The sequence below is a fragment of the Rhodococcoides trifolii genome (assembly GCF_014635345.1).
GTDB lineage: Bacteria > Actinomycetota > Actinomycetes > Mycobacteriales > Mycobacteriaceae > Rhodococcoides > Rhodococcoides trifolii.
In genome coordinates, this window is record NZ_BMCU01000004.1 from 394,320 (window position 1) to 451,990 (window position 57,671).

The 57,671-nt window shown below is 66.3% G+C and carries 51 protein-coding genes and 1 tRNA gene (2 of these 52 cut by a window edge); 30 read left to right on the forward strand and 22 right to left on the reverse strand.

Features of this window, described 5'->3' with window-relative positions; genetic code table 11:
• Positions 1 to 177: the 3' portion of a hypothetical protein gene (locus tag IEW02_RS19535; RefSeq protein ID WP_188546542.1), read on the forward strand. The gene continues 372 nt to the left of window position 1, outside the view; only the last 177 of its 549 coding nucleotides appear in the window; its start codon lies beyond the left edge, outside the window; it ends in the stop codon at positions 175 to 177.
• A 23-nt stretch (positions 178 to 200) separates the two neighbouring features.
• Positions 201 to 731 carry an orotate phosphoribosyltransferase gene (gene pyrE, locus IEW02_RS19540; protein ID WP_188546543.1) on the forward strand — a complete coding sequence of 177 codons (531 nt, stop codon included), beginning with the start codon at positions 201 to 203 and terminating at the stop codon, positions 729 to 731.
• A 23-nt stretch (positions 732 to 754) separates the two neighbouring features.
• On the opposite strand, the gene IEW02_RS19545 is transcribed toward pyrE, so the two are convergent.
• From IEW02_RS19545 to IEW02_RS19560, 4 genes are all read right to left on the reverse strand, one after another.
• A complete protein-coding gene (locus IEW02_RS19545) occupies positions 755 to 1,336 on the reverse strand; it encodes a class F sortase (RefSeq protein ID WP_188546544.1) in 582 nt (193 codons plus the stop codon).
• Entirely contained in the window at positions 1,337 to 3,151 is a 1,815-nt protein-coding gene (locus IEW02_RS19550; RefSeq protein WP_188546545.1) for a hypothetical protein, read from the reverse strand.
• Between the two features lie 199 nt (positions 3,152 to 3,350).
• On the reverse strand, positions 3,351 to 4,583 hold the full coding sequence (locus IEW02_RS19555; protein ID WP_188546546.1) for an MFS transporter: 1,233 nt from the start codon (positions 4,581 to 4,583) through the stop codon (positions 3,351 to 3,353).
• Positions 4,580 to 5,020, reverse strand: coding sequence for a MarR family winged helix-turn-helix transcriptional regulator (locus IEW02_RS19560; RefSeq protein WP_188546644.1), 441 nt, complete (start codon positions 5,018 to 5,020; stop codon positions 4,580 to 4,582). The genes IEW02_RS19555 and IEW02_RS19560 overlap by 4 nt, the downstream gene beginning before the upstream one ends.
• Positions 5,021 to 5,084: 64 nt before the next feature.
• On the opposite strand from IEW02_RS19560, the gene IEW02_RS19565 reads away from it, so the two are divergent.
• A complete protein-coding gene (locus IEW02_RS19565) occupies positions 5,085 to 5,723 on the forward strand; it encodes a lysoplasmalogenase family protein (protein ID WP_188546547.1) in 639 nt (212 codons plus the stop codon).
• Here the strand turns inward: IEW02_RS19565 and IEW02_RS19570 are convergent.
• The gene (locus IEW02_RS19570; protein WP_229746167.1) at positions 5,626 to 6,153 is read right to left on the reverse strand and encodes a methylated-DNA--[protein]-cysteine S-methyltransferase; all 528 of its coding nucleotides are present in this window, start codon (positions 6,151 to 6,153) and stop codon (positions 5,626 to 5,628) included. The two genes, IEW02_RS19565 and IEW02_RS19570, sit on opposite strands and share 98 nt — an antisense overlap.
• Positions 6,154 to 6,182: 29 nt before the next feature.
• Positions 6,183 to 6,599 carry a hypothetical protein gene (locus tag IEW02_RS19575; RefSeq protein ID WP_188546549.1) on the reverse strand — a complete coding sequence of 139 codons (417 nt, stop codon included), beginning with the start codon at positions 6,597 to 6,599 and terminating at the stop codon, positions 6,183 to 6,185.
• A gap of 50 nt (positions 6,600 to 6,649) precedes the next feature.
• Here IEW02_RS19575 and IEW02_RS19580 point away from each other — a divergent pair, with 50 nt between their 5' ends.
• Genes IEW02_RS19580 through IEW02_RS19590 form a run of 3 tightly spaced genes read left to right on the forward strand, consistent with a single transcriptional unit; the run spans position 6,650 to position 9,229 of the window.
• Entirely contained in the window at positions 6,650 to 7,450 is an 801-nt protein-coding gene (locus tag IEW02_RS19580; protein ID WP_188546550.1) for an SDR family oxidoreductase, read from the forward strand.
• Positions 7,408 to 8,094 carry a TrmH family RNA methyltransferase gene (locus IEW02_RS19585; RefSeq protein WP_188546551.1) on the forward strand — a complete coding sequence of 229 codons (687 nt, stop codon included), beginning with the start codon at positions 7,408 to 7,410 and terminating at the stop codon, positions 8,092 to 8,094. The genes IEW02_RS19580 and IEW02_RS19585 overlap by 43 nt, the downstream gene beginning before the upstream one ends.
• A 34-nt stretch (positions 8,095 to 8,128) precedes the next feature.
• On the forward strand, positions 8,129 to 9,229 hold the full coding sequence (locus IEW02_RS19590) for a glycoside hydrolase family 76 protein (RefSeq protein WP_188546552.1): 1,101 nt from the start codon (positions 8,129 to 8,131) through the stop codon (positions 9,227 to 9,229).
• Positions 9,230 to 9,292: 63 nt separating this feature from the next.
• On the opposite strand, the gene IEW02_RS19595 is transcribed toward IEW02_RS19590, so the two are convergent.
• Both IEW02_RS19595 and IEW02_RS19600 read right to left on the reverse strand, forming a co-directional pair.
• Entirely contained in the window at positions 9,293 to 9,973 is a 681-nt protein-coding gene (locus IEW02_RS19595; protein ID WP_188546553.1) for a DedA family protein, read from the reverse strand.
• 12 nt (positions 9,974 to 9,985) lie between these two features.
• Positions 9,986 to 10,708, reverse strand: a complete 723-nt coding sequence (locus tag IEW02_RS19600) for a VTT domain-containing protein (RefSeq protein WP_371829979.1) — start codon at positions 10,706 to 10,708, stop codon at positions 9,986 to 9,988.
• Between the two features lie 123 nt (positions 10,709 to 10,831).
• Here IEW02_RS19600 and fbaA point away from each other — a divergent pair, with 123 nt between their 5' ends.
• Positions 10,832 to 11,887: a class II fructose-bisphosphate aldolase gene (gene fbaA, locus IEW02_RS19605; protein ID WP_268236756.1), complete on the forward strand. Its 1,056-nt coding sequence runs from the start codon at positions 10,832 to 10,834 to the stop codon at positions 11,885 to 11,887.
• A 70-nt stretch (positions 11,888 to 11,957) separates the two neighbouring features.
• Here the strand turns inward: fbaA and IEW02_RS19610 are convergent, their stop codons facing one another.
• Entirely contained in the window at positions 11,958 to 12,449 is a 492-nt protein-coding gene (locus IEW02_RS19610; protein WP_188546556.1) for an Rv0361 family membrane protein, read from the reverse strand.
• Positions 12,450 to 12,508: 59 nt separating this feature from the next.
• On the opposite strand from IEW02_RS19610, the gene IEW02_RS19615 reads away from it, so the two are divergent.
• The 3 genes from IEW02_RS19615 to IEW02_RS19625 are packed head-to-tail and all read left to right on the forward strand — an operon-like array spanning position 12,509 to position 15,018.
• The gene (locus tag IEW02_RS19615; RefSeq protein ID WP_188546557.1) at positions 12,509 to 12,928 is read left to right on the forward strand and encodes a DUF3151 domain-containing protein; all 420 of its coding nucleotides are present in this window, start codon (positions 12,509 to 12,511) and stop codon (positions 12,926 to 12,928) included.
• Complete coding sequence (locus IEW02_RS19620) at positions 12,912 to 14,048, forward strand: FUSC family protein (RefSeq protein WP_188546558.1); 1,137 nt, start codon at positions 12,912 to 12,914, stop codon at positions 14,046 to 14,048. The genes IEW02_RS19615 and IEW02_RS19620 overlap by 17 nt, the downstream gene beginning before the upstream one ends.
• Positions 14,049 to 14,100: 52 nt before the next feature.
• Complete coding sequence (locus IEW02_RS19625; RefSeq protein WP_188546645.1) at positions 14,101 to 15,018, forward strand: cation diffusion facilitator family transporter; 918 nt, start codon at positions 14,101 to 14,103, stop codon at positions 15,016 to 15,018.
• A 43-nt stretch (positions 15,019 to 15,061) separates the two neighbouring features.
• On the opposite strand, the gene IEW02_RS19630 is transcribed toward IEW02_RS19625, so the two are convergent.
• Positions 15,062 to 15,724 carry a hypothetical protein gene (locus IEW02_RS19630; protein WP_188546559.1) on the reverse strand — a complete coding sequence of 221 codons (663 nt, stop codon included), beginning with the start codon at positions 15,722 to 15,724 and terminating at the stop codon, positions 15,062 to 15,064.
• Between the two features lie 253 nt (positions 15,725 to 15,977).
• Between IEW02_RS19630 and IEW02_RS19635 the strand changes: the two genes are divergently transcribed.
• The 3 genes from IEW02_RS19635 to IEW02_RS19645 all read left to right on the forward strand — a co-directional run bounded on the left by IEW02_RS19635 (position 15,978) and on the right by IEW02_RS19645 (position 20,685).
• Entirely contained in the window at positions 15,978 to 18,587 is a 2,610-nt protein-coding gene (locus IEW02_RS19635; RefSeq protein WP_188546560.1) for a helix-turn-helix transcriptional regulator, read from the forward strand.
• A 302-nt stretch (positions 18,588 to 18,889) separates the two neighbouring features.
• A complete protein-coding gene (locus IEW02_RS19640; RefSeq protein ID WP_188546561.1) occupies positions 18,890 to 20,179 on the forward strand; it encodes an adenylosuccinate synthase in 1,290 nt (429 codons plus the stop codon).
• Between the two features lie 152 nt (positions 20,180 to 20,331).
• Positions 20,332 to 20,685, forward strand: a complete 354-nt coding sequence (locus IEW02_RS19645; RefSeq protein ID WP_188546562.1) for an LGFP repeat-containing protein — start codon at positions 20,332 to 20,334, stop codon at positions 20,683 to 20,685.
• A gap of 13 nt (positions 20,686 to 20,698) precedes the next feature.
• Here IEW02_RS19645 and IEW02_RS19650 read toward each other — a convergent pair whose 3' ends face one another.
• A complete protein-coding gene (locus IEW02_RS19650; RefSeq protein ID WP_188546563.1) occupies positions 20,699 to 21,238 on the reverse strand; it encodes a methylated-DNA--[protein]-cysteine S-methyltransferase in 540 nt (179 codons plus the stop codon).
• A gap of 29 nt (positions 21,239 to 21,267) precedes the next feature.
• Here IEW02_RS19650 and yczR point away from each other — a divergent pair, with 29 nt between their 5' ends.
• Positions 21,268 to 22,716, forward strand: a complete 1,449-nt coding sequence (yczR, locus tag IEW02_RS19655) for a MocR-like transcription factor YczR (RefSeq protein WP_188546564.1) — start codon at positions 21,268 to 21,270, stop codon at positions 22,714 to 22,716.
• Positions 22,717 to 22,732: 16 nt separating this feature from the next.
• Here the strand turns inward: yczR and IEW02_RS19660 are convergent, their stop codons facing one another.
• Positions 22,733 to 22,894 carry a hypothetical protein gene (locus tag IEW02_RS19660; protein ID WP_188546565.1) on the reverse strand — a complete coding sequence of 54 codons (162 nt, stop codon included), beginning with the start codon at positions 22,892 to 22,894 and terminating at the stop codon, positions 22,733 to 22,735.
• A 115-nt stretch (positions 22,895 to 23,009) separates the two neighbouring features.
• On the opposite strand from IEW02_RS19660, the gene IEW02_RS19665 reads away from it, so the two are divergent.
• Complete coding sequence (locus tag IEW02_RS19665; protein ID WP_188546566.1) at positions 23,010 to 23,225, forward strand: DUF3072 domain-containing protein; 216 nt, start codon at positions 23,010 to 23,012, stop codon at positions 23,223 to 23,225.
• Positions 23,226 to 23,264: 39 nt separating this feature from the next.
• Here the strand turns inward: IEW02_RS19665 and IEW02_RS19670 are convergent, their stop codons facing one another.
• Positions 23,265 to 23,636 (reverse strand): winged helix-turn-helix transcriptional regulator, encoded by a 372-nt coding sequence (locus IEW02_RS19670; RefSeq protein WP_188546567.1) that lies wholly within the window; start codon positions 23,634 to 23,636, stop codon positions 23,265 to 23,267.
• Between the two features lie 88 nt (positions 23,637 to 23,724).
• Here IEW02_RS19670 and IEW02_RS19675 point away from each other — a divergent pair, with 88 nt between their 5' ends.
• The 4 genes from IEW02_RS19675 (at position 23,725) to IEW02_RS19690 (ending at position 29,418) form a co-directional block, all read left to right on the forward strand.
• Positions 23,725 to 24,579 (forward strand): SDR family oxidoreductase, encoded by an 855-nt coding sequence (locus tag IEW02_RS19675; protein ID WP_188546568.1) that lies wholly within the window; start codon positions 23,725 to 23,727, stop codon positions 24,577 to 24,579.
• A 109-nt stretch (positions 24,580 to 24,688) separates the two neighbouring features.
• Positions 24,689 to 25,450 carry a hypothetical protein gene (locus IEW02_RS19680; RefSeq protein WP_188546569.1) on the forward strand — a complete coding sequence of 254 codons (762 nt, stop codon included), beginning with the start codon at positions 24,689 to 24,691 and terminating at the stop codon, positions 25,448 to 25,450.
• Positions 25,447 to 27,534, forward strand: a complete 2,088-nt coding sequence (locus IEW02_RS19685) for an Rv1355c family protein (RefSeq protein WP_188546570.1) — start codon at positions 25,447 to 25,449, stop codon at positions 27,532 to 27,534. The genes IEW02_RS19680 and IEW02_RS19685 overlap by 4 nt, the downstream gene beginning before the upstream one ends.
• A gap of 30 nt (positions 27,535 to 27,564) precedes the next feature.
• The gene (locus tag IEW02_RS19690) at positions 27,565 to 29,418 is read left to right on the forward strand and encodes a putative bifunctional diguanylate cyclase/phosphodiesterase (protein ID WP_308933196.1); all 1,854 of its coding nucleotides are present in this window, start codon (positions 27,565 to 27,567) and stop codon (positions 29,416 to 29,418) included.
• Here the strand turns inward: IEW02_RS19690 and IEW02_RS19695 are convergent.
• From IEW02_RS19695 to IEW02_RS19705, 3 genes are all read right to left on the reverse strand, one after another.
• Positions 29,346 to 29,720: an MGMT family protein gene (locus tag IEW02_RS19695; RefSeq protein WP_188546571.1), complete on the reverse strand. Its 375-nt coding sequence runs from the start codon at positions 29,718 to 29,720 to the stop codon at positions 29,346 to 29,348. The two genes, IEW02_RS19690 and IEW02_RS19695, sit on opposite strands and share 73 nt — an antisense overlap.
• Position 29,721: 1 nt before the next feature.
• Positions 29,722 to 29,795, reverse strand: a tRNA-Gly gene (locus tag IEW02_RS19700).
• A 91-nt stretch (positions 29,796 to 29,886) separates the two neighbouring features.
• On the reverse strand, positions 29,887 to 30,729 hold the full coding sequence (locus IEW02_RS19705) for a type IV toxin-antitoxin system AbiEi family antitoxin (protein ID WP_188546572.1): 843 nt from the start codon (positions 30,727 to 30,729) through the stop codon (positions 29,887 to 29,889).
• A 149-nt stretch (positions 30,730 to 30,878) separates the two neighbouring features.
• Here IEW02_RS19705 and dcd point away from each other — a divergent pair, with 149 nt between their 5' ends.
• The 7 genes from dcd (at position 30,879) to IEW02_RS19740 (ending at position 46,712) form a co-directional block, all read left to right on the forward strand.
• Positions 30,879 to 31,445: a dCTP deaminase gene (dcd, locus tag IEW02_RS19710; protein WP_188546573.1), complete on the forward strand. Its 567-nt coding sequence runs from the start codon at positions 30,879 to 30,881 to the stop codon at positions 31,443 to 31,445.
• Between the two features lie 107 nt (positions 31,446 to 31,552).
• Positions 31,553 to 33,007 carry an Hsp70 family protein gene (locus tag IEW02_RS19715; protein WP_188546574.1) on the forward strand — a complete coding sequence of 485 codons (1,455 nt, stop codon included), beginning with the start codon at positions 31,553 to 31,555 and terminating at the stop codon, positions 33,005 to 33,007.
• Between the two features lie 74 nt (positions 33,008 to 33,081).
• The gene (locus tag IEW02_RS19720) at positions 33,082 to 34,032 is read left to right on the forward strand and encodes a hypothetical protein (RefSeq protein ID WP_188546575.1); all 951 of its coding nucleotides are present in this window, start codon (positions 33,082 to 33,084) and stop codon (positions 34,030 to 34,032) included.
• Between the two features lie 114 nt (positions 34,033 to 34,146).
• Positions 34,147 to 35,052 carry an Hsp70 family protein gene (locus IEW02_RS19725; RefSeq protein WP_188546576.1) on the forward strand — a complete coding sequence of 302 codons (906 nt, stop codon included), beginning with the start codon at positions 34,147 to 34,149 and terminating at the stop codon, positions 35,050 to 35,052.
• 278 nt (positions 35,053 to 35,330) lie between these two features.
• The gene (locus tag IEW02_RS19730) at positions 35,331 to 44,141 is read left to right on the forward strand and encodes a type I polyketide synthase (protein ID WP_188546577.1); all 8,811 of its coding nucleotides are present in this window, start codon (positions 35,331 to 35,333) and stop codon (positions 44,139 to 44,141) included.
• Between the two features lie 292 nt (positions 44,142 to 44,433).
• A complete protein-coding gene (locus IEW02_RS19735) occupies positions 44,434 to 45,603 on the forward strand; it encodes a glycosyltransferase (RefSeq protein WP_229746168.1) in 1,170 nt (389 codons plus the stop codon).
• Between the two features lie 17 nt (positions 45,604 to 45,620).
• A complete protein-coding gene (locus tag IEW02_RS19740; RefSeq protein ID WP_188546579.1) occupies positions 45,621 to 46,712 on the forward strand; it encodes an LCP family protein in 1,092 nt (363 codons plus the stop codon).
• Between the two features lie 19 nt (positions 46,713 to 46,731).
• On the opposite strand, the gene IEW02_RS19745 is transcribed toward IEW02_RS19740, so the two are convergent.
• Positions 46,732 to 47,802 (reverse strand): glycosyltransferase family 4 protein, encoded by a 1,071-nt coding sequence (locus IEW02_RS19745; RefSeq protein WP_188546580.1) that lies wholly within the window; start codon positions 47,800 to 47,802, stop codon positions 46,732 to 46,734.
• 134 nt (positions 47,803 to 47,936) lie between these two features.
• On the opposite strand from IEW02_RS19745, the gene IEW02_RS19750 reads away from it, so the two are divergent.
• Positions 47,937 to 49,043: a glycosyltransferase family protein gene (locus tag IEW02_RS19750; protein WP_188546581.1), complete on the forward strand. Its 1,107-nt coding sequence runs from the start codon at positions 47,937 to 47,939 to the stop codon at positions 49,041 to 49,043.
• Positions 49,040 to 50,317 (forward strand): lipopolysaccharide biosynthesis protein, encoded by a 1,278-nt coding sequence (locus IEW02_RS19755; protein WP_188546582.1) that lies wholly within the window; start codon positions 49,040 to 49,042, stop codon positions 50,315 to 50,317. The genes IEW02_RS19750 and IEW02_RS19755 overlap by 4 nt, the downstream gene beginning before the upstream one ends.
• Here IEW02_RS19755 and IEW02_RS19760 read toward each other — a convergent pair.
• Positions 50,314 to 50,799 carry an acyltransferase gene (locus IEW02_RS19760; RefSeq protein WP_188546583.1) on the reverse strand — a complete coding sequence of 162 codons (486 nt, stop codon included), beginning with the start codon at positions 50,797 to 50,799 and terminating at the stop codon, positions 50,314 to 50,316. The genes IEW02_RS19755 and IEW02_RS19760 overlap by 4 nt on opposite strands.
• A gap of 7 nt (positions 50,800 to 50,806) precedes the next feature.
• On the reverse strand, positions 50,807 to 51,952 hold the full coding sequence (locus tag IEW02_RS19765; RefSeq protein ID WP_188546584.1) for an acyltransferase family protein: 1,146 nt from the start codon (positions 51,950 to 51,952) through the stop codon (positions 50,807 to 50,809).
• A gap of 109 nt (positions 51,953 to 52,061) precedes the next feature.
• Between IEW02_RS19765 and IEW02_RS19770 the strand changes: the two genes are divergently transcribed.
• Entirely contained in the window at positions 52,062 to 53,543 is a 1,482-nt protein-coding gene (locus IEW02_RS19770; RefSeq protein ID WP_188546585.1) for an O-antigen ligase family protein, read from the forward strand.
• Positions 53,536 to 54,093, forward strand: coding sequence for an acyltransferase (locus tag IEW02_RS19775; RefSeq protein ID WP_188546586.1), 558 nt, complete (start codon positions 53,536 to 53,538; stop codon positions 54,091 to 54,093). The genes IEW02_RS19770 and IEW02_RS19775 overlap by 8 nt, the downstream gene beginning before the upstream one ends.
• On the opposite strand, the gene IEW02_RS19780 is transcribed toward IEW02_RS19775, so the two are convergent.
• The 3 genes in view from IEW02_RS19780 to IEW02_RS19790 are tightly spaced (each overlapping or abutting the next) and all read right to left on the reverse strand, a layout consistent with a single transcriptional unit that may run on beyond the window.
• Positions 54,072 to 55,178, reverse strand: coding sequence for a glycosyltransferase family 4 protein (locus IEW02_RS19780; protein ID WP_188546587.1), 1,107 nt, complete (start codon positions 55,176 to 55,178; stop codon positions 54,072 to 54,074). The genes IEW02_RS19775 and IEW02_RS19780 overlap by 22 nt on opposite strands.
• Positions 55,175 to 57,208 (reverse strand): acyltransferase family protein, encoded by a 2,034-nt coding sequence (locus IEW02_RS19785; RefSeq protein ID WP_188546588.1) that lies wholly within the window; start codon positions 57,206 to 57,208, stop codon positions 55,175 to 55,177. Before IEW02_RS19785 ends, IEW02_RS19780 begins: the two co-directional genes overlap by 4 nt.
• On the reverse strand, positions 57,205 to 57,671 hold the 3' end of the coding sequence (locus IEW02_RS19790) for a tyrosine-protein kinase domain-containing protein (protein WP_188546589.1). Its footprint extends 1,354 nt past the window's final position; the window shows 467 of its 1,821 coding nt (coding positions 1,355-1,821); the start codon falls outside the window, past its right edge; its stop codon occupies positions 57,205 to 57,207. Before IEW02_RS19790 ends, IEW02_RS19785 begins: the two co-directional genes overlap by 4 nt.

Here is a 57,671-nt window from a genome sequence, read left to right on the forward strand (position 1 = left end):
ATCGAGCAGCGCATCGTCGGCGCGGTGCGGGTGTACAACACGCACGCCGACGCGCTGGTGCGGCTCTCGCGTTCCCCGCTGACCGCTCTGAGCGCTCGCCTCGCCGGAGTGGAGGCGCCCGACCTGTTCGTCGACTCGGTCGCGCTCGACGCGGTGCGCACCCGCGTGCCGGCCTGAGCGCTCCCGGTAAGTTGTCGGCCATGGCTGAACGCGACGAACTGGCAACCCTGGTACGCGAACTGGCGGTGGTGCACGGGCGGGTGACGCTGTCCTCGGGCAAGGAAGCCGACTACTACGTCGACCTCCGACGCGCCACCCTGCACCACCGCGCCGGACCGCTGATCGGATCCTTGATGCGAGAACTGGTGTCGGACTGGAACTTCGACGCAGTGGGCGGCCTGACGATGGGAGCCGATCCCGTTGCGCTCGCCGTGATGCACGCACCGGGTCGGCCCATCGACGCGTTCGTGGTGCGCAAGGCCGCCAAGGCGCACGGGATGCAGCGTCAGATCGAGGGGCCCGACGTCGTCGGCAAGCGCGTGCTGGTGGTGGAGGACACCACGACGACCGGCAACTCGCCCCTCACCGCCGTCAAGGCTCTACGCGATGCGGGTGCGATCGTCGTCGGCGTCGCCACCGTGGTCGACCGCGCGACGGGTGCCGACCAAGTGATCGCGGCGGAGGGCGTGGAGTATCGGTCACTGCTGGGGTTGGGGGATTTGGGGCTGTAGATCGCCGTGCGCGATTCGCGCCGTCACGACGCCAGCTGCGCCACCACGATGTAGTTGTCGTCGGTCGGTTCGCCGTTCTGCACGTCGCAGTTGGCGAGGATCAGGCGGCCCGGCACCGACTCGCGAAGATCGTTGTCCGCCAACAAAGAACCCTTGGGTAGGGGTCCGACGGTCTGCACCGCGTAGTCGAGGACCCCGGCCGGCGTGTTCAGCACCACCTGATCGCCCGGCTGCACCACGCGCAGCGCCTTGAACGGAGCGTCGCGCTTCGAATAATTATGGCCCACAACCACAACGGTCTGCTCGGTCGACGTTCCGGGCAGTCCGCTCTCCGCCCACCACGCGGGCAACGCGTCGACCGGGTTCAGGACCTGGTTCGCGTCGCGATAGAGCCCGTCGGCGTGGATGGGACTGCTGAGGTAGGTCTCGCCGGTCCCCGAGCGCAGTTCGATCTCGGTGGGTTGGGCGGGTTCGACCGCCGGATTGGCCGACGCCGAAATGCGCGATTCGACGGCCGAGCGGTCCGGCGGCGCCACGCCGGGCTCCTCGCTCCCACACGCTGTGAGAACGAGGAGCCCGGCGAGGATCCAGATCAGGTGACGCATTTACGCGGACTGCTGTCCCTTGCGGCGGCGAACCAGTACGGCTCCGCCGACACCGGCGACAGCAACCACACCGACACCGGCGAGGATGGCCGGCAAGGCCGAGCTGTCCGAACCGGAATCTGATGCAGCAGAGGCGGAATCACCGAGAGCGAGGTCGACGGGCGGCAGTTCGCCGGCAACCTTGGTGTTCCCGTTCTCGTCGGTGGTGAAGTAGTCGGCGACGGTGAACGAACCGTCGTCGTTACGCACACCGACCAGCTGAACACCCGTGGCGTCCACGGCGACGGTGTTCTCGTCGATCTCCGTCACGGGAACGTCTTCCTTGACGACGTTGCCGAGGTTGATCGTGAACGAGAACTTCGGGCCGCTGGCGGCGAGTGCAGCTGCGTCGGCCTTGAGCTTGTCGTTGGCGGCGGCAGCGGTGGTGGCGTTGGTCTTGGCCGTTTCAGCCAGGGCCTTGGCATCATTGGCTGCCTTGGTGTCGTTCTCCGCCTTCAGCTTTGCGGCATCCGCCGCCTCGTTCGCTGTGGCCAACTTAGCTGCCGCCTCGGTCGACGCTGCTTCAGCAGCGGTCAGTGCAGCTTCTGCTGCATCCGCCTTCTCCTGCAGCTCCGCCGTCGTTGCGTCGGCCGCTGTTGCAGCGGTTTTCGCAGTGTCGGCTGCTTCCTGTGCGGTCTTCGCGGCCGCTTCAGCCTCCTCGGCGTCCGCTCGTGCTGTGGCCGCGGCCTCGAGCGCAGCTTCCGATTCGTCGTTCGATGCCGCTGCGGTTGCTTCCAGCTGGGTGGCGCGGGCGTCCGCAGCTGCGGCGGTTGCCTGAGCCACCTGTGCCTGGAGGGCGGCGGTGGCGTACTTCGCGGCTGTTGCGGCTGCATTACGCAGAGCGGCAGCTACTTTGGCAAGGTTGAAATCCTCGAACGACTTCTGCACGGCAGCCAGGGACGCGTCCAGTTCCGTCCGAGCCGTGTCCGCCTTGGTGGCTGCTGCGGTCGCGGCTGCGGCCTTCGCGTCGGCGTCGGCACGTGCCTCTTCGGCGGCGGCGACCGCCTCGGGATCACCCGCGGCGACGGCTGCCGCTTCGAGCTCGTCGGCCGTGGCGTCGGCGGCCTTGGCCAGTGCGTCCGCTTCGTCGGCCTCGGTCTGGGCTGCGGCTGCGGCTGCCTTCTTTTCGTCCGCGTCGTCCTGAGCATCCTTGACCATGGCGGACGCCGCGAGGCTTGCCGTCTTGGCGGCAATTGCAGCCTCGGCCTTCGCGGTCGCGTCGACCTTCGCTGCGGCGGCGTCGGCCTGTGCCTTGACGTTGGCGTCAGTGGACGTCGCTGCTGCCGCGGCGGCCTTGTCGTAGTCGGCCTGTGCGGCGACGGACGCTTCCGCGGCGGCCTTGCTGTCGGCCTCGGCCTTGGCCAATGCGGCCTTCTCGGCGTCGCTCAACTGCGGGATCAGTGCAGCGTTGATGGTGGTGGTGCCGTCCTCGTTCTGGACGATGCCCACGGTGAGCTGCGGTGCGGGACGCTGGGTCGACGGCGCTTCGGCAGTAGCGGCAACGCGTGCGTCTTCGGACACCACGGCCGGCGGAACGACAGTCGGCACGACTGCGGCAGCGGCGGGATCGGGTGCGACGTCACCCTCGGCGGGAGGTGTGTTGGCGTCGGTGCCGGGCTCGACAGGGGTTTCGGCGGGAGCCGACGGTGTGGTCGGCGTCGGTTCGTCCTGCGCCAGCGCAACTGCCGGCGCACCTACGGCCAACGACAGCGCCACGACGGCGCCGGCCGCCGCGAGGCGGGCTTTTCGGGAGGTGGTGATCAACTTCGATGACATGCGAACTGCCCTTCAGATCTCGAACGAAACGGGCGTAGACACCAGCGCGGGTGCGCCGGTGCCTCTTGACGTGAGGGATCCCGAATTCCTTACGTCAAGTAACCCTTTACTTCGAGTTTGGACTGTAGGGGGTTACTTCGCGTTCGTAAACTGTTTTCGTCGAAACTGTTCGGTTCGTAATAAACGACTCATGCGTCACTCAGTCCCCAACAGTCACAGCACGCGCTTCGTCGATGCTGCCCGGTGCGGGCTCGTGGTCGTCGACGTGGGCGAGGACCTTTCGGCCCGACGCCAAGACCCCGATTGCAACGAAGGTGCACGCTGCGCCGACCCAGAACGGAACGTGAACGTTGATCGATTCGCCGAGCTTGCCGGCCAGGTACGGGGCCGCCGCGCCGCCCACGAATCGGACGAAGCTGTACGCCGCCGAGGCCGTCGACCGCTCGACGGGAGCCGAGATCATCACGGTCTCGGTGATGAGGGTGTTGTTGACGCCGAGGAACACGCCGGCCAGAACGACGCACACGACGAGGACGGCTTTGGTGTCGGTGAACAGTGCCATCGCCGCGAGATCGACTGCGAACAGTAGGAGCGCGAGCATCATGATGTTCAGCGTGCCGAACCGGCGCTGGAGCCGGGGAGCCAGGAACACCGACGAAATCGCCAGTGCCAGGCCCCATCCGAAGAAAATGAACCCGATCGAGTACGCGCCCATGTCGAGCGGGAACGGCGTGTAGGCGAGCAGAGTGAAGAAGCCGTAGTTGTAGAGCAGTGCCGTGATGCCGACGGTCAGCAGGCCGCGGTGGCGCAGCGCCCGGAACGGATCCGCCAAAGACGTGTGATGCGTGGGCGTTTCGCCGGCCGGGAGCATGACCAACAGGAAGATGAACGCGACGGCCATGAGCGCGGCGACGCCGAAGAACGGTCCGCGCCAGCTGATGCTGCCCAGCACGCCGCCGAGCAACGGCCCTGCGGCGATACCGATTCCGAGCGCCGCCTCGTAGAGAATGATCGCACGGGCCACGCCGCCGCTGGCCGCGCCGACGATGGCCGACAGAGCGGTCGCGATGAACAGCGCGTTGCCCAGTCCCCAGCCGGCGCGGAAGCCGACGATCTCACCGATCGAGCTCGACGACCCTGCGAGAGCGGAGAAGACGATGATGATCGCCAGTCCGGCGAGCAACGTCTTCTTCGGACCGAACCGGCTCGACACGACGCCGGTGATCAGCATCGCGACACCGGTCACGAGCATGTAGCTGGTGAACAGCAACGACACCTGCGACGGCGACGCGTTCAGCTGTTCACCGATGGGCTTGAGGATGGGATCGACGAGGCCGATACCCATGAAGGCGATGACGCTCGCGAAGGCAACGGCCCACACGGCCTTCGGTTGCTGCAGAAGGCTGGGCTGCTTCTCTACGGTGATGCTCACTGTTCGCTCCTTGACTTGACTGCGCCGCGAAGCTCGTCGAGTCCGCGCGCAATCTGTTCGACCTGTTCGGGTTCGAGGTGGTGCAGGTACTGCAGTAGCCCATCGCCGATGGCGTACCGGGCGTCGGCGATCCATTCGCGGCCCGCGTCCGACATCTCCACGACGACGGCACGTGAGTCGTTCGGGTCCGAGGTGCGGGTGACGAGACCCTGCTCGCCCAACGTCTTGAGCAACGCGGTGGCCGACGGCTGCGAGCAACGATCGATGCGCGCGAACTCGCTGATGCGCAGCGGGCCGTACTCCTCGATCAGTGACAACGCCCGCGTCCAGGTCCGAGGCCGGGTGTCCGGACTGATCGACGACGCGAGGCGCGTGAACCTCGACGCGTTGGTCACGAGTTCGGACAGCAGGCGACGAAGTTCTGCGTCGCGGTCCATGGTTGTCGTCACCGAATTATTATTGCATAGGGTAACTATTAATGAAAAGGGTAGTGTCTGGCCGATGATCGGAGTCGCCTACTGGGGCGCCGCGGCGGTGACCGTCGTCGGTGCGGCAACGGGGCGGGACCACCTGCAACGTGCGGCGAAACCGCTGCTGATGCCCCTCCTTGCACTCCGATCCCACGACCCACTGCTGACGGCCGGACTCGCCGCTGCGACCCTGGGCGACATCGCGATGCTCGAGCCGGACGACGACAGGCGCTTGATGCTGGGAGCGTCGTCGTTCGCCGTCATGCAGACGTGCTGGTCGCGCCTTCTCGTCCGAAGGGGAGCCCGTCTGTATCCGTCGACCGTGGGTCCTCGGTTGGTTGGATGGACGGTGTCGTCCGTGGTGACGTGTCGACGAGACAGTGTCATCGCTCCGGTGCTGTCCGCCTACGGACTCGCGTTGGGAACGATGTCGTCGCTCAGCGCCGACACATCCATGCCGGTCTTCACGAAACTGGGCGGACTGCTCTTCACGGTGTCCGACGCGACCATTCTGATCCGCCGCCTCGCGCTGACGGACGACACTCACCGGCGTCTTGCGGAAGCGTTCGTTCTCACGACTTATGTTGCAGCGCAATACCTTCTGGTGACCGGGTTCGTTCGAGATCGAGCAGGCGCTTCTTCACGTCGACTCCGCCCGCGAAGCCGGTGAGCGAGCCGTTCATGCCGATGACGCGGTGACACGGCACCACGATCGACAGCGGGTTGCGCGCATTCGCCGCCGCAGCTGCACGCACGGATCCCGGGCGTCCAGCGGCAGCCGCGAGTTCGGTGTAGGTGCGCGTCTCGCCGTAGGGGATGGCGCGTAGGGCATTCCAGACGCAGACCTGGAACTCGGTGCCGACGAGAAGCAGCGGAACGGTGAACGAGGTTCGAGCCCCGGCGAAGTACTCGGTCAACTCCGAGACGATCCGATCGAATCCTTCGGTCGACGGTTCGCCCAATCGAGCGGGAAGCGGTGCGGGAGCGTGGTTCTCGAAGTACACCCCGGTCAGCGCGTCACCCGTGCGGACCAGGGTGAGCGGCCCGACGGGGAAGGAGACAACTGCGTTGCACGGGTGTGAAAAAGAGTCCTCTGACACTCTTTTGTGCACCCGTGTGCCGGAGGCGCCTACAGCCATTGAATCCGCTGCCGATCTTCCGGGTCCACCTTGATCGACACGGTGTCGCCGCGGTGCCACTGCCCCGACGATCCCGGCCGCACGACCGATCCCCGATACGACCCGGTGCCGGGAACGGTGATGGACAGATCGAGTTCGGTGGACGCTCCCCGTTCGCGAATCTCGTCGATCACGGCCCACCCTTCGAGGCCGTCCCGTTCGAGGCGCCGTTCGTCCCGGCTGGGCCGGGACGCCCACATCATCGCCAGTCCCAGGGACGCGCCGAACAGTGCGACGAGACCCGCGAGTTGGTAGGGGATGGTGCCGCTCGGCGACTTCTTCACCAGGAACGCGATCCATATCGCGAGCAGAACGACATACCCGACGGTGACCGTGACGACGGCGCGGATGACGCGATCATGATTCATGTGAGATCCGAACTTACTTATCAGTAGCATCGTCGCTTACTCTGAGCGACATGCCTGAATCTACTGTGTTCATCACCGGCGCTGCAGCCGGTATCGGGCGCGCCACCGCGCTCAAATTCGCCGCTGCCGGCTACCACGTCGGTGCCTACGACATAGACGAGACCGGCCTCGCCTCGCTGGCCAAGGAGATCACCGCGAAGGGTGCGAAGGTCACCACCGGTGTCCTCAACGTGACCGATCACGAGCAGATGGTCACCCGGCTCGCGGAGTTCGACGAGGCAACCGGCGGCCGCCTCGACATCCTCATCAACAACGCGGGCATCCTCGTTGCGGGACCGTTCGAGGACATGCCGATCGAGGTGCACCGACGCGAGATCGACATCAACGTCGGCGGCGTCATCAGCGGCACGCTCGCGGCCTTCCCGTACTTGAAGAAGACACGCGGCGCGCAGGTGGTGAACCTGTGTTCGGCGTCGGCCATCTACGGTCAGGCCGAGCTCGCGACTTACAGCGCCAGCAAGTTTGCCGTCCGCGGACTCACCGAGGCGCTCGACCTCGAGTGGAAGCGTCACGACATCCGCGTGCTCGCGATGTGGCCGCTGTTCGTCCAGTCGGCGATGACCGCGAACATCAGCACGGGCACCACCAACTCGCTGGGCATCAAGCTGACGACGCAGGATGTGGCCGACGGAATCTTCAAGGCCACCCAGGACCGCAGCAAGCTCACCCAGGATCTACTGCACAAGGTGCACTTTCCGGTCGGCACCCCGTCCAAGCTCATGTCGCTCGGTTCCCGTTTCTCGCCCGCATGGTTGACGCGTCGGGTGAACAAGAGGCTGGCGAACACATAGAGCCTGAGCAGGGTGCGACCGAGTGGGGTGAGCACCCGAACGGCGTCGGCCCGTGGGTGGGGCCTCGTCCTACGGACGAGAGATTCGACCCGGTCCTTCTCGAGGAGGGTGACCGTCGGAACGTGGTCGATTCCTACCGCTATTGGCGACGAGAAGCGATCGTGGCCGATATCGACTCGCGTCGTCACCCCCTGCACGTGGCCATCGAGAACTTTGCGCACGACGCCAACATCGGGACCGTGGTCCGGACCGCCAATGCTTTTGCGGCACAGGCAGTTCACATCGTCGGGCGGAAGCGGTGGAACCGTCGCGGCGCGATGGTGACCGATCGCTATCAGCACATCGCGCATCATCCCGACGTCGCGTCGCTGGCGGAGTTCGCGGCGCGGGAGGGGCTCGAGATCGTCGCCGTCGACAATGTCCCGGGGTCCGTTCCGCTGGAGACGGCGGAACTGCCGCGCAACTGTCTGCTGCTGTTCGGGCAGGAGGGTCCGGGCGTGACCGACGATGCGCGCAGCGTCGCCGCCATGACCGTCTCGATCGCTCAGTTCGGATCGACGCGCAGCATCAACGCGGGTGTGGCCGCCGGCATCGCCATGCACACGTGGATTCGGCAGCACGCCGACCTGTCGAACGCCTGGTAACGGTCCGGTCTCGGCTACTGGCAAGATCACCGGTATGCACGACACGTGGTCCGCTCGCGCGGACAGCGCCGAGGAAGCGGTCTTCGCTCGGCACGTCCGCCGCCTCTGGGGACTCCCCGGTACCGCCCTGGGAGTGGTGGCGTGGCCGCCCGTTAAACGCGAACGCACCTTTCTTCGCTGGCACTACTGGTGGCAGGCGCACCTGATCGACTGTGAGGTCGACGCCGCCGAGCGCGCGCCGACCGCGAAGCGTCGACGCCGCATCACCCGCATCGCCCGCGCACACCGTCTTCGCAACCTCACCGGGTGGACCAACTCGTTCTACGACGACATGGCGTGGCTCGGTCTCGCGCTCGAACGCGCGCAACGACTTCATCTCGTCGACAACCGACGTGCTATCAGCGCACTCGAGTCGCAGTTGTTCGACGCGTGGGATCCGATGTCGGGCGGCGGCATCCCGTGGAGCAAGAAGCACCCGTTCTTCAACGTTCCCGCCAACGGACCGGCGGCGATCATGCTGGCGCGGACGGGCAAGTTGTGGCGCGCGCAGGCCATCGCCGACTGGATCGACGAAACGCTGATCGACCCCGACACGCACTTGGTCTTTGACGGCGTCAACGCCGACGGTCGGGTCGAGACGCCCATCTACTCCTACTGCCAGGGCGTTGTGCTCGGCGCGGAGACCGAACTCGCGGTTCACCTCGGCGACCCCAAGCACAGCCATCGGGTGTACCGACTGGTCCAAGCCGTGGAAGAGCACCTGACCCGCGACGGTGTGATCGTCGGCGGGGGAGGGGGCGACGGCGGACTGTTCAACGGCGTGCTCGCCCGGTACCTCGCACTCGTGGCAACATCGCTGCCCGGCCACGACGACGAGGATTACCGTGCACGATCGACCGCGCGGGACATCGTGCTGGCCTCGGCGGAGTCGGCGTGGAAGAACTGCCTGCTGATCGAGGGATTGCCGCTGTTCGGACGCGACTGGACCCAACTCGCGCAGCTACCGGGGTTCGGTCAGAGCCTCGGCCGGTACACCGCGGGAAGCGTCACGTCGTCGTCCGTTCCCGAACGCGACTTCTCGGTTCAGCTCAGCGGATGGATGCTGATGGAGGCCGCGCACGCAGTGGAGGCGTGATTGCCGCAGCTCGTGTTGACGCTCGGCGGGCCGGGTCAGCGGGAACGGGTGGGCTGGCGGTGCTCAGGAGGTCGGAGCTTGATCCTCCGACAGATCGGGAACCGTCGTCATCACTTCGGGCCGGTGCATTTCCTTGCGGTACTGGTAGATGCCGAAGATCGTGCCGACGACGAGGGTAATGACCATGATCACGAGGACGGCGGGGAACAGCCACGGCACCTTGTCGATCCACGATCCGAAGTAGAAGCCGATCAGCAGCAGGACCGGCGCCCAGATGATCGCGCCGAGGGTGCTCGCGATGGTGTATTTGCGGTGGTTCATCCCGCCGGCGCCCGCGACCATCGGGCAGAGCGTGCGCACCCACGGAATCCAGCGCGCCACGAGCACGGCCCAGAATCCGTGCCGCTCCAGCAGCGCGTTGACCTTGTCCAAGTTTTTGGTGTTGACGTACTTGCCGTTCTTGCGGGCGACGAGTTTGTGCCCGGTCTTGTGGCCGATGACGTACCCGACCTGATTGCCGGCCGTCGCGGCGACGAACGCACCGATGGACAGCGCCCACACGTGCGCGCTGCCCGACGAGTGCGCCGCGAGGGCGATGCCCGCGGTGATCAGCAGGGAGTCGCCGGGAAGGAACAGCCCGATGATCAAGGCGCATTCGAGGAACACGAACGTCACCACGACGACCCACACCAAGAGGGGTCCCGCCGATTCGATCATTCCGAAGCCGCCGCTGGCCAGCACCATAGAAGAACAGACCTACTTGTCGTCGTCGAAGTGGTCGACTGCTTCGGCCATGGGAGTGGTGCGGGCACCGATCATGCGCTTGCCCACCTCGATGACGATCGGGACGACCGACACGAGAACGATGATGATGAAGATGATGTCGACGTTGTCGCGGATGAACGCGATCTGGCCGAGGGCGTAGCCGAGCAGGGTCACGCCGGCGCCCCAGACGATGCCGCCGATGATGTTGTAGGTGATGAAGACGCGGTAGCGCATGTCGGCCGCACCAGCGACGAGCGGCGCGAAGGTGCGCACGATCGGCACGAAGCGAGCGAGGAAGATCGTGATGGGTCCGTGTTTCTCGAAGAAGGCATGCGATTCGTCGATGTAGCTCTTCTTGAGGAACTTGTTGCCCTCTTTGAACAGGCCCGTGCCTGCCTTCTTGCCGATCAGGTAGCCGACCTGATCACCGAGGATCGCGGCGATCGGAATGGTGACCAGCAGGACCCACAGCGGCGCGAACGGCTCGATGTCCGTCGACTTCGAGGCCGCGATCAGACCGGCCGTGAAAAGGAGTGAATCGCCGGGGAGCAGGGGAAAGAGCAGGCCCGACTCGATGAACACGACGAGGAGAAGACCGACCAGCACCCAGGTGCCGAACGAGTTCAGAAGGTTGACCGGATCCAGAAATCCGGGGAGAAGCGCCAGGTTGGTCACAGTGGTGTCGGCCGATGCCAGGATGCTCACGGGCTTCACAGTACCGGCGGCTTCTGAGAGTTCTCTGTACTCGCGAGTAAGTGTGGTCGACGCGACCCGGCGCGTGATGCTTGCCATACTGCTAGATGCAACGAGGCGACCACCGCCTCACCACGCTCACTCCTGGAGGTTTTTTCCGTGCCGATCGCAACTCCCGAGGTTTACGCCGAGATGCTGGGCCGGGCCAAGGAGCACAAGTTCGCTTTCCCCGCCATCAACTGTGTCGGCTCCGAGTCGGTCAACGCCGCCATCAAGGGCTTCGCCGACGCCGGTAGCGACGGGATCATCCAGTTCTCCACCGGCGGCGCGGAGTTCGCGTCGGGCCTCGGTGTGAAGGACATGGTCACCGGCGCCGTGGCGCTCGCCGAGTTCGCGCACGTCATCGCCGCGAAGTACGACGTCACGATCGCGCTGCACACCGACCACTGCCCCAAGGACAAGCTCGACACCTACGTGCGTCCGCTGCTCGCGGTCTCGCAGGAGCGCGTCGACGCCGGCAAGAACCCGCTGTTCCAGTCGCACATGTGGGACGGATCCGCGGTCCCGATCGACGAGAACCTCGAGATCGCGAAGGATCTGCTGGCCAAGGCCGCGGCCGCACGCATCATCCTCGAGATCGAAATCGGCGTCGTCGGCGGCGAAGAAGACGGCGTCGAGGCCGAGATCAACGACAAGCTGTACACATCGAACGAGGACTTCCTCAAGACCGTCGAGGCCCTCGGCGCCGGTGATGCGGGTTCGCGTTACCTGCTGGCCGCGACCTTCGGCAACGTGCACGGTGTCTACAAGCCGGGCAACGTCAAGCTCAAGCCCTCCGTGCTCGCCGACGGCCAGAAGGTCGCAACAGAGAAGCTGGGCCTCCCCGCCGGCTCCAAGCCGTTCGACTTCGTCTTCCACGGCGGATCGGGCTCGGCGAAGAGCGAGATCGAAGAGGCGCTCGAGTACGGCGTGATCAAGATGAATGTCGACACCGACACGCAGTACGCGTTCACCCGTCCGATGGTCGGCCACTTCTTCAGCAACTACGACGGCGTGCTGAAGGTCGACGGCGAGGTGGGCAACAAGAAGGTCTACGACCCCCGCAGCTACCTCAAGAAGGCCGAGGCCGGTATGACGGCTCGCGTGATCGAGGCGTGCCAGGACCTGAAGTCGGCCGGTCGGTCGGTGTCGGGCGGGTAGGCAGCTCCGCCGCCTGTGCGCCTTTAAGTACCTCCACGGGTACTTAAAGGCGCACGGGTGCCGAAGGCGCCTACCGGCACACCTTCCACACGTCACCCTGCTGCTCCAGATCGAAAGTCCGCGCCGACGTCACCGTCGGCGCGGACTTCGTCGATGCGGTGACCTGCACGATCGCCGTCGCATCGGTCACCTGCACCGCGTCGATGCTCTCGATCATGGGGATGTTGCCCTGCGCGACGGCGCTGTCGTGGACCGACGCGAACTCGGCGTCGGGAATGTTCGTGTAGTAGCCGGCCAGGTCGCCGCACGTCGAGGTGCGCAGGACGGCCAGGTCGCCGCCGGCCAGCGCGTCGGTGAACGTGGTGACCGACGTGCGGATCTTGGACTCCGCCGACTCCGGCTCGGGGCCCTTGTTCGTCGTCACCAGCAGAGCGGCCACAACGACGCCGGCGATCACCAGGGCGGCCACGATCAGCGACACGATCCACAGCCGTCGACGACGCGGCTTGGGAGCGCTCTCAGAAGCGGGCCCCACCTTTTGGGGCATTGCACGAGGAGTCATCACCGCGCACTCTATCCAGCGGTCACAGGGAAATCGCCCAAGGAGGCACAATGACACCCATGACTTCTTTCGGTGATCTTCTCGGCCCCCAGCCGACCCTCCTCCCCGGTGACGACGACGCGGAATCGGCGCTACTCAATCACGAGGCGCCCGAGAAGGTCGCCGCCGATCATCCGACCGCCTCGATCGCGTGGGCCTACTTGGCCGAAGCCGCCTTCGACGCCGGGCAGACCATCACCGCCTACGCGTACGCCCGCACCGGCTACCACCGCGGCCTCGACCAGCTCCGCCGCAACGGGTGGAAGGGCTTCGGTCCGGTGCCCTACAGCCACGAAGCGAACCGCGGATTCCTGCGCTGCGTCGCGATCCTCGCCCGCGCAGCACAGGCCATCGGCGAGACCGACGAATACGCTCGCTGCCTCGATCTGCTCGAGGACTGCGACCCGCGGGCAGCGGGGGAACTTGGCGTCGGCCAGTAAGTACACGGAGCGGAGCAAGACGAAGGCCCGAGCGTCCTTTCGACGCCTGAAGCTCTCCGCACTTCCGGTCGTCCAGTGCGCGCTGGCGGCCGGTCTCGCGTGGTTCGTCGCCACGGAGTTGGTCGGTCACGAGCGCCCGTTCTTCGCTCCGATCGCCGCGGTCGTCTCGCTCGGCGTCTCGTTGGGTGCGCGGATGCGCCGCTCGGTCGAACTGGTCGCAGGAGTGACCGTCGGCATCGGCATCGGCGACGTGCTGATCTCGCTCATCGGGACCGGGCCGTGGCAGATCGCCCTGGTGGTTGCGCTGGCGATGTCGACGGCGGTCCTGCTCGACGGCGGCGCCATCATCGCGATGCAGGCGGGGTCGTCGGCCGTGCTCGTGGCGACGCTCATCCCGCCCGGAAACTCGGGCGGACCAGACCGAATGGTCGACGCGTTGGTCGGTGGTCTCGTCGGGATCGCCGTGGTCGCGCTGGTGCCCACCCACCCCGTGCGACGCGCCCGCAAGGACGCCGCGGCGGTCATCGACACCTCCGCTGCCGTATTGCGTCTGGTCGGAGAAGGGTTGCTGGCCAACGACTCTCGGCCGATATCGGAGGCTCTGGCCAAGGCGAGAGCCACTCAACCCCTGATCGACGCGATGCGCACCGACCTCCGCGGCGGGCGGGAGATCAGCCGGATCTCGCCGCTCTACTGGAACAGTCGGAAGCGGCTCGAGGAGTTGACGAAGACGGCGAATCCGCTCGACAACGCCGTTCGCAACATCAGGGTGTTGGCGCGTCGGTCGCTGTCGTTGGTGCAGGACGACGAGATCCTCGACCCGCGCTTGGTGCACCTCGTCGACGCGCTGTCGGACTCGCTCGTCGTGCTGCACAAGATGATCCTGGCGGACCCCGGAGAGCAGCCGGATCAGGCGGAGGCGGCGCGCGTGCTGCGGTCCGTCGCGGCCCACGCGAAACCGGAACTGATGCGCGACGCGGGGCTGTCGGCAACGGTGGTGCTGGCGCAGATCCGATCCATCATCGTCGACTTGCTGCAGGTGGCGGGCCTCTCGCGCATCTCTGCGTTGGCCACGCTGCCGCCGACGGTTGCGCACCCGGCGGTGACGCCGGAGGGGTGACCGCGGTTCGTCGCGACCCCGTCGACACATGCACAGGTGCGCATGTATGGTTCTGCGCATGGGGCATGGACACGCGCACGGGCACGACGTCGGAGCCGACGCGTCGACGGCACGCATCCGCAGAATGGGCATCGCCTGGCTGATCCTGGTCGTCTTCTTCGCGCTCGAACTGACCGTCGGGCTCGTGATCGACTCGCTCGGTCTCATCGCGGACGCGGGCCATATGCTCACCGACGTCCTCGGTATGACGATGGGCCTGGTCGCCCTGACGCTCGCGCGCCGCGGCAGCAATTCGGCGTCCCGCACCTTCGGATGGCACCGCGCCGAGGTCCTCACCGCCATCGCGAACGCCGTACTGCTGCTGGGTGTCGCGGTGTGGATCCTGGTCGAGGCGATCGGCCGCATCGGTGAGGAGCCCGACATCCCCGGCGGCGTCATGGTGGCCGTCGCCACAGCCGGACTGGTCGCGAACATCGTCGTCATGATGCTGATCCGTGCCGACGCGAAGGACAGCATCGCCGTCCGCGGCGCCTACCTCGAAGTGCTGGCCGACGCGGTGGGCAGCGTCGGGGTTCTGATCGCCGGCGTCCTTCTGATGATCTTCGGCTGGGCGTGGGTCGACATCGTCGTCGGTGTCGCGATCTCGGTCTGGGTGGTGCCGCGGGCGGTCAAGCTGGCCGGGCAGTCCCTGCGCATCCTCACCCAGGCGAGCCCGTCGAGCGTCGACATCCCCGCGCTCGAAGCCGATCTCGCGGCGCTACCCGGTGTCGTCGACGTGCACGATCTGCACGTCTGGACCTTGACCACCGGCATGGACGTCGCGACGGTGCACATCACCTGCAACGGCTCGGGATCGGTGATGCTGGACAAGTCGCGCACGGTGCTCGCGGGTTACGGTCTCGCGCACGCAACGGTGCAGGTGGAGCCGGCAGCCGAAGGCAAGCTGTGCAAGGACGAGCTGACCTGGTGACCCGCTGACGTTGTGACCCGCTGACGTTGTGGCCCCCTGGGAGCTACCTGACGAGAAGCCACTGCTGGTCGTGCCGGTACATCGACGACCGCGTGGTCTCGCGAGGAATGGCGACGCCGTCCTTGGTGAGACGCGCCGACTTCGCGCCGAGTTGCACCGCCCGGCCGGCAATCCAGCGCCGACGGAAGAAGCCGCGCTTGCCCTGAACGCGGGCGCGCAGGCCCGGCATCTCGAGCATGGGCGACACTTCGATGCCGGGGACGGAGCCGGAGAAGAGGCGCGTGTCGTCGACGTACGCCTCGCCGACAAGCTCTCCTTCGGAGCCGCAGACGGTGGCTCGCCCGACGAGCGCGGTGCCCGTGTCGTCGCGAATCAGCGGGGTGGGCGATGCGGTGCCGGAGAGCGCCACCTTGGCCGCTCGCGATCCGGTGCCGGTGTGGAAGAGCTCGCTGGCGTCGCTGGCCGTCTCCGGGACGTAGGCCACTTCCATGTGCAGCCGCTCGGTGCGCAGCAGTCGGGTGAGCACCGCGGCGAGGGACGCGTCGGTGCCGAGCACGATGATGCGGGGGTTGTGCGCGGTGTCCATTTCGGCGAGGAGAGCGTCGCAGTCGTCCTTGGTCGGTACCTCCGGTGCGTCGAACAACGGAAGATCCGACAGCGCGATGGGAAGCAGTGGACTTCCACACTGCAGGACGAACGGAGTCACACTTCCCCCTGATGGATGATTTCAAACGACTCCATCCACCATAAGTGCGACGCGAGATCATGCCACCCGATGAGGGGCCTCCGACGGTCTCGATTGCGCGTCTATTTCATAATTCAACGAGGAACGAACGCCGGCACCGGAAAATTGCTTCGCACAACTGTCGATCGCGTCGCTCGTGAACGGTGGGTTTCGGAGCCGAAAATACCGTTCTACGTGCTGTAATGCTGCCCGTACCGGTCTAGCATCGTCACCTATGACTCACAGCTTTCCGCTGATTCGACGTGCGCTCGAATTCGAAGTCATCGCGTCCGCGCTCGAGCCCTCGACACTGCTGAATAACGCTGGGTGTGGTGTGGTGCTGACGGGTGCCGCGGGGGTCGGAAAGACGACGCTCGCACGTGAGGTCACCAAGACGATGCCCGAACACGTCCGGTGGGTGGCCGGCACGGAGTCGGCTCGCAGCATTCCGTTGGGCGTCTTCGCTCACCTCGTCGGCTCGGGAACGTCGTCGGACCCCGTCGCCTTTCTCTCGTCGGCGCGCTCGGCTCTGCTCGACTCGAAGGAACCCGTCGTCATCGGAGTCGACGACGCCCACCTCCTGGACCAGTTGTCGGCGACGCTCCTGCACCAACTCGCCATCGACCGCGCCGTGCGGATCGTCGCGACCGTCCGGAGCGGGGAGGAGGTGCCCGACGCCGTCACCTCCCTGTGGAAGGACGGGCACCTGATGCGTGTCGATCTCACCGCCTTCACCCGCGAGCAGAGCATCGGGTTCATCGAGTCGGTGCTCGACGGTCCACTGGAAGGCTTCAGCGCCGATCGCATGTGGGAGGCGAGCGGTGGCAACGCGCTCTTCCTGCGTCATCTCGTCGAAAGCGCCATCGAGGCGGGGACGCTGCGACGCTCCCGCGGTGTGTGGCAGCTGCGGGGCCGCACCGGAATCACCTCCGAACTCGCCTCGCTGCTGGAAAGCCGCATTCACAGCCTTCCCGACGAGGTGCTGCGCGCACTACAGCTGCTGACCTTCTGTGAGCCGTTGGATCTCAACGTTCTCAGTGAGACCGCCGGTGAAGAGGCGGTGGAGGAAGCCGAGCGACGTGGTCTGGTCCGGGTCTCCGAGACCGGCAACGATCTCGACGTCCGCTTCACCCACCCGCTGTTCGGCGAGGTGATCCGCGGACAGATCGGACGCGTGGCCGGGCGACGGTTACGCGGTCTGCTGGTGCGCGCACTGAAGGAGCGGCCGGTCTCCGGTGCCGTCGAGCGACTTCGGTTGGCGGAGTTGGCCCTCGACAGCGACCAGAGTGTCAACGTGGACCTGTTGGCGAGCGCGAGCCAGGACGCGCTGGGGTTCGGCAAACTGGCCCTCGGCGAACGCCTCGCGCGCGCAGCCGTCACCTCGGGCGGTGGATTCTCGGCCTCGGACCTGCTCGCGAGAGCGCTTCTGTGGCAGGGACATTCGCGGGACGCAGAAGACCTGCTGACAGCGTACGACCCCGATTCGCTCGACGAGGTGCAGCTCGTGCGCTGGGGGTCGTCGCGCGTGGCAAATCTGATGTGGGCGCGTGGGGATTCGGTCACCGCCGACACGGTTCTCGACATCGTCCGTGAGCGGGTGACGAACCCGCACCTGCGGGCAATCGTGGACGGGGTCGCCTCGATCGTGCTCGTCTTCGAGAACAATCCCGTCGACGCCGAGAAGTTGGCCATGAGTGTTCTGGCGCAACGGAACTCGCTTCCCTGGGCAACGGGCTGGGCCGCTTTCGGCGCGGGATACGCCTTGGCGGTGCAGGGCAAGGGATCTCAGGTTCCGGCGGTCGCCGCTCAGGGCGCCGCCGTGCACGATCAGCTCGACGGACTGCTGCGTTTCCCGGCCGGGTTCGGTGAGGTGCTTGCGCTGCTGTTGACGGGCGACTTCGCTTCGGCCACAGCCAAGTCGACGGAGTTCCTGGACTTCTCCGTGACCGGTCAGTACCTGTCGTGGGGTCTGGCCAACGTCCATGTCGGGACCGTCGAGCTGGCCCGAGGCCAATGCGCTCGGGCCGCCAGCCGACTCGAACAAGCTCTGGCCGCACTCGATTCCGACGCGGACGCCGCCGGTTGGGCGTTTCCGGCGAGAGTCGGCTTGATACAGGCGTATTCGATGCTGGGCCGCGTGTCCGAGGCCGACGCGGTGTTGGTCACCGCCGACCAGAAGCGCGGGCGCCACCTCGCGGTGTTCGACGCGCAGCTCGAACTGTCGCGCGCGTGGCTCTCCGCCAACCGTGGTGAAACGACGGCCGCCGAGCGGCACGCTCGCCACGGCGCCGAGATTGCGCGCGACGCCGGACAGTTCGGTATCGAAGCGGTGCTGTTGCACAACGCCGTTCGCTTCGGCGACCGAACCTGCTCGGCCCGTCTGACCGAATTGGTCGGCCTATGCGACGGATCGCTGGTGCCACTCTTCGCGGCGCACGCGTCGGCAGCGGAGAACGCCGACGGTGACGAACTGATGCGTCTGTCGACAGAACTCGAGCGGCTCGGCGCCCTCCCCGACGCAGCGGACGCCGCCGCCCTGGCCGCGGTCACGTTCGCCGGCAAGGGTGAACGTCGGCGGGCAGCCGAGGCTGGAGTGAGTGCGCGGGCGCTGGCCGACCGATGCGACGGCGCGACGACGCCCAACCTCGTGGCGGCCGCCCACCCCCTGCCGTTGACCAGCCGCGAACGCGAAGTGGCCTCGATGGTCGGAAGTGGACTGTCGAACCGTGAGATCGCGCAGCGGCTCTTCGTGTCGGTGCGCACCGTGGAGGGACACATCTATCGGGCCTGCACCAAGCTGGATGCGCCGGACCGCGGGTCGTTGGCACGGTTGGTGGAGGCGTAGGGCGTGCGCCGCAGCTCGGCTCCGCTCCGCTCCGACTCAGGGGCACCCTCACACCGATAGATCGACTGAATGTGCCCCTGACTCGGAGCAAGTAGCTATTGACTGCAACTCAGGGGCACCCTCACACCGATAGATCGACTGAAGGTGCCCCTGAGTCCGGACGGGGCGCGGAAATCCGAGCGGGGGCCGGTCCACGATCCGCCGGGTGCACCACCTCCCACCCCACCTCGGCTACACTGTGCCACCGGCCACTGCCGGTTCTCGGCATGCGGTCTGCACACTCGACCTGTAGGAGCACACACATGCCGGCAATCGTCCTCATCGGCGCCCAATGGGGCGACGAGGGCAAAGGCAAAGCCACCGACATCTTCGGTGAACGGCTGCAGTGGGTGGTGCGCTACCAGGGTGGCAACAACGCCGGCCACACCGTCGTCCTGCCGAACGGTGACAAGTTCGCGCTGCACCTGATTCCGTCGGGCATCCTGTCGCCGAACGTGAACAACGTGATCGGCAACGGTGTCGTCGTGGATCCCGGTGTGCTGCTGGAGGAGATCGCGGGCCTCGAGGCGCGCGACATCGACACCACACGCCTGTTCCTCAGTGCCGACGCGCATTTGATCATGCCGTACCACGTGGCCATCGACAAAGTGACCGAAAGGTTCTTGGGCGCAAGCAAGATCGGCACCACGGGTCGCGGTATCGGCCCGTGCTATCAGGACAAGTTCGCCCGTGTGGGTGTCCGCGTCGCCGATGTGCTCGACGAGAAGATCCTCGCCCAGAAGGTCGAGGCCGCACTGGAATTCAAGAACCAGGTGCTCTCGAAGATCTACAACCGCCGTGCGCTCGATCCCGCGCAGGTCGTCGACGAGGTGCTGGGTCAGGCGGAGGGTTTCAAGCACCGCATCTCCGACACCCGCTTGGAGTTGAACCTCGCGCTCGAGCGGGGCGAAACCGTTCTGCTGGAGGGGTCGCAGGGCACGTTGCTCGACGTCGACCACGGCACGTACCCCTATGTGACGTCGTCGAACCCGACGGCGGGCGGCGCGGCCGTCGGGTCCGGCGTCGGACCGAACCGCATCGAGACCGTGCTCGGAATCCTCAAGGCGTACACCACCCGCGTCGGGTCGGGCCCGTTCCCCACCGAACTGTTCGACAACAGCGGTGAGTACCTGGCCAAGACCGGCGGCGAGGTGGGCGTGACCACCGGACGTGCCCGTCGTACCGGGTGGTTCGACGCTGTCATCGCGCGCTACGCCACCCGCGTCAACGGCATCACCGACTACTTCCTGACCAAGCTCGACGTGTTGTCCTCGCTCGACACCATCCCGATCTGCGTCGCCTACGACGTCGACGGGGTGCGTCACGACGACATGCCGATGACACAGACCGGGTTCCATCACGCGAAGCCGATCTACGAGGAGATGCCAGGCTGGTGGGAGGACATCTCCGCCGCCCGCCGGTTCGAGGATCTTCCCGTGAACGCACAGAACTATGTGCTGCGGCTCGAGGAGTTGTCGCACTCGCACATCTCGTACATCGGTGTGGGTCCGGGTCGTGACGAGACGATCGTGCGCCGCGACATTCTGACCTGACGCAGTCAAACGGGGGACATGCCGTCGTTCGGTCGGAGGAATCTGTCCCATATCACAAACTCGCGGCTGTTTTGTCGTGCTTGTTCGGCGCCTGTAGTTGATACTGGTGTCAGGCACCGCTTGGTCGGTGTCACAGGAGCAAAGGCAGAGCGATGCTTGGTACCTATCCAGGGTTCGATGTGTTCGTCGCCGTGTTCGAGCGCTTCGAGTACGAACACCCGTGGATCGGGCAGCAGGTCGGTGAGTTCATGCTCGGCCCGCGCGGCGGAGGGATTCTGGAGTTCCAGAACGCCACGGTGTTCACCCTCCCGGACGGCGGCGCGCACGCGGTGCAGGGCGAGATCCTGGAGTGGTACCTCGGTTACGGCGGGGCCAGTGGACCTCTCGGATACCCGATCAGCAACGAGAAGCGCACGCCCACAGGGCATGGGCGATACAACACATTCGAGAACGGGACCGTGGCGTGGCTTCCGAGCGTGGGCGCGTTCCTGATGGGTGCCACGTAAGCCTGAGTCCGTCTCAGAACAGCGTCGGTTCCTCGAACCCCGCAACACCTTCTGCGGCAAGGATTTTGGCCTTGGTCGCCGCCCCGCCGGGTGCGGAGAAACCGCCCACCTCTGTCCCCGCGCCCAAGATCCGATGGCACGGCACCACGATGGGAACCGGGTTGCGGCCCAGGGCTCGTCCCACTGCCTGTGCCGCCTTCGGCCGCCCGATGAGCGCCGCCACCTGGCCGTACGTCAGGGTGCGTCCCCGCGGGATCGTGCGGGTGACGGCGTAGACCTCGCGGTCGAAGCTCGGCAGGTGGTCGAGTGCGACGGGGATGGCGCCGAGGTCGACGGCGTCGCCCGCGAGCAGTGCGCGGATACCGTCGACGGCGGTCCGTGCGAGGGGTGTGGGTTCGGACTCGAGTCCGGTCAGGGACCGAACGTCGTCTTCGGGGAGGGCCACCGTGACGATCGCGTCGTCGTTCCACCCCACCCCGCACGTCCCGAAGGCGGTGTCGAAGAGGTGGAAGCCGGTCGCGTTCACACCACCGAGTATGACTGGACTTGTCATCGGGGTCCAGCGCCCCCGATACTGGCATCATGACCTCCCGCGTACTGGGTGCCACCACCTTGGCCCGAGATCTGGGCCAGTGGCGCCCCGGTGACGGCGTGAAGGGCCGCCCGACCTACCGCGCCCTGGCCGACGGCGTGCGTTTGCTGGTGCACGACGGCCGTATCCCGCTGGGGGTGGCGCTGCCCAGCGAACGTGACCTCGCCGGTGTTCTGAAGCTGTCGCGCACCACGGTCACCAACTCGTACGCACTGCTGCGCGACGAGGGATACCTGCTGAGCCGTCAGGGATCTCGCAGCACCGTGTCGTTGCCGGCGTCGGCGCGCATGCAGGTGATGTCTACGGCGCGTTTGCCTTCCGCCTATCCGGGCCTCACGATCGACATGTCGCACGCTGCGATGGGTGCGCCGTCGGATGCGATGCTCGCGTCGTATACGTCCGCGCTGCAAGCACTTCCGACGTATCTTGCCGGGCACGGGATGGAGCCGGTCGGACTGGCCGTGCTGCGCGCAGCGATCGCGCGTCGGTACGACGAGCGAGGTCTGCCGACGAGCCCCGACCAGATCATGGTCACCAGCGGCGCGCAACACGCGTGGCGATTGTTGCTGGGTGTGTCGTCGACGCGGGGGGACCGCGTTCTCATCGAGCACCCCACCTACCCCAACGCGATAGAAGCGTTGCGGCGCACGGGCGCTCGGCCGGTTCCCGTTCCGCTGCGGCCGGGACCCGACCACTGGGATCTGGCAGCGGTGCGGAGCGCAGCGCAGCAGACGGGCGCGCGAATCGCGTACACGCTGCCCGACTTTCACAATCCCACCGGCGCGGTCCTCGGCGCGGAGGGCAGGGCCGAACTCGCGTCCATCGCCCGGGAGCAGTCGATGATGCTGGTCGTCGACGAGACGATGGCCGAGTTGTGGCTCGACGAGGCGCCGCCGCCTCCGGTCGCGTCGTTCGCCAACGAGTCGACGACGACGGTGGTGACGATCGGGTCGGCGTCCAAGTCGTTCTGGGGTGGTTTGCGGGTGGGCTGGATCCGAGCCAAACCGTCGCTGATCGCCCGTCTGGCGAGTTCACGCGCTGCCTTGGACATCGGCACACCGATCATGGATCAGCTGGCGTGCGCGGCGCTGTTGGACGATCACGAGGCGGTTCTCGGACCGCGGCGGGAGGAGTTGCGACGACAACGCGGCGTCCTGGCCGGTGCGGTGCGCGATCAGCTGCCGGGGTGGGATTTCGAGGCGGCTCCGGGCGGGCTGTCTCTCTGGCTGCAGATGCCGGAGGAGTTGTCGACGGCGTTGGCCGCGATCGCGCCGAGCCATGGGGTGATTCTCGCCGCGGGGCCACGGTTCGGGGTCGAGGGCGCGTTCGAGAGATTCCTCCGCCTTCCGTTCGCTCGCATTCCCGAAGAATTGACTGCGGCGGTCACGGGTGTCGCATCGGCGTATCGGGCGCTGGCTCCGAGTCACGCGGTTTTCTGAAAAGTCGAAATGGCTCTCAGTGCGCGCCGTGAATGTCCTTTTCCAGTTCGGCAATGTCCCAGTCGACAAAGGACCCGAGCTCCTCGCGGTCGGCGCGCGCCACGGTACGGCCGAGGACGAGCGCCACGAGAATGGCGACCGCCGTCCACAGCGACAATGCGATCCACAACCAGGTCACCCATTGTTTGTAGCATCCTCGGCTGATTTTTTGCTGTGAACCCTGAGTACGTTTTGGACTCGAACGAATAAACAGGACCGAGACCTGCTTCTCGCGTGGGAGTACAATCGAACGCATGAGCGAATCCACATCGAACCAGAACAACGTCGACCAGAACCCGGAGAAGGACCCGTCCGACTGGGTCACCGGCGACGAGCCAATGACCGGACCGCAGAAGAGCTACCTCGAAACGCTGGCACGCGAGGCCGGCGAAGAGATCGAGGGCACGCCGAACAAGGCCGAGGCGTCGGAACTGATCGACAAGCTTCAGTCGAAGACCGGCCGCGGCTAGACCGGTTTCAGCTGACCGGTTTCAGCTAACCGGTTTCGGCTAACGCCGTGCGTCGTACTCGATCCGCGCCGCGGCCACCGTCGGGACGTGCTCTTCCACCACTCGGATGAGACTCGTCAGATGGTCGGCCACGGCGCGGCCCAGTGGGGTGAGGCTGTATTCGACCTTCGGCGGGATTGCTTCGAGCACGGTGCGCACCACGAGGCCGTCGCGTTCGAGCGTCTGAAGAGTTTGGGACAGCATGCGCTCGCTCACGCCGTCTACCCGGCGGCGCAGGGCGCTGAATCGATAGTCGCTCTCCGCGAGTGCCGCGAGGGCCAGCACGCCCCATCTGCTGGTGGCGGACTGGAGCGTCTCGCGCGACAGGCAGCCCCGCGCGAACACGTCTGCCTCCAAAGTCGGGTCGTCCATCACTCCAGGCTAACAGCTTCGGTTGCACTGCATTAAAAGTAAGTGCATGATGATCAGGAAGCGAAACCCTGACGTGCCTGGAGGAATCATGACCATTGCAGTGACCGGAGCAACCGGACAGTTCGGCGCCCTTGCCATCGACGGACTCATCGAACGCGGCGTCGCGCCGGGCGACATCGTCGCCGTCGTGCGTGACGAGGCCAAGGCGACGTCGCTCGCCGAGCGCGGTGTCGACGTGCGGGTGGCCGACTACTCCGATCCGGACGCGCTGAAGTCCGCCCTTGCCGGCGTCGACAAGCTGCTTCTGGTGTCGGGATCGGAAGTCGGCAAGCGAGTTCCGCAGCACAACAACGTGATCGAGGCCGCCGAGGCCGCGGGCGTCTCACTCATCGCGTACACGAGCATCCTGAAGGCCGACACGTCCACCGTGTCGCTCGCCGTCGAGCATCGCGCGACCGAGGCCCGTCTCGCCGAGTCCGGCATCCCTGCGGTTCTTCTCCGCAACGGTTGGTACTGGGAGAACTACCTCGGATCCGTCCCCCAGGCCATCGAATCGGGGACGATGTACGGCAGTGGAGGCGACGGTCGTATCGCCGCCGCGTCCCGCGCCGATTTCGCCGCCGCAGCCGCGCAGGTCCTGGTGCAGGACGGTCAGGGCGCCGCCGTCTACGAACTCGGCGGCGACGAGCGGATCACCTACAGCCGGTTCGCGGAGATCGTGTCCGAGGTGTCGGGGTCGACCGTCACGTACACGAACCTTCCCGAATCCGACTACGCCGCAGCGCTGGTCGGTGCAGGCCTTCCCGAGCCGGTGGCGCAGATGCTGGCCGGAGCCGACGCAGCGATCAGCCGCGGAGACCTCGACACGGATTCCGGCGACCTCCAGTCCCTCATCGGTCGTGCCAGCACTCCGGTCGAGGAGATCTTGCGCAAATCCGTCTGACGGGTAGCTGATTCGTCTCATTTTCGTCCAGTTGTTCGCTAGGACTAGAAAACAGTCGAGAAACCTGTTTACTAGGACTGGAACCAACTGCGATGAAAGGAACTGACGGATGTTCGGGGCATCTATCCTGTCTGCACCAGAAAATAAGGGCGCAACCCAGCTTTGGCCCGGTGGAGAGATCCGCTACGCGGATCCGGAATTCGACTACACGGTAGTGGTGTCGTCGCCTTCCGACCGACCGGATCTGTGGGAGCGCTTCATCACCGGTGCATTGGGCAGTTATCGCAGGTTTGGCGTCGAATCCGCACTCGCACTCGACGATCTGCGCGTCGGAACGACCACATCGCTGTTTCTCGCGGCCGTCGACGAGTCGGACGAGATCTTGGCCGGCGTACGCGCACGAGGTCCGTTCCTCGCCGCTACCGACGCCTACGCGGACATGGAGATGGCGTCGAACGCGGCCTCGCAGGCTGCGTTGCGGGCCATGATCACCGAACGGCTGCCGTTCGGGGTGCTCGAAAGCAAGACCGGGTGGGTCTCCGACAGCGCACGGCAGTACCGCGGATTGACGAAGATCTTCGGACAGGGGCCGGCCATCGCGGCCGCCCTGTCCGGGTCGAGATTCACATTCGGTACCGCGGCGAAGCACGTGATCGGCCACTACCTCAGTTCGGGAGCAGTGGTCGCCGACCACATCGAGCCCGTCGAGTACCCGGATTCCCGATTCAAGACCAAAGCGATCTACTGGGATCACGGAAAGCTCAAGGAACGCGCAGACTCGGATCAGTACCGACGGATGGGCAACGCTGTCGACGCCGTGCTGCACGGCACCGGACCGTTCGCCGTGAACCGTCGGTCGGCAACCGGGTGAACGACCAGTGGCAAGGGCGAGTACTCGACGAATCGGTACCCGCCGATGCCGCGTTTCTGGACCTGCTGCGTGAGGACCCGTCGGTCGACTTCGTCGACCGCAGTGCAGACCAGCTTCGGGCACTGAAAGAGGTCACCCCCGCTGCGCCCGACGACGAACTGTCCGAACAGGTTCGGTGGATCCACTATCCGTGGCGCCGCACTGTCGTAGCCGTCCTCGGACCGAAGGGGTTCCGCCGGCTGCGGTTCGACAGAAACCGAAACAAGATCAGCACGAATGAGCAGAAGGTGCTCTCGCAGTTGAAGATCGGTGTCGTCGGCTTGAGTGTCGGCCACGCGATCGCACACACGCTCGCGTTGGACGGGATATGCGGCGAGCTTCGGTTGACGGATTTCGACGAGATGGAACTGTCGAACCTCAACCGGATCCCGGTGACCGTGCTGGATCTCGGTGTGAACAAGACGGTCGTCGCAGCTCGCCGTATCGCAGAGCTGGATCCGTACCTGAACGTGACGGTCGATCAACGCGGGCTCGACGCCGCCAACGCCGTCGAGTTCATGACCGGTCTCGATCTGGTCGTGGAAGAGTGCGATTCGATCGACGTCAAGTTCCTGGTGCGCGAAACCGCACGCGCACTGGGCATTCCAGTCATCATGGAGACGAGTGATCGTGGTCTGATCGACGTCGAACGTTTCGATCGGGAGCCGGACCGGCCGCTGTTCCACGGGCTCATCGGTGACGTCGACTCCTCTGCGCTCGTGGGCTTGTCGAACCGGGACAAGGTGCCCTACGTCATGGCGATCCTGGGTGCTGAAGGGTTATCCGCCCGCCTGGCCGCATCCATGGTCGAGGTCGAACGCACGGTGTCGACGTGGCCACAACTGGGGAGCGAAGTGGCGCTCGGCGGCGCGAGTGTCGCCGCGGCCGTCCGTCGTTTCGGACTGGGCCTGCCCCTGCCGTCCGGTCGACTGCACATCGACCTCGACGACCTGCTCGACGGTATCGAGAACCCCGTTCGGCCGACGGTTCCAGCTGACCCACCCCCGCCGAGTGACCGTGCCGAGTCGGTGACCGCGTCGGTCTCGGACGCTGCGCGCCGCGCACCGTCCGGAGGGAACGTGCAACCGTGGACGGTGCACGGGGACGAGCGGCAGGTGTCCATCGTCCTCGACCCGGCCCGTACCACCGGACTCGATGTTGGGTACCGCGGTAGTCACGTTGCTCTGGGCGCTGCGTTGTTCAACGCACGGGTGGCCGCGGCGCACGCCGGTCGGCTGGGCACGACCGCCGTCGAGACCTCGAACGAGGGCCGGACCGTCGCGCGAGTGGAGTTGGCACCCGGCACCGATCCTTCCCTCGCCGCTCGTCACTCGGCGATGCTGAACAGGGCCACGAACCGGTCGATGGGAACCGCGGGAGCACTGCCCGCAGATGCGGTTTCGGCGCTCGAGAATGCGGCTGAATCCGAGGGCGCATCGGTGCGTGTGGTGTCGGATCGGGATGCACTGACCGAGATCGCGGATGTGTTGTCGGCGACCGATCGCCTGCGCTACCTGACCCCGACGTTGCACTCGGAGATGATTTCCGAACTTCGATGGCCGGGAGACGCGGACATCGACACCGGGATCGAGGTCGGCAGTCTCGGAATGGACGAGACCGACCTCGTCAAACTCGAGGTCGCCCGTCGTCCCGAGGTCATGGCGTTGTTGGCCGAGTGGGATACCGGTCATGCGCTAGGTGACGACACGCGCGACCGCATCCTGTCCAGTTCGGCCGTTGCCGTGGTCTGCGTCGACGGTTGCGAGCCAGCCGATTTCGTGACAGGCGGAAGCGCCACCGAGAGTGTGTGGATCGCCGCGGAGGAGCTCGGGTTGGCGGTACATCCGGTGTCCCCGACCTTCATCTATGCGCAGTCGGACGAGGATTGCCGCGGCCTCAGTGCCGCCTACGCAACGCAGCTTGCAGAGCTGAGGCGCCGGTTCCTCGCTGTCGCAGGAGTGGGCGAGACGCAGTCCGTCGCGCTCGTTCTGAGGCTGTCCACCGCGCCCCCCGTAGACGCAGTGAGCCGAAGGCGGTCGGTGTAACTCCGTCTCACGGTAATGTCGGTTTTCGGAGTGCGTTCGAAAACATGGAGCAGAGGCCGGGGTGATATCGCGTTGCTGCAACGTCAGAGCCTCGACGCCGTCGTAGCCGGGGTGGCAAATCACCTCATGAGCGTCGATTCGACGACGGTGTCGGATGCGTACAACCTGGTTCTGCGCGATCTGGTGAACTACTTCGACGTGGATACGTGCTTCCTGCGTCATACCGATCACGCGCGCAGGGCGTCGGTCATGGTTGCCGAATGGCCTCCACGCGAGAACGTTCCGGATCCGGACCCGTTGGGCATCGTGTACTTCGAGACGGACTCGGTGTTCGGTCAAGTCGAGCACCTGACCACACCGGCAGTCTTCCGGCCGGTTGCGGAGGCGGAGGACTATCGTGCCCGCGTCGAAGAGGCGACCGGCTTCGCAGCGACATCGTCTGCCGTGGTTCCACTCGTCAACAGCGGCAAATCGATCGGCATGCTGGGGTTTGCCAAGTCGGGGGATCTGGACTGGTCCGACAGCGAGTTGAACGCCCTGGTCGCTATCGCCATGCTGTTGACACAGGTCCAAGCTCGCATCGTGGCCGAGGACGGCCTTCGCTTCGCCGGCCTGCACGACGTGATGACCGGCATGGCCAACCGCCGCGGGCTGTACGAACACCTGACGGCGAAGATGGCCGAAACCGATTGCGTATCGGTGTTGTTCCTCGACGTGGACCGGCTCAAGTCCATCAACGACACGTACGGCCACCCCACCGGGGACCTGTTCCTCCGGACCATCGCCGATACGCTGCGCCGCTGCGTCGGGCCCGACACGATGGTTGCTCGTTGGGGTGGAGACGAATTCGTGATCGTGCTGGATGCGGACGGAGTCGTGGACCGAGCGAAGGCGCTGCTCCGCGAGGTCACCACCGCTCACGTGAGCGTCGCCGGTGAGGTGCTCAACCGCACCGCCAGCATCGGGATCGCCACCGTCACACCGGGAATCGGCACGGTCGACGACCTCATCAGCAACGCGGACCAGGCTGTGTTGGCCGCGAAGAACCTCGGTGGCAACGCAGTGGTCGAGTACGACCCCGCGTTCCACTCGCGCAACGAGCTCAGCAACGACATCGAACTGCACCTGCGGTCCGCCATCGAAAACGGTTCGCTCCTTTTGTATTTCCAGCCGGAGGTCGACCTGATCTCCGATCGCATCACGGCCGTCGAAGCCTTGGTCCGCTGGGATCACCCCTCCCGTGGAATGCTGCCGCCGTCGGAGTTCGTCCCGATCGCGGAGGCGTCGAACCTTGCTGCCGATCTCGGTCGGTGGGTCCTCGGCCACGCATGCAGTACGTACATGCAGTGGTCCAAGGCTGTGCCCGGACTCGACATCACCATGCGCGTCAATGTCTCACCGGCACAACTGCTTGCCGACGATTTCGCTGCAGAGGTCGGTGCCGTGCTCACCGAACACGGCATGTCCGCGGACAATCTGTGCCTCGAGATCACGGAAGCCGCTGTGGTGCACGACCTTGCGATCACCGCCAAAACCTTGGTCGAGCTACGGGAGCTGGGAGTCGACATCGCCATCGACGACTTCGGCACCGGCTACAGCTCGCTGTCCCACCTCAAGGTGCTCCCGGTCGATGCGCTGAAGATCGACCGCGCCTTCGTCGAGCACCTCGGCACCGCGCCGGAAGATCGTGCCATCGTGACAACCATTGCGGCACTTGCCGATGCGTACGGGTTGGACCTCATTGCGGAAGGGGTCGAACACCCCGAGGCGACCGGTGTGCTGATCGATCTCGGTTGCCACCGCGCTCAGGGCTACTTGTTCTCGCGGCCCGTCCCCGGCGACCGGATGCTGGAGATGTTGGCGGTCGGCTCGATCGCTGTCTGAGGATCCTCGGGCCACCACCGGGCCTGCGCGATGTCCACGATGCCGCGGCGAGTCGGGGTTCCCTCGATCAACCAGTGCTCCTGCGCCTCGATGACGAGATGCGGCGGCAGTGTTCCGTCCGCTCGCACCACCCGCCACCACGTGACGGTGTCGCCGTCGCGCGCCATCACGTTGCCGACAGCGCGCGGCCCACGATGCTCCAGAACCTCGGCGATCTGTCCGTAGCTCATGACGCGGCCTGGCGGGATGCGGTCGACCAAGTCGAGGACCCGCGCGCTGAAAGCCTCGTAGGTGTCGTTCATGTGGAGCCGATGACGGGAATCGAACCCGCGTGTGCAGCTTGGGAAGCTGCCGTTCTGCCATTGAACTACATCGGCGAAGTGCGGAGGCAAGGTTAGCAAGTCGCCGATTTTGTGGGCAAGCAGGGACGCTTTCGACCCTGATCGCGTCCCAGATCGCCCACAAATTTCATATCGAAGCGCCGGCGTCGCGCAGCGCCCGCCGGATGTGACCCAGTAGTAGCTCTGGCTGTTGTGTCAATTGCCTGGCCTTGACCCTGATGAGCCGCCAGCCTGCTCCGCTCAGCGCATTCCAACGCTCGACGTCACGTTGCCGCTGTTCGTACTCGAAGTGTTGGTCACCGTCGTATTCGACGACTACTTTCCACATTTTGTATCCGAGATCGAATCGCCCGATCCAGTTTCCGAGCCCGTCGTAGATCACAAGCTGCGTATCGGGGCAGGGGAGTCCACTTCGCACCATGAACAGCCGAGTTCGCGTCTCCCAGATCGACTCTGCGCCCTCGTTCGTCAGCTCGACGACACCCCTGACGCCGCGGTACCCGTGGACTCGCGAAGCGTTGTGGCAGTAGTCGAGCAGCGTCGCTCTGGTCAGCGTCGTCGCCTGGTACAGCGCGTCCACGGCCTCGACCGCCCGGCTCTCGTCCAGATCACGGCACAGGTCGAATGCGGTCCGTACCGGGGACGTGACGCGCATCCCGCTGATCACGTGCACGTCTACTGGCGAGACGGTTCGTCGTCGCACAGTCACACCCGTCGGCGGCCGAAGCCGTTCCGTCACTATCAACTCCGCCTTGGCTGTGCTCGGCAAGTACTTGGCTCCGTGTATTGCGGCTGCAGAATATCCGGCGAGTATCGCGCCAGCCGGCGCCCACTTCCATGCGGCTTGCGCCCGCACGGATGCCGTCAGCTCTTCGTCCCGCTTCACCCACACGCCCGGGTGCAGGCGCCGGTATCCGGAGCGCAGGGCGTGTCGGGTCATCCCGGGGTCCGAGGATCCGCGCACGGTCATGAGTTCAGCGTCGACCAAGTCGCCGATGAACGGTAGCCCCGAGGCGTCACCCTGTGGATAACTCGAATTTGTGGGCTACCAGGGATGAAAACAGCTCTCATTCCGTCCCTGATCGCCCACAAATCGGCGGCCCGACTACCCTTCCACCCGTGCTCCTCTCCGACCGCGACATCAAGGCCGAGATCACCGCCGGCACACTCGGCATCGAGCCGTTCGACCCCGCGATGGTTCAGCCGTCCAGCGTCGACGTCCGTCTCGACGGCCTCTTCCGCGTCTTCAACAACACGAAATACACGCACATCGACCCGGCGCAGCGTCAGGACGAGCTCACCACGCTGGTCGAGCGCAAGGAGGGCGAGCAGTTCGTCCTGCATCCCGGCGAATTCGTGTTGGGGTCGACCCTCGAGCTCACGAGCCTCCCGGACAACCTCGCGGGACGCCTCGAAGGAAAGAGCTCGCTGGGCCGCCTCGGTTTGCTCACCCACTCGACCGCCGGGTTCATCGATCCGGGTTTCAGCGGCCACATCACGCTGGAGCTGTCGAACGTCGCGAACCTGCCGATCATTCTGTGGCCGGGGATGAAGATCGGGCAGCTGTGCCTGTTCCGACTGTCCAGTCCCGCGGAGCATCCGTACGGCAGCGCGGGCACCGGTTCGAAGTACCAGGGCCAGCGCGGTCCGACCCCGTCGAAGGCGTATCTGAACTTCCAGAAATAAACTTCAGGTTCGTTCGAATGGATGAACGCGTTGCTTCTCCCTGATTGAGCCGATAGTGTCGGGCTATCTGTTGGCTTTGTCGGGGTTCGTGAGCGAGGTGTACACCGATGAGGACACATGACAGCGCGTTCGGCGCGTCGATGGGCGCTGGTTGCGTCCGTGGCGTCGTCACCGACTCTTACGGCAATGTCGTCGACTCCACCGTCCGGCCCGTCATGGGCCCCACCATGGCCGCCAATGCGGATGCGGTCCATGAGCTGGCGCAGTGGTACGGGCAGGAGTCGCCGGTTCTGGTCGTCTCCGACCACACCGGGAATCCAGTTGCGGATCCCTACGTCTACGACGGCCTGCGCATGATCGGTGAGGTCGACGCGATCGTCGCCGCCAACCGTTCCCTCGGCATCATGGGTTCGTTGCGTGAGCTGGCCATCGTCGACATCGGGCGCATGGGCACGCGGGTGCACGTCGTCGATTCCTACACCGGCGAGGTCATGTCCACCTCCCGCACGGAACTGTTCGGCGGCGACGTGTGCGACCTCGCCGTCGTCGAGTACCTCGTCGACACCTACGGCGCCGCGGAACTGCTGTCCGACGGAACCGTCGCAGCCCTCGCCACCGAGGTGGCCGCCGCCAAGGAGTCGCTGTCCACCGAGGCGTCCGTCGACGTGTCCGGCCCGTTCGTGACCGACTCGGTTCGGTTGCGCCGCTTCGTGTTCGAGGATCTGATCGCGCCCGAAATGGGTGCGTTGACCGCTCTGGTGTCGGCTGCGCTGGCCGCAGGTGACGTCGACGGCATCCTGATGGTCGGCGGCGGAGCGAACATCGCGTCCGTGGTGCGGGCGGTCATGAACATCACCGAGCTGCCGGTGGTCGTCCCCGAACATCCCGAGCTGTTCGCCGCGGTCGGCGCCGCCCGATTGTCGACGGTTATTCCTGTGCGCACCTGGGTGCCGGCCCTGCCGGCCCCCGCACCGGTGTCCTCCTCACCGAGGCAGCACGCTGCGGTGTCGTTGTCGTCGTCGTCGAAGAGGCGTCGCTCGCGTATCGCCGCGTACATCGGCACGTGCGCCGTGGTTGCGGTGGCGGTGGTGGCGTCGCTGACTGCGGCGTCGGCCCGCACGGCGTCGGTGGATCGGATGTCGGAGGAGGCGTCGGGCGTCCCGTCGAGCGTCGTGTCCACTACCGTGCCTCGCAGTGCGCTGACTGCCGTGCCGCAGGTCGATGCGCCGGCGCCGGACACGACCACGACGACCACCGACGGCACCACCACCACCACGACCACCACCACGACGACGACTGAAACCACCACGTCCGAGTCTGCCGATCCGACCACCAGTGCTGCCGACCGCCCGGAGCCGACCACGTCTGCGCAGGCTCCTGCTGCGCCGAGCGTCACGCAGCCGACCACCACCACCAAGCGCGACCGTGATCCGAGTTCGCAGGCTCCGACCACGACCAGCGCTCCGATCACCACGACCAGGGCGCCCGCAACGACGACGCGTGCGCCGATCACCACGACGCGCATGGCGATTCCGACGATGACCATCGTCATGCCGCGTTGACACTTTTCGAGTAAGACCAGTTCGGGGGAACGACGATGGATGTTGTACTGGGGATTTCGGCTGGGTTGGCGGATGTGACTGCCACTCTGGTCGATCCCGAATTGCCGCAGCTCGGTGCGGTGGACGAGCGGGTCACTCCGCTGCGCCCGGAATCGGGTATGTCCGTCGGGGACGTCGTGGCTGCTGCGGTGGGCGTGATGTCGCTGCGGGCGGAACGGAACGATCTGCGTATCCGTCGCACGACGGTGGCGTATTCGTCGGCGGCGCAACGTGATTCGATCGTGTCGTCGTTCGATGCGCAGAAGATCACCGGTGTCGCGTTGGCCGATGCGTCCAATCCTGAGCTCGACTCGACTCTGGCCACTCCGGTGGCCGTCGCGGTCTGGGGTATCCAGTCGGCCGACACCACCACGTTCGCGGCCATCAAGGTGCCGCGCGCGCAGCGACAGCCGGACCCGTCGCGGCGCGGGTTGGCGTTGGTTGCCGGGGGTATCGCCGCGGCGGTGGTCGCGGGGGGCGTGGCGGTGTGGGCGGTCGCGGGCACGCGCGGTCCGGAGTCGACCGGATCCAGCACGCCGCTGACCTCGGAGACTTCGACGGTGGCGCCGACCACCACGGTCCCCGTTCCTGCGCCGGCGCTGCCACCGGCGCCTGTCGCGCCACCGGTCACGACCGACCCGGACACGGGGGAGGTCTACTCGGTGGATCCGAATACGGGGGAGATCTACACCCCGGAGACGTACGACCCGGAGACCTACACGGAGAACCCGTACACGGGTGAGACGTACACCGAGGAGACGGTTCCGCAGGCCAACGTGCGGACGCCGTCGACTGCGCCGATCAGAACGGTCCCGGTCGCGGCCCCGCCGTCGACTCGGTCCCCGTCGCGGCCGAACAGCGGCGGGTCGGCGTCGACGTCGGCTGCTCCCGTCCAAACGTCAACGGAGACAGTGCCTCCCGTCGTCACCGAACCCACGGTCGACCCTGAAGTGCCGCCGGCCGAGGAAACTGGTTCAAACCAATAGCTGGAATATTCCCCGAAAACCAACTATGAGAATGTTTCATCGCCTAGGATCGCCACATACCAATTCGCGGAACCTGAGTGGGGTCGGAGTATGCGCGCAGTAGTCGGAGTATCCATGGGAGCGTCCGCAATTCGCGCCGCCGTCATGGACCCGATGGGCCGCGCACTCCTCGGCACCGAGGCCGTACACGGGTGCGACCCGGCCATTCGACTGTCCACGGCACTGTCCGTCGTCGACTCGGTTGCGGCCAATCATCATGCGCAGCGCGACGGTGCGGTGCTCGTGGTGCCGGACGACCCGTCGTCGCGCATCGGACACAACATCCTCGAGATCCACGAGGGCGGCCCGGTTCGGCTGGCGTCCGAGTTGGGTGCCCAGCTGATGTATCTGCGGATGCGGGGACTGCTCGGCCCGTCGCGCACCACGGCGGTGGTCGACATCGGCCGCACGGGTATCTCGGTGTCCATCCTCGACTCGTCGAGCGGGCATGTGTACGACGCGATGTGGACCGAGTCCTTCCGCGGAGACATGTTCGCCAACGCCATCTTCGACCATTTGGCCGAAGAACACGGTGATCACAACGCAATGACCGCCGAAGCTCTCGACCGCCTCAGCGAAGGCATCGAGTGGAGTCTGGAGATGCTCGCTCTGCACCGCGTGGTGAGGATCGGTGGTCCGTTCGTCGGCGGTTCGGTCAACCTGTGGCGCACCACCGTCGACCGCCTGATGTTCGACCCGTTGACCGACGCGGTGGAGTGGGTTCGGGAGACGCTGGATCGGTGCCCGCGGCAGGTCGACACCGTGGTGCTACTCGGTGGGTGTGCCAACCTCCCCGTCGTGCGCAGCCTGTTCACTCAGTCGTTCGGTCCCAAGCTGATCACGCCGTCCACTCCGGAGTCGGTGTCGGCCAAGGGTGCCGCGCTGCTTGCGGTGCAACGGTCGGGTGCCGTCTTCCGGCAACGCACCTCGCAGCCGAGTTATCAGCGTCGAGACGTCACCCGGCACGCCGGATCTGTGTGACGTTCGACACGCTCTGAGCGGCTGTTCGTCGCAGTCATCCGTGGCAGCATGTCTCGTTCTCCGATTCGTACCGGTCCTCGTCCCGGTTCCGGCGGCACTCGATGCCGAGTCCGAGAACCACTGCGGCCGAGCAGGTCCCGGTGGTGGCACGCGATGCCACCGCGCCCCCGACCGGCGCTGATCGGTCGACAGGCGCCTACGCACGACATGCAGCACGATCGACGTCATTAGGTCGAGGCGCCGCGGGGTGTGCCATCCCCGAGAGGACGCACGCACGCATGTCGATTCACGAGATCTCCACCGGTACCCACCCGACGCTGCATCGTGATCTCGAGTCGGGTGCGCCGTTCGTCGTTGCGTTCGGGGGGCAGGGAAGTCGTTGGCAAAGCGTGCTTTCCGAGATCACCGCCGACTACGGTTTGAGCGCCCAGCTCCAGCAGGTGTGCGACGACGCCGACCGTCTTCTGACGCCGGTCGTGTCGGAACTACTTCCGTACGCGCCCAGCGTGTTCCGACCGTTCGCCCCTGCGGACGAAACCGCACCCGAGGCGTCGGTTCCCGGAATCCTGCTGGCGCAGATGGCGATGATCCGCGCCCTGTCGGTGATGGGCATCGACGCCACTCGGTTCCCCGATGTTCGCGCGATCGGCCATTCGCAAGGATGTTGGGGCGCGGCCGCATGGGACGCCGCAGGCCAGGACGATGCCGAGCTGATCGCCGCGGTACGCATCACCGTCGCGGCAGTGGTCAAGCAGGCCCGTGACTGTGGACTGACCGGTAAGGGTGAGCGCGCTCCGATGGTGTCGGTGGCCAACATCGATCCGAACCGGCTTCTGGCGCTGCTCGAACAGGTACCGAGCGTCGTCCTGTCCATCAAGAACAGCCGCCGCCGCGTGGTGCTCTCGGGTCCGTACGAGGATCTGGTCCGCGTGCAGGAGCTGTGCCGCGCCGTCACCGACGCAGATACGGCCGAGCGCGACGCGAAGCGCACCGGCGGGGCACCGTTCGATCCGATCTTCGAACCGCTGCCCATCCGTATCGGGTTCCACCACCCGGCTCTCGAACCGGCGCTCGACGACGTCCGCGCCTGGTCCGAACGGTGCGGTCTGAACGCCGAGCGTGCGGTCGACCTCGCTCGGCGCACCGCCGTCGACCCCGTGGACTGGGTGGAAGAACTGGAAACGGCGTCGGTCGGAACGAGCTGGTTGCTCGACATGGGGCCGGACGACACGATCGGGCGACTGAGCCGATCCACGTTGGCGAGCAGCGGAATCGGCATCGTCTCGGTGTCGACGCGGGCCGGGCAACGTCAGCTGATCACCCCCGGCGCTGCGCCCGTTCCCGAGCGGCCGTGGGCGTCGTACGCACCGACGCTTGTGTCGCTACCGGACGGGCGCACCGTGGTCGAGACGTCGTTCACCCGGCTGACCGGTCGGTCACCGATCCTCCTGGCCGGCATGACGCCGACGACGGTGGACGTCGGTATCGTCGCCGCCGCGGCCAACGCCGGGTACTGGGCGGAGCTGGCCGGGGGCGGTCAGGTCACGGAAGCGATTCTGGCCGAACGTATTACCGAACTGACCCGCGAGCTGCAGCCCGGCCGCGCCGCGCAGTTCAACTCGATGTTCCTCGATCCGTACCTGTGGAAGATGCAAGTCGGTGGCAAGCGTATGGTGCCGAAGGCGCGTGCGGCCGGGGCGCCGATCGACGGTGTCGTCGTCACCGCCGGCATCCCCGAGTTCGACGATGCGCTCGCCCTGATCGCCGAATTGAAGAGCAGTGGAATCGATTACGTGACCTTCAAGCCGGGCACGGTCAAGCAGATCGCCGCCGTGGTGGCCATCGCGAAGGCGACGGACGAGGCGATCATCGTGCACGTCGAGGGTGGCCGCGCGGGGGGACACCATTCGTGGGAAGACCTCGACGACCTCCTGATCGCGACGTATCAGCAGCTCCGCGCGGCGCCGAACGTCGTGCTCTGCGTCGGCGGCGGCATCGGTACACCCGAACGGGCGGCGGATTACCTCACCGGCTACTGGTCCGTGCAACGCGGGTACCCGGCCATGCCCGTCGACGGCATCCTCGTCGGCACCGCCGCGATGGCCACACTCGAAGCCACGACGTCGCCCGAGGTCAAACGACTGCTGATGGAGACAGCAGGCTCCGAGCGGTGGATCGGCGCCGGCCGCACCGACGGCGGAATGTCCTCGGGCCGCAGCCAACTCGGGGCGGACATCCACGAGACCGACAACGCGGCGTCTCGGTGCGGGCGGCTGCTCGACGAGGTGGCCGGTGACGCCGGCGCGGTCGCAGCCCGTCGCGACGAGATCATCGACGCGCTGTCCAAGACGGCCAAGCCCTACTTCGGCGATGTGGGGACAATGACGTACGAGGGGTGGCTGCGGGGGTGGCTTCGCCACACGGGCGCGGAAAAGAGTCCAGGGGCACTCCTTTCCACACCCGACCCCAGCTGGACCGCCCGCCTCGACGCCTTCCTCGCCAGAGCCGAGGCACGCCTTCACCCATCGGACAACGGCACCGTCGACTCCGTCCTCTCCGGCGAGGAGGACCCGTCTGATGCTGTCGACGCGCTCGTCGCCCATTACCCCCATGCCCGCGACACCGTCCTCCACCCCGCGGACGTCGCATTCTTTCTGCAGCAGTGCAAGGTTCCGGGTAAGCCGGTGCCGTTCGTGCCCATCATCGACGCGGACGTTCGGCGATGGTGGCGCTCGGATTCGCTGTGGCAGGCGCATGATCCGAGGTATGCGGCCGATCAGGTCATCGTGATCCCCGGCCCGCAGTCCGTCGCAGGAATCGACCGTGTCGACGAACCGGTCGCCGAGTTGCTCGGCCGATTCGAGCAGGCCACCGTCGACCGCCTGGCGAGCACGCCGACATCGGTGCCGGGCCGGCGCCGCGACGATCGTACCGACGGCCCGCTCTCAGTCCTCCTGGCCGCCGACACCGTCGACTGGGTGGGTCGGCAGATTTCGAATCCTGTTCGTCGACTGGGTGATTGGCATGCGAAGGACGATGGGTTCTTCACGAACCACCCGGGGGCGGAGCTGACCACCATCAGCGCCGACACCGTGCTGCTGACGGTGCCGCTGAACGGGCGCCGTCTGTCGATCCCCATCACGGTTCCGCCCTCCGCCACCGACGGTGGAGTGCCGGTCGTATCTGCCCACGCCGCAACGGAAACGATGCTCCTGCTGCTGGAGGTCGCTGCCGGTGGGTCCCTGCCCGAGGTCCGCGACGGCGTCGCTCGGGACACCGCCGCGTGGATGCCGAGCATGGCGTCCGGCCACACCGCAGTCACCGCAGCGGGTCTGGCCGACGACCGGCATCCGAACGGGCCCGTGCCCGACGTCGTGATGGGCGCCTGCTGGCCGGCGGTGTTCGCGGTTCTCGGCTCGGCGCAGACGGAGTCGGGCGTTCGGGTGATCGAAGGGATGCTCGACCTGGTGCACCTGGACCACACGGTCACCGTGCACGCTGCTCTGCCCACCGAGTCGAGTGCGTTCATCGTCCGGGCCGAACTGGTCGGGGTCACCGACACCGACGTGGGCCGGGTGGTCGAGGTGTCGGTGCGGGTGCAGTCGTCCGGGGCGCACGATCTCGGTGTCGCCGATATCGCCACCATGACCGAACGCTTCGCCATTCGTGGTCGAGTGGGCACCGCAACCCTCAGTGCTGCAGAGCCCATCGGGAACCCGACCCCGCGACGACGTCGCCTCGCAACGCACCTGACCGCTCCAGACGCCATGCACGCGTTCGCCGCCGTGTCGTCCGACCACAACCCCATTCACACGTCCGATGCCGCGGCCGCGCTGGCCGGACTCGACGGCCCTATCGTGCACGGCATGTGGCTGTCGGCTGCCGCCCAGCATGCCGTCGGCGTCGAACTCGACTCGTGGACAGCGTCGTTCCTCGCTCCGGTCGAGCCGGGTGCGCGCATCGACGTCACGGTCGACCGCGTTGCGTCCGCTGCAGGACGGGATGTCCTCGAGGTCCTGTGCCGGGTCGACGGAGACCCGGTCATGTCGGCCACGGCAGTTCAGAAGGCTCCCGTCACCGTGTATGCGTTTCCAGGACAGGGCATTCAGAGCGTCGGGATGGGTCAGGGGGCCGCGACAACCTCGATTGCCGCGAAGAGAGTGTGGGACCGCGCCGACGCGTTCACCCGCGACCGACTCGGCTTCTCCATCCTCACCATCGTGCGGGACAACCCGATCACCATCACCGTCGACGGACGCGAGTTCCACCACCGCGACGGCGTGCTCTTCCTGACCCAGTTCACCCAGGTCGCGATGGCCACCCTCGGGTACGCGCAGATCGCCGAGCTGCGTGAGAACGACGCAGTGGCAACCGAGTACGTCTTCTGCGGCCACTCGGTCGGCGAATTCACGGCCCTGGCCGCGGCGGGTGGCATCTTCGACCTGGACACCGTCATCGAGCTGGTTTACGCGCGCGGCACCATCATGTCCGACCTCGTCGAGCGAGACAGTCAGGGCCGCAGCAACTATGGAATGGCTGCTGTTCGACCGAACCGGATGGGGCTGAGCGACGCGTCCTTCGTCGCGGACGTGGCCGCTCGGTCGGGTGAATTCCTCGAGGTCGTGAACTACAACCAGCGTGGGGCGCAGTACGTCGTCGCAGGAACAGTGTCCGGGCTCGAGGCGCTGGAAGGGGAGTGTTCCGACCGCGCCTTCGTCAGGGTGCCGGGCATCGACACGCCGTTCCACTCGTCGGTGCTGCACGAGGGGGTCGAACGCTTTCGCTCCGTGCTCAATCGGCTCGTTCCGAAGATGATCGACGCGGATGCGCTGGTCGGGCGGTACATCCCCAACCTGACGGCGCGCCCGTTCGCCCTTCCCGCTCCCGTCCCGGCTGCGACTCAGGGGCACCCTCACACCGATAGATCGACTGAATGTGCCCCTGAGTCGACTAGAACGGCCCGCACCCTCCTCATCGACCTCCTCGCCCAGCAGCTCGCGAACCCCGTGCGCTGGATCGAGACCCAGGACGTGCTGTTCGACGAGTTGGGAGTGCAGCGCTTCGTCGAAGTCGGTGTCGCCACCGCACCCACTCTCGCGAACCTGGCACGCAACCGAGCGCCACAGGTCTTCAACGTCGAACGTGATCGCGCCGTGGTGTTCTCGCAGGACGCCGATGTGGCCGAGACCCTGGAGCCCGAGGTCGTCGACGCGGCGGTCGTCGTCGAAACAGCCCCGATACACACGACCGCACGGCCCGCCGACATCCCCTTCACCGTCGCCGACGCAGTCCGCGTGCTCATCGCGACGTGGACCAAGGTGCGCCTCGATCAGCTGAGCCTTACGGACACGGTGGAGTCGTTGTGCGAGGGCGTCTCCTCACGCCGCAACCAACTGATGCTCGACCTCACCTCGGAGCTCGGCATCGGAGCCATCGACGGCGGCGCCGATCTGGACCTCGCCTCCCTCGGCGCCACAGCCACGCGAATGTCACCGCGCTACAGCGCCTTCGGCCCCGTCTTGACCGACGCCCTGGACGACATGCTGCGCCGCACCCTCGGCCCGTCCGGCAAGCGACCGACGTACGTCACCGAACGTGTCACCGCTACATGGCAACTCGGCACCGGCTGGGCGGCGCACGTGCGCGCCGAACTGGCGTTGGCAACGCGCGAGGGCTCGAGCCTGCGGGGTGGTGCTCTCGGAACCATTGACCTTGCCGACGTCGACACCGCGGTCGACGAGGCGGTCCGCAGTGTCGCGTCGCGGGCCGGTGTCGCCGTGTCGCTCCCGTCGAGCAGCACGGCCAGCCATTCGGTCGACAGCGGCGCGCTGAACGATCTGTCCGACAGCATCATCGGAGCCGACGGCATCCTCGCCACCACCGCGCGCGCCCTCCTCGATCAACTGGGACTGAGCGAGACGGTCGACGCACAACCCGTGCACGACGACGAGCTCGCCCGCATGGTCGCCACCGAACTCGGCACCGACTGGCAGAAGAAGATGGCGCCGGCCTTCGATCCGCGTAAGGCCGTGCTGCTCGACGACCGCTGGGCGACGCTGCGCGAAGACCTTGCTCGCATCTACACCGGGCAGGACACCGTCGACCCGGTGCGGTTCATCGGGGCGGGGGATGCCGTTGTGAAGCAGGCTCACTGGTACCGGACCCAATGTGACGTTCGGTCCACATACGCAACCCAACGTCACATTGGGTCGCGACGGGACACCCTCGACCACATCGCCACCAACGCCGCTCTACCCCCCGTCGACACCTGGTCCGCCGACACCGCCGTGGTGACCGGCGCGAGCACGGGAAGCATCGCCGCGGCGATCGTCGCCGATCTGTTGCAGGGCGGCGCGACGGTCATCGCCACCACCTCCCGCCTCGACGCCGACAAGCTGGAGTTCTACCGAAACCTGTACCGCGACAACGCCGTCGTCGGCGCCAAGCTGTGGGTGGTACCGGCGAACGTTGCGTCGTACGGTGACGTCGACGCCCTGTCCCGCTGGATCGGCGAACGGCAGACGGAGACGCTCGGCGGCAAGACGATCGAGATCAAGCCCGCGTTGCAGCCGACGATGCTGTTCCCGTTCGCAGCCCCGGCGGTGTCGGGCGATCTGACCGACGCCGGTGGCCGCGCCGAAATCGAGATGCGGGTGCTGCTGTGGTCGGTGGAGCGCATGATCGCGACGCTGTCGGCCATCGGCTCGGACACCAACACCCGCGCACGGCTGCACGTGGTCCTGCCGGGCTCACCCAACCGCGGACTGTTCGGCGGCGACGGTGCCTATGGCGAGGCCAAGGCATCCCTCGACGCCATCGTGGCGCGGTGGAGGTCGGAATCATGGTCACGCCGAGTCACGTTGGTGCACGCCCTGATCGGGTGGGTCAGCGGCACCGGGCTCATGGGTCACAACGATCGACTGGTCGACGCCGCCCGCGAGCGCGGGGTGGAAGTGTTCACCCCGTCGGAGATGGCAGGACTCCTCCTACAAACGTGCACCGCCGACGTCCGACGCCTCGGCGCACCTCTCGACATCGACCTCAGCGGCGGGTTGGCCCACGCCGGCCTCGATTTTGCGACGCTGGCGGCCGAGTCCCCCAGAGTCGGGGGCACATTCAGTCGAACCGACGACGTGAGGGTGCCCCTGAGTCACAACAGCAGACGAACAGTCAGAGCCCTCCCACCCGCCCCCCGCACAGTCCCGCGAACCCTCGACCCCACCTGGCCTGCAACGACCGCCCGCCCCGAGGACCTCGTCGTCATCGTCGGTGCGGGGGAGGTGGGAGCGTACGGATCGTCGCGCACTCGCTTCGAAGTGGAAGTGCACGAACGGCTCTCGGCCGCCGGAGTCGTCGAGCTCGCCTGGAACACCGGTCTGATCGAGTGGCAGGACGGGTGGTGCGACCGCGAGAGCGGCGAGCCGATCGACGAAGCGGACATCGCCGATCGCTATCACGACGCTGTGCTGGAGAGGACGGGCATTCGCACCTTCCCCGACTACGGCGTCATGACGGACAACGCCCTCCCGCTCCTCACCTCGGTGTTTCTCGACAAGGACCTGACGTTCGTGGTCGGATCGCGCGCCGAAGCCGAGTCGTTCCAGGACGCCGATCCGGACAACACCACGATCACCGAGAAGAACGGTGAATGGACCGTCACCCGCAAGCAGGGCACCGAGATCCGGGTACCGCGCGCGATGAAGATGACCCGCACCGTCGGCGCGCATCTTCCCGACGGTTTCGACCCGCTCCGCTGGGGCATCCCCGCCGACATGGTCGACGCTCTCGACCCGGTGGCGGTGTGGAACATCGTCGCGACGGTCGACGCGTTCCTCTCCAGCGGCTTCAGTCCGGCCGAATTGCTCCAGAAGGTGCACCCGCGGTACGTCGCGAACACGCAGGGGACCGGGCAGGGTGCGCAGCAGGCGATTCACGCCGCGTACGTCCAGACCATCCTGGGTGAGCCCGTGGCGAACGACATCCTGCAGGAGACGCTGCCGAACGTCATTGCGGCGCATGTGGTTCAGAGTTACGTCGGCGGGTACGGCGCCATGGTGAACCCGGTCGGGGCGTGCGCGTCGGCGGCGGTGTCCGTGGAGGAAGGCGTCGACAAGATCCGGCTCGGCAAGGCCACCCTGGTGGTTGCGGGCGGCTTCGACGACGCCGGCCCGCAGAGCATCCTCGGGTTCTCCAACATGTCGGCCACCGCGGATTCGACGGCGATGGAGGCGAAGGGCATCGACCCGCGACGGTTCTCCCGTGCGAACGATCGCCGCCGCGCCGGGTTCGTGGAGGCGCAGGGCGGCGGCACCGTGCTGTTGGCGCGCGGGGACCTGGCGCTCGAGATGGGACTGCCGGTTCTCGGTGTGGTTGCGTGGGCGGGGTCGTTCGCCGACGGTATCCACACGTCCATCCCCGCGCCCGGAATCGGTGCGTTGAGTGCTGGAGTGGGTCACCGCGACTCCGAGCTCAACACTGCGCTGACGAAGCTGAACCTCACCGCCGACGACATTGCCGTGGTCTCGAAGCACGACACGTCGACCCGAGCCAACGACCCCAACGAAGCCGAGATGCACGAGCGCCTCGGAGACGCCATCGGACGCAGCGAGGGCAACCCGTTGATCGTGGTGTCGCAGAAGTCGTTGCTGGGCCACGGGAAGGGCGGCGCGGCAGCGTTCCAGATCATCGGGCTCTGCCAGATTCTGGACTCGCAGCAGATCCCCCCGAATCGCTCCCTCGACTGCGTGGACGACGAGATGAAGCAGTACCCGCATCTGGTATGGCCGAAGAGAACGCTCGAGCTGAAACCCAGGGCCGGCATCCTCACCAGCCTCGGCTTCGGGCACGTCTCGGGAATGGTGGTGGTGGCCCACGCCGACGCCTTCCTGGCGGCGCTGACGTCCGACGAGCGGCTCACGTACACCGAGAAAGCACGTCGGAGGACCGAGACGGGACAGCGGACCCTGCTCGACGCCATGTGCGGGGGACCGAGCATGTACCAGAAGCCGGACCGGCCGTTCGTCGACCGCCGTGAGGTGGACATGTTGTTGGACCCGCACGCGCGACTGGGTTCGAACGGCGCATATTGATCCTGGGTTCGGACCCGCTTCCACAGGCCAAACAAACCATTACGCGGTAAATGGCTCGGAAAGAGCGGGTCGTTTGGTTGTCCTGAGGGACAACAGATTCCACTCCGGTTCGTTACCGCATTGCGATGTTGCCCAATTCGGCCCCGCTGATGAGGAATGGTTACGATCTGTTTGGAATCGCGATCGGGGTCCAAAAACGACCCACTCGATTCGGTGTTCTCGGGGGGAACGTGGAAACAGCGGCGTTTCCGAATGACGGAGCTCTCTATGTCGAACACGAATGGGTGGAGCAGTGACCAGAAGTACTGCGGCAGTGGCCGGAACCCGGCCGCGAGTAGCGATTGCGCACGACTACCTCACGCAGCGGGGTGGAGCAGAGAAGGTCGTCCTCGCCATGGCGCGGGCGTTTCCGGAAGCGCCGATTTACACGACCCTCTACGACGCGGCAGCCACCTACCCCGAGTTCGGTGACCTCGACATCAGGGTCTCACCGCTGAACCGTGTCGGGCTTCTCCGATCCAATCACCGTGTGGCTCTTCCGTTTCTGCCGCACGCGTCCAGCATGACCGAGATCGACGCCGACGTGGTGCTCACCAGCTCCAGTGGGTGGGCGCACGGCTTCTCCACCACGGGCAAGAAGCTGGTCTACTGCTACTCGCCGGCTCGGTGGCTGTACCAGACGGACGTCTACCTGGGCGAGTCCAGCGGTATGGTCAAGCGACTGCTGATGTCCGCGCTGACACCCGCGCTCCGGCGCTGGGATCGACGGGCTGCACACTCGGCCGATCGCTACCTGGCAATCTCGACGGCTGTGCGCGAGCGCATCACGACCACCTACGGGATCGACTCCACGGTGGTGCCCGCGCCGTTCACCGTCGACGACAGCGCCGGTGTCGAGGCCGTGCCGGAGGCGGCGGAGTGGCTCGCCGGCAGCGACTACTACCTGTGCGTGTCCCGCCTGCTGCCGTACAAGAACGTCGACAAGGTGATGAAGGCGTTCGAGGGCACCGGCCGCACATTGGTCGTGGTGGGCCGCGGACCGGAGAAGGACGCGCTCGAGGCCATGCGGCTCGACAACGTGTTGATGCTCAGTGATCTGTCCGAGGGGCAGATGTCGTGGCTGTACCAGAACACGTCCGGACTGGTTGCGGCGAGCTACGAGGACTACGGGTTGACTCCGCTCGAGGCCGGTCATCACGGAAAGCCCAGCATTGTGCTTCGCTGGGGTGGATTCCTCGATACCATTTCCGAGAACGTCACCGGAATCTTCTTCGATGAGCCGGAGCCGCAGGCCATCTCGGCCGCCATCGACCGGTGCGAGAGCCGTTCGTGGGACTCCGCGCGCATCGTCGGACACGTCCAGCAGTTCGGGGAGGACCGGTTCGCCGAACGCCTTGCCGACACCATCGACGACTTGCTCGGGAGCGAGTCCAGCACGCGGGTCGGCGCACTGCCGACGTGAATTACTGATCGGATGCAATGACCATCACTCGGGCACTGCCGTCGGGGTCTGTGCCGCCATCGCGCAGAACCGGCGTCACCATGCGACGTGTCGACCACGGTCGGCACCGGCGCAAGCGCATCGTCAAACGGACGATCATCGCGTCCAGCGTGCTGGCACTCGTGGCGATCATCGGCATCGTGACCACCTTCGTCGTCGTGTTCGAGCGTTACTTCGACGCGGTTGACCGCATCCCGGGCGTCTTCGACGGACTCGACGAAAGTGCCCGTCCAGCGGGAACTCCCGGTGCCACCAACTTCCTCGTGGTCGGTTCCGACGCGCGCACGACGGGTCCGACGACGGGTACGGACGCCACCGAGGAGGCAGGTGATGCCCGGTCGGACCTGATCATGTTGGTGCAGTTCCACAGCGACGGCCGAACCGCCGAGATCGTCTCCATTCCGCGGGACTCCTGGGTCCCCGTTCCCGGTCGCGGCAACGACAAGATCAACGCCGCGTACGCATTCGGTGGCCCGACCCTGCTGGTGCAGACCGTCGAGGCGCTGACCCGAGTGCGGGTCGACCACTTCGCGGTCATCGACTTCTTCGGCTTCGTCGCCGTCACCGACTCGTTGGGGGGTGTGTTCGTCGACGTCGCGCGAGAGACCGAGAACGAGGGAGTCACGTTCTACCAGGGGCGAAACTTCCTCACCGGTCTGGCCGCTCTGGCGTACGTGCGACAACGCGTCGGACTTCCCGACGGTGACCTGGACCGAATCCTGCGGCAGCAGAACTACCTTCGAGCGTTGGCGACCAAGATTCGGCAGGTCGATCCCATTCGCAAACCTCGGCAGGTCGACCGGGTTCTGAAGTACATCACCCGGGCAGTGAGCGTCGACGATACGTTGAGCAATCTCGACCTCGCCAAGCTGGCGGTGGCGCAACGCGGCCTGGGGCCCACCGACGTCTCGTTCCTGCGGGCGCCCGTCGGCGGATCCGGAACGGAAGGCAGCGCCAGCGTTCTGTACCTCGACGACAGCGCCCGCAACACCCTGTGGCGCTACATGGCGACGGGCACGCTGCGAGAACGGGTCTCGGAGTTCGGCACGCTCCCGTCCACGCCGTTCTAGAGCTCAGAACCTCAGAACCTCAGAACAGCGACGCGTACAGCTCGCGGTGCCGGGCCGCGATCCGATCCCAGGCGAAGGTCTCTGCGTGCACTCGGCACTCCTTCGCCGTCGGGCCGATTCCGTTGAACACGCCGACGATCCGTGCGGCGAGGGCGTCGGCATCACCGATCGGGACGACGAGAGACGGATCCAGTGCGACGACGGTGTCGGGCAAGCCGCCGCAGTCGGTGACGACGGGGGGTCGACCGGACGCCAGCGATTCGAGGGCGATCAACCCGAAACCTTCGAGCGCAAGGCTGGGAATGGCTGTGACCGTGGCCATTCGGTAGAGCTCGTTGAGGCGGGCGTCGCTCACGCGACCTTCGAACGTGATCGATTTGTCCAGTGACATGCGCGTGACGAGTGCGCGAAGCTCGTCCTCGTACGTGCCTTTTCCGACGATGAACAGCCGTGCGTCCGGTTCGGCCCGAAGAATTTCGGGCCACGCGTTGATGAGCACGTCGATGCCCATGCGGCGTTCGAGCCGCCGAGCGCAGACCACCACCGGGGCGGACGTCTCGGGTTCGGCGAAGGCGAACCGTTCCAGATCCACACCGCCGGGAATGATCTCCACGATGTCGGGGTCGATGCCGTAGTCACCGACGATGACGTCCTTGAATCGTTGGCAGAGAACGACGAATGCGTCCGAGCGCGAATAGATGGACTTCTCCAGCAGGAACTTCGCCCGGATTCGCATGTCCCGGGCGCCGGCCATCTTGCTCTCGGCGGCCCACGGACCCTGGAAGTGCGTGATGACGTTGGTTCGCCGCTCCAGGGTGGTGCGGGAATTGCCGTAGAGCGCAAAGTGACTGTCGATCAGTGTGTTCGAGCGCCCCGCTCTCGAGACCTCGGGTGGGTGCACACGGGACGCGGCGATGCGCGCCGGGAGACTCTTGCCGGTCGGACTCCAGGACGTGCCGCCCGGGATCGGATCGCCGAACGCCGAAGCGGTCACCGGCCCGGTTTCGTCGTCACGCAGAGCCGAGAACAAGGATTCGAAGTATCGATTCAAACCGCCGGGGCGGGAATCGAACCACTCGGACCCGGTCATGTGTACGTGCACGGCACCCTTTCGGTGAATTCGCTTGTTACTCAGTGGACTACCGACAGGCAATTGTCAACTGGCGCTTGTAGTATTCACTGAAATCGAATGCACGGCAAAAGTTCGGAAGGGCCTCGACAAGCGTGAAGCGCGTTCTGATCGTCACCCGAGAATTCCCGCCCCAGCCCGGCGGTGTGGGTGATTACTGCGCGCGATGGATCGAGGAGACGCGCAAGCGGTGGCCCGACTGCCATGTCACCGTCCTCTGTGCGCCGTGGCCGGGTCGGGGCACCACGTTCGACGGAGCCGATGTGGTCGAACACGAGGACTGGACCCGGTCGGGCTACTCGGCGCTCGTCGCCACGGCACGCCGGCTCCAGCCGGACGACGTCGTCTTTCATTACGTGCCGCACATGTACCACCGGCAGGGCCTGCCGCTCTCCATCCCGCTGTTGGTGTGGACGTTGCAGCGACGCGTCGCTCCCGTCACCACCGTGTTCCACGAAATGAGCTCGGCCGTGGTCACATTCAGACACCGGGTGCTGGCGCTACCGCAGGCGGTACTGGTGATGCTCGTTGCCAGCGCGTCGCCGAAGTCCGTGGTCACCATCTTCACGCGGGCGCGGTGGCTCGGAGTTCTCGTGCCGTGGGTTCGCAGGCGCATCACGGTCATTCCCGTCTCGCCCACCATGCACAACCTGTCCGCGCGCGACGGTCTGCCGCCGTCTCGGCCTGCGCTGCGCCTGCTGCACTTCGGGTCGAAGCATCCGTCGCGAGACTTCTCGATGATCGTCGGTGCCCTCGACGCGCTCGATGCGCGCGGCATCGCTTACGAGATGCGGGTGGTGGGAACGGCGGCGGCCCCGGATCCACGTGCTGTTCCCCTCGGGTACCGCGCGGAGCCCGAGGTGATCGAGGAGATCCTGTCGGCCGACATCGCGTTGCTCCCGTTCAAGGACGGCGCCTCGGGGCGCAGGTCGACGGTAGCCAACTGCTTGATCGCTGGCGTCCCGACGGTATCGACCCGCGGCCATGACACCACCCCGTCGTGGTACGGCGACGCACTCGTACTCGCGCGCGATCCTGCCGAATTCGCCGACGCGGTAGTCGCTTTGGCGTCGGACCCGGCCGCGCGTGCACGTCGGGGCGAAGCCGCGGCGCAGTGGGCGGCAGAGAACATCTCGTGGTCCGTCACCGGTGCGGCGTGGGCCGGCGTGCTCGAACTCGATGCGCGAGAACCGGTCCTGTGAGAGTGCGCGGGCTCGGCAAGTACCGCAAGATCATCGCCACCGCCGGGGTTCAGGCGTCCACCACCGGCCTCGGGTTGATCAGTGGGATTCTGATCGCCCGCACGCTGGGCGCCGACGGGCGCGGGTCCATCACCGCCGTCATGATCGTGCTGACGGTGCTGTCGTGGTTGGTGTTCCTCGGTGTGCCCAACGCCGGCGGTTACATGTCCACTCGCACGCGCACTCCCGTCGTCACGCAGGCCGCGGCCACGTCGGTGGTGCTGGGAGCGCTCGCGGGGGTGGTGCTGTGGATCCTCGCGCCCTCAGTCGCCGGCGACTATCCGGAGTTCGTCACTCACGGTCTGCGCGCCGCGGCGGTCACGTTGCCGTTCGTCGGGCTGGGCCTGTGCGGGCAGGAGATCCTCTACGCCGAGTCGCGGGTCAAGTCGTGGAACGTCTTACGGATCGTGCCGCTGGCGGGGCCCAGCGTCTGCGTCATCGGACTGGCCGCTGCCGGTCAGCTCACCGCTCCCCACGCGGTCATCACCTATCTCGCGTCGATGATCGTCTACATCGTCGGCGGCACCGCGGTTCTGCTCACCAGGACCGCCGGGTCGCTGCGCTCCGAGGCCTACGGGGCGCTGATCACCTACGCGTTCCCCCGGTGGATGTCCGCGGCGTCGGACGCCGTGACGGCGCGGATGGATCAGCTGGTGATGGTCGTGTTGTCGACGCCGTCCGAGCTGGGGCGGTACGCGGTCGCGGTCACCGTGGTGTCGGTGTCGAATCCGCTGTCCCAGGCGGTCGGCATGATGATGTATCCCGAGACCCGCAACGCATCGGGCGATCGACGGCTCCTGCACCGCGCGACCCGTCGCCGCGCCGTGATGCTCAGTGCCGCGGCCGGGCTCGTCGTGACGCTGGTGGCCGCTCCGTTGATCGGGGTGCTGTTCGGACCCGACTTCCGCGGTCTCGAGTCCATCATCGTGGTGTTGGTGATCGCGCAGGTGTTCAACGATCGGTACTACGTGGACATCTCGTACTTCGCCGGAATCGGGCGGCCGCACATTCTGATCGTGCCGTCGTGGATCACGGCGGCGGTCATGGCGGCCGGTCTCGTGGTACTCGGTCGGGGCGGACTGACGGGGTTCGAGGCAGCGTCGGTGACCATGACCTGCGCGATCGTGCGGTGTGTCGCCATCTCGTTCGCGACCCGGCGTGAGGAGCGCCGACACCCGACGGTCGACGCCATGACCGGCGGGCAGGCCGGAGGCCGGTCGGAAACAGTCGACTAGTCCAGCGTCCGAACCACTTTGCCGGGTACGCCCATCACCAGCGAGTTCGGCGGCACGTCCTTGGTCACCAACGAACCCGCCCCGATCACGGACCCGGCTCCGATGGTGACGTTCGGGAAGATCGTCACGTTCGCACCGACCCAGACCCCGCGGCCGATGTCGACCCGGCCCACCACCACCGGGCCGTATCGCTTCTCGGACGGACCCAGCTCGTGGGTCGACGTCAGCACGGAGCAGTTGTAGGCGAGTCCGGATCCGGGGGCCATGGTGATGGGCCCGGTGGCGTCGAAGGTGCAGCCCGCGTTGATCACACACTCACGTCCGAGTGTCACCTTGGCGTCGCCGTACACCGCGAGCCCGGGGTACATCGCCACGGCGCGGCACTCGATACCACCGAGCCGGTACAGCACGCTGCGCTGCCGGGTGGTCCAGATCGAGTTGGACGCGACGGTGTTCAGCCAGAACCGGCGGAAAGAACCCATGCCCGCCCTACTTCGTCACGGTCTGATCGGACACGTCGGCGGTCTTGTCGCCGGGAACCGCAGGACCGGGTAACGGGGGCGGAGATTGATTCGTGGCTTTCTTTCGGGTCGAGAACTTGAGAAACGGTTTCTCGATCAGCTGATAACCCAGGAATCCCGCGAGAACGCTGAGCGCAATTCCAAGAATCGCATTGTTCCAAGGCGGCGGACCGAAATGATTGATGAACAATTGTTGGAACAGGTAGGTGCTGTAGGAATTGATGCCGACGAAGGTGAACGCGCGGAACGAGAAGAACTTGATGACCCACTTGGATCCGTTCAGGCAGGCGACGATGATGATGCCGCTCGCGACCCCGTCCAGGGTGTAGCCGATCGGGAAGTAGTAGTGCAGCTTGAAGATTCCGGCAACGTAGGGCTCGATCAGCGTGATGAAGACCGTGGCCGGGATCGCCAACCGCAGGCACCACTTCACCAGCTGGTCACGGAAGCGTTTGTCGTTCAACAGCAGTGCGAACGCCCCACCGATCAGGAACGAGTCGACGCGGGTGTGGAACGTGACGGTGATGTTGCCGCGTAGGGACTCGAACAGCAGGTACTGCCCGATGCGGACGATGGGCCCCAGCACGATCACGACGGCCGCGACCCGCAGGGCGATCTTGGGCCCGAAGAAGTACAGGATCAGCGGCCAGATCAGCAGGAACTGCACCTCGATGGCCAGTGACCAAGAGTGCCCCACCCACCACGCATTGGCCGGTCCGGAGACGTAGTTGTTGATGAACAGTGCTGCCGAAAGCCACTGACGCAGCGACACACTGATGAACGACACGTTCGCAGCCAGGATGGCCACCACCACCAGGAACACCGCGAACGCCGGTATCAACCGCATCGCACGGCGGTAGTAGAACGCGCCGAGTGCGATGCGGCCGGTCTTGTTCAGCTCACGGACCATGAGCGAGGTGATGAGGAACCCGCTGAGTGCGAAGAAGATCACCAGTGCGCGGTATCCCTGGAAGAACGGCGCGCCGGCGAGCACCGGCCACCCCATCGAGGCGGCCCCGTGACCGAGCAGGACGAGAATGGTCGCAAATCCACGCAGTCCGTCCAACGCCTGCATTCGGCTTTGCGGAGCGGCGGTGACGGACGAATTGCTCATGGGTCGATGATAAGAGGGTGATCGCGATATTTCTCGACGACCTCGGTGATTTCCCTTGCACCCTTTTCGGCTGTGTGAAAAGGCGGCTCACCGACTAGTCTTGGCGTTCATGATGACAAGCCTGGGTGCGAGGCTGGGCGACAATCCGCTCAGGCTTCTGGCAATCGGTGCCATCGGCGTGGGAATCGCATTGTTCGCTCTCGCGGTCGGATTCGCGGGCGCAACACTGTCCGATCAGTTGTACATCGTGGTGCTCGTGGGCTTGATGGCCGGTATCGCGTGGCGACCGAGAACCTCGCTCGTGGTCGCCGCCTCGGTCATCTTCTTTCTGGGCTTCATCCGGCGCGTACTCGACGACGGCGGCAAGGAGTCCGCGGATCCCTTGGTGGCCCTTCCCGCCATGCTGGTGATCATCGCGATCGCCTACTGCGTCACCACCAAGGACGGCCCACGCGACCTCTGGCAGAAGCTGATGTACGTCACGGCGGCCGTGTACGTCGCGGCCACGGTCACTCATGGCCTGATCGGGCCGAACTTCCTGTTCCTCACGCTGGTGCAGATCTGCCTGCTCATCGTCATCGTGCAGATTCGGTCGGGGTCCCTGCCGGACGTGTGGGGCACCATGGAGGCGCTGCTGCCGTTCATCGGATTGGCCATCGGCCTGTACGGCATTTACCAGTTCTTCGTGTTGCCGGACTGGGATGTGCGCTGGATGGAGTCGTCCAAGCTGACGTCGATCGGCAAGCCGCTGCCGCAGGAAGTGCGGGTGTTCGGCACCGGCGATGCGCCCAACCCGTTCGCGGCGTTGCTGTCCACCGCGCTCCTGGTCTCGGTGAGCCGGATCCTGCAGTCGCGCTTGGTCATGCAGATCTTCTTGGTGGTCGCGGTGGGCACCATGGCATTCGCGCTGTTCCTCACCGGTGTGCGGTCGGCACTGCTCGGCGTGGCCGTTGGTCTCGGCTGGATGGTCATCAGCGGGCGGGGCGGGCTTCGTCGCCTGGTGCCGGTGGTGCTCGCAGTCGGCGCCGGATACGGGCTGCTGCAGGTGGTCGACCGGTTCAGCGGCAGTTCCTCGATCCTGTCCGCGGATCGCTTCACCAGTTTCGACGCGGGCAGCGACCGATCGGCCCAGGTGCGGCTCGAGCTGATCAAGCTCATTCCCGACGCGATGCTGTACCCGTTCGGGAAGGGCGCCATCGGGCTGTCCACCGGATCGGTCGCGAACCTGGACAACATGTTCGTCGACATTCTCTATCGCGCAGGGCCGTTCGCTGCCATCGCCGTGCTGGCGTTGCTTTTGAAGGCCGTGCTCGACGCGTGGTCACTGCGGCTGGATCCGGCGGCGCAGAGTGCCAGCGCGGTGGTGCTGTTCTTCCTCGTCTACAGCGTGTTCTCGAACCCGTTCGCGACGTCGATGGGGCTGATCGCGTCCCTCGCCCTGGGATCGGTGATGCGGCGTGCCTGGGTGCTGAAGAGCGAGAACGCGAAGGCCGCGGCCATCGAACGACGCGCTCAACTGGACCGGGACTCGGAAGTGGCCGCGCGCTACAACGCCGCCGTCCGCGCCGAGCGGCTCACCACCGATGCCTGACTCGCGGCGACGGTCGCCGAAGGACTTCGCGGTCGACACCCGCATCGAACTGGCCAACGTTCTGCTGCGAGTGCCGAGTGCGTGGTTCCGAAACAAGCTGGCGCGCAGTCTCCTTCGGTGGGACATCGGCACCGACGTCGTGGTGGGGCGGCACACGCGTGTGCTCGACCTGGGTGGACTGAAGACGGGCAGCGTGGTCAACATCGGCCACCACGCACATCTGGACGCGCGCGGCGGGATCGAGATCGGCGACAAGGTCGACATGGCCCCGTACGTCAGCATCTTCACCGTGGGTCATGATCCGGACAGCCCGACCTTCGCGGGCACCAGCAAGAAGACGGTGATCGGCAATCGGGTGTGGCTGGCCACCGGTAGCTCCGTCGCGCCCGGCTCCGTCCTCGAGGACGGAGTGGTGCTCGGCGCCAAATCCGTAGCCCACGGCCGGCTCGAAGCGAACGGCGTCTACGCCGGTAATCCCGCGAAGTTGTTGCGCTATCGGGCGGACGGCGCGCAGGAGGGGCTGAAGCCCTACCGCCGCTTCTGGATCTGACTCAGCTCCCGCAACGATCGATCCAGCCGGGCCACCAGGGTGTCGTCGGAGTAGTCCGCGGCCCGTTTCACCGCGCACCGCGACATCGAGCTGTAGCCGGACGGAGTGTCGAGTAGTGCCTCGAGCGCGTCGGCCAGGAGGGTGGGGTCGTCGGGCTCGATCAGGACGCCGTCGACTCCGGGGGTGATGATCTCGCTCGGTCCGCCGCCGCGGGTGGCGATCACCACCAGCCCGGCGTTCATCGCCTGCACCACCACTTGCCCGAACGGTTCCGGGGTCACCGAGCAGTGCAGCATGATGGCGCTCGATGCGAACAGTCCGGTCACGTCGTCGGTGTGTCCGAGGTAGTCGGTGGCGCTCGACGCCTCGACCATCGCCAGGAAGCGGTCCCGGAACTCGTTCTCGCCGAACAGGGTTCCACCGGCCACCGTGAGGTGGACACGCTCGTGGCCGGCGCGCCGGTTCACCTCGTCGACGGCGGCGATGGCGATGTGCGGTCCCTTCCACTCCGAGATCCGGGCGACGAAGGCGATCGGGACGGGACCCGACGTCGGCAGGGTCCGCGGACTCGTCGTCGCGGTGTCGGGATCGATACCGCTCGGACTGGGCACGACCCGGATCGGCATGGCCGGTTCGAGGGCCGTCACCGTGCCGGCGGTCCATTGCGAGTTCGCCACTGCAGCAGCGATTCTGGGAAGCGTGACGTAGCGGGTCAGCAGCTGCTTGGCGCGTGACATGTAGGTGTCGGTGAGACCGTCGCGGACCCAGTAGACGATTCTGGTGCGGCGGGTGCGCGCCAGAGCCAGCAGCAGAGCCATGCGCATGGTGTTGGCTACGAACACCGCATCGCGGTTGCGACGCACATATGCGCGTAGAGCGAGCTGAGTGCGAAGGGCGTTCGCCGGCCCGAGCGTGGTCACCGGAATGGACTTCTCGCGCAACGGGTTCCACACGTCGCCGTCCTCGAGGGTCAGTACCTCGACGTCGGCGAGCGACGTCGCCTGCAGGTACCGCACGAGCGCAAGCTCTCCGCCGCCCGGTACCGACGTGTGGTCGGCGAAGATCCACCGCGGTTCCGTACTCACGAGGAGGGCCGCCCATTCGGTGTCATGCGGTCGAGCTCGGCTCCCAGCACCGGTGCCAGCGCGGCAGACGCGTGCGCACTCAGATGATGCTCGTCGCGGTAGATCAGGATGTCTCCCACCATGGGGAAGCAGGTCGAGTTGCACAGCCACTGCGTCGAATCGACGTAGTCGGCTCCGGCCGCCGCGGCCGCACGCTCCTCGACGTTGCTCAGTGCGGAGTCGGTGACGTCGCCGACGGGCTCGACGCACTCCGCCGAGTTGTCGAGGTTCGCCGAGAGGCACACGGCGGGCGCGGTTTTCCAGTGCGGCGTATCTCCGAGCACCAACGTCGACGCGGTCGGCGGAAGTGCCGTCAGGACGCTCGTCAGGCCGCTCGACCATGCCGCGTCGTAGTCACCGGTGCCCTGCCACACGGAGGAGTAGACCGTCGAATACGCGCTGACCACCACGAGATCGGGCTTCAGCTCGGCGATGTGCTGCAGCGCCGCCGCCCGCCACTGGTCGCATTCGGTGAACGGCCGTTGCAGCAGGGTGCTGTACATCTCGATGTCGACGGGCGGGCAGGCCGACTTGGTCATCGTGACCAACTTCGTCGACCGCGACGACGCGTACCGTTCCATGGCCGGGAACCATTGCGACGCATGCGAATCACCGAACAGCACCACGGTTCGGTCGGACGCGGTGTCCCCGTACTCGCAGGCGATGGGTGTGGTGTCGGCCGGCGCCGCTTCGCACTTGTCCTCGTAGATCTGCGGCAGGTCCTTACGGGCACCCAGGAGGGTGGGTTGCAGGTTGCTCGGCACGGACGTCGGGAACTCGGTACCGGACGAGGCGAGAGCGATGTTCGCCTCCGGCGCCACCGCATTGGTGTACAGCGCGGGGAGGCGTCCGACGACGACTCCGGCCAACAGGACGATCACGGTCATGCCCGCGGCCATCGCGTAGCTGCGGCGCTTGCGGGCCGTGACGACCGGTGCGGCGCGCAGTGTCTCCTCGATGAATCGCCACGTGAGCCAGGACAACACGACCGCGACCACCGTCAGCCCCAGCTTCTCCAGCAGGTTCAGCTCGCGGGGGAGGAGGAGAGCCGGTATCAGGAACAGCGGCCAGTGCCATAGGTAGAGCGAGTACGAAATCTTGCCGATGAACTGGAACGGTGGCAGCGCGAGGAGCATCCGCACGCCGCGCTCGGTGTCGTTGCCCGCGATCATGGCGCAGGTCGACAGGACGGGAAGCAGTGCGATCCACCCGGGGAACGGCAACGTGTCGCTGATGACCGCCGCGGACACGATGAGCCCGACCAGGCCCGCCCAGCTGATCGCGGCCTTGACCGCGGCGGGCAGGGTGGAGATCAGCGGAATCGCAAGCGCCACCAGGGCTCCGGCAGCGAGTTCCCATGCGCGCGTGGGGAGCAGGAAGAACGCGAGGCCGCGGGAGAAGTCCGTGACCACCACCGACAGGGCCAGCGACACGGCCGCTGCGACACCGATCCACAGGGCGGTGCGGCGAACCCGCCCGTCCGACTTCCGTGCAACAAGCAGCAGGAACAGCGGCCAGATCAGATAGAACTGCTCTTCGACACCGAGCGACCAATAGTGCTGCACCAGAGACGGAGTGGGGTCGGCAAGGTAGTCGGTGCCGTTGTAGGCGAACCAGAAGTTGCCCAGGTGCACGGCCGAGAACATCACGTCGCGGGTGATCTCGGTCAGCGTCAGCGGAGGCAGCAGCACCTTCGCGGCGACGAGCGTCACGAGAAGCACGAACAGTGCCGCCGGCAGCAACCGTCGCAACCGCCGGGCGTAGAAGCCGGTGAGCGAGACCGTGCCGGATCGACCGATTTCCGACATGAGCATTCCCGTGATCAGGAAACCCGAGATCACGAAGAACGCGTCGACCCCCACGAACGATCCGGGGAGTGGACTCAGCCCTGCGTGGTAGCTGACCACCAACCCGGCGGCAACGGCTCGCAAGCCCTGGATGTCACTCCGGCGGTTGTCTTTCGAAAGAAGGCCTGTGCCAACGTCTGTCACTTACCGAATGCATCCGAGTGGCGGTCGGCGGTGGCCTCGGCGTCGTGATCGGCGGTGGAGCGGTCCATTCCCTCGGTCGCGTCGTCGACGGTGGCCGTCGCCGGGCGCTGCGGACCGCTGTGACGACCGTTGCGGAGCGGAGCCGGCACCGGACGCACCGCAACAGTGGGCCGGAACGCCGGAGCCGGGGGTACGTACGTGGGAGGCGGAGCCCCGTGGGCCTGGGGTCCGTACACCGGACCTCTGGGCTCGTAGGCGGGAGGCTGCTCGTAGGCCGGAGCCTGCTCGTAGGCGGGAGGCTGCTCGTAGGCCGGAGCCTGCGCGTAGGCGGGAGCCTGCTCGTATGCCGGAGCCTGCTGCTGCGCGTAGGCCGGGTGCTGCTGTGTGTACCCCGGTTCCATGGCCACAGGTTCCGCGACTCGTCGCTCCGGAGCGCCACGCTCGGCGGTTCTACGGGTTGTCC

Excerpts from the sequence above, each read along its gene's own strand:
- IEW02_RS19565 (WP_188546547.1), top strand. The coding sequence starts at position 5,085 with ATGATCGGAGTCGCCTACTGGGGCGCCGCGGCGGTGACCGTCGTCGGT.
- IEW02_RS19560 (WP_188546644.1), bottom strand. The coding sequence starts at position 5,020 with ATGGACCGCGACGCAGAACTTCGTCGCCTGCTGTCCGAACTCGTGACC.
- IEW02_RS19725 (WP_188546576.1), top strand. The coding sequence starts at position 34,147 with ATGGGAGCGTCCGCAATTCGCGCCGCCGTCATGGACCCGATGGGCCGC.
- IEW02_RS19580 (WP_188546550.1), top strand. The coding sequence starts at position 6,650 with ATGCCTGAATCTACTGTGTTCATCACCGGCGCTGCAGCCGGTATCGGG.
- IEW02_RS19775 (WP_188546586.1), top strand. The coding sequence starts at position 53,536 with ATGCCTGACTCGCGGCGACGGTCGCCGAAGGACTTCGCGGTCGACACC.
- IEW02_RS19675 (WP_188546568.1), top strand. The coding sequence starts at position 23,725 with ATGACCATTGCAGTGACCGGAGCAACCGGACAGTTCGGCGCCCTTGCC.
- IEW02_RS19765 (WP_188546584.1), bottom strand. The coding sequence starts at position 51,952 with ATGAGCAATTCGTCCGTCACCGCCGCTCCGCAAAGCCGAATGCAGGCG.
- IEW02_RS19670 (WP_188546567.1), bottom strand. The coding sequence starts at position 23,636 with ATGGACGACCCGACTTTGGAGGCAGACGTGTTCGCGCGGGGCTGCCTG.
- IEW02_RS19770 (WP_188546585.1), top strand. The coding sequence starts at position 52,062 with ATGATGACAAGCCTGGGTGCGAGGCTGGGCGACAATCCGCTCAGGCTT.
- IEW02_RS19705 (WP_188546572.1), bottom strand. The coding sequence starts at position 30,729 with ATGACCGTGCGCGGATCCTCGGACCCCGGGATGACCCGACACGCCCTG.
- IEW02_RS19615 (WP_188546557.1), top strand. The coding sequence starts at position 12,509 with ATGACTTCTTTCGGTGATCTTCTCGGCCCCCAGCCGACCCTCCTCCCC.
- IEW02_RS19610 (WP_188546556.1), bottom strand. The coding sequence starts at position 12,449 with ATGACTCCTCGTGCAATGCCCCAAAAGGTGGGGCCCGCTTCTGAGAGC.
- IEW02_RS19545 (WP_188546544.1), bottom strand. The coding sequence starts at position 1,336 with ATGCGTCACCTGATCTGGATCCTCGCCGGGCTCCTCGTTCTCACAGCG.
- IEW02_RS19645 (WP_188546562.1), top strand. The coding sequence starts at position 20,332 with ATGCTTGGTACCTATCCAGGGTTCGATGTGTTCGTCGCCGTGTTCGAG.
- IEW02_RS19585 (WP_188546551.1), top strand. The coding sequence starts at position 7,408 with ATGGTTGACGCGTCGGGTGAACAAGAGGCTGGCGAACACATAGAGCCT.
- IEW02_RS19595 (WP_188546553.1), bottom strand. The coding sequence starts at position 9,973 with ATGGTGCTGGCCAGCGGCGGCTTCGGAATGATCGAATCGGCGGGACCC.
- yczR (WP_188546564.1), top strand. The coding sequence starts at position 21,268 with ATGACCTCCCGCGTACTGGGTGCCACCACCTTGGCCCGAGATCTGGGC.
- IEW02_RS19650 (WP_188546563.1), bottom strand. The coding sequence starts at position 21,238 with ATGACAAGTCCAGTCATACTCGGTGGTGTGAACGCGACCGGCTTCCAC.
- IEW02_RS19640 (WP_188546561.1), top strand. The coding sequence starts at position 18,890 with ATGCCGGCAATCGTCCTCATCGGCGCCCAATGGGGCGACGAGGGCAAA.
- IEW02_RS19695 (WP_188546571.1), bottom strand. The coding sequence starts at position 29,720 with ATGAACGACACCTACGAGGCTTTCAGCGCGCGGGTCCTCGACTTGGTC.
- IEW02_RS19715 (WP_188546574.1), top strand. The coding sequence starts at position 31,553 with ATGAGGACACATGACAGCGCGTTCGGCGCGTCGATGGGCGCTGGTTGC.
- IEW02_RS19590 (WP_188546552.1), top strand. The coding sequence starts at position 8,129 with ATGCACGACACGTGGTCCGCTCGCGCGGACAGCGCCGAGGAAGCGGTC.
- pyrE (WP_188546543.1), top strand. The coding sequence starts at position 201 with ATGGCTGAACGCGACGAACTGGCAACCCTGGTACGCGAACTGGCGGTG.
- IEW02_RS19550 (WP_188546545.1), bottom strand. The coding sequence starts at position 3,151 with ATGTCATCGAAGTTGATCACCACCTCCCGAAAAGCCCGCCTCGCGGCG.
- IEW02_RS19635 (WP_188546560.1), top strand. The coding sequence starts at position 15,978 with ATGACTCACAGCTTTCCGCTGATTCGACGTGCGCTCGAATTCGAAGTC.
- IEW02_RS19740 (WP_188546579.1), top strand. The coding sequence starts at position 45,621 with ATGACCATCACTCGGGCACTGCCGTCGGGGTCTGTGCCGCCATCGCGC.
- IEW02_RS19745 (WP_188546580.1), bottom strand. The coding sequence starts at position 47,802 with ATGACCGGGTCCGAGTGGTTCGATTCCCGCCCCGGCGGTTTGAATCGA.
- IEW02_RS19575 (WP_188546549.1), bottom strand. The coding sequence starts at position 6,599 with ATGAATCATGATCGCGTCATCCGCGCCGTCGTCACGGTCACCGTCGGG.
- IEW02_RS19760 (WP_188546583.1), bottom strand. The coding sequence starts at position 50,799 with ATGGGTTCTTTCCGCCGGTTCTGGCTGAACACCGTCGCGTCCAACTCG.
- IEW02_RS19665 (WP_188546566.1), top strand. The coding sequence starts at position 23,010 with ATGAGCGAATCCACATCGAACCAGAACAACGTCGACCAGAACCCGGAG.
- IEW02_RS19730 (WP_188546577.1), top strand. The coding sequence starts at position 35,331 with ATGTCGATTCACGAGATCTCCACCGGTACCCACCCGACGCTGCATCGT.
- IEW02_RS19680 (WP_188546569.1), top strand. The coding sequence starts at position 24,689 with ATGTTCGGGGCATCTATCCTGTCTGCACCAGAAAATAAGGGCGCAACC.